This window comes from Gilvimarinus gilvus, from assembly GCF_030518155.1.
In the GTDB taxonomy this organism is placed as follows: Bacteria; Pseudomonadota; Gammaproteobacteria; order Pseudomonadales; family Cellvibrionaceae; genus Gilvimarinus; species Gilvimarinus gilvus.
Window position 1 is genome coordinate 57,672 of record NZ_JAULRU010000577.1, and the last position, 57,671, is coordinate 115,342.

At 51.9% G+C, this 57,671-nt stretch carries 51 protein-coding genes (2 of these 51 cut by a window edge); 23 read left to right on the plus strand and 28 right to left on the minus strand.

The window, feature by feature from the left end:
* From QWI17_RS13020 to QWI17_RS13030, 3 genes are all read right to left on the minus strand, one after another.
* Positions 1-260 carry the beginning of a sugar phosphate isomerase/epimerase family protein gene (locus QWI17_RS13020; RefSeq protein ID WP_302722948.1) on the minus strand. 691 nt of this gene lie to the left of the window's left edge, so 260 of the gene's 951 nt are visible here — the first part of the coding sequence; it begins with the start codon at positions 258-260; the stop codon falls past the left edge of the window.
* Between the two features lie 196 nt (positions 261-456).
* The gene (locus tag QWI17_RS13025; protein ID WP_302722949.1) at positions 457-1,101 is read right to left on the minus strand and encodes a sterol desaturase family protein; all 645 of its coding nucleotides are present in this window, start codon (positions 1,099-1,101) and stop codon (positions 457-459) included.
* Positions 1,102-1,388: 287 nt separating this feature from the next.
* Positions 1,389-3,062, minus strand: coding sequence for a tetratricopeptide repeat protein (locus tag QWI17_RS13030; RefSeq protein ID WP_302722950.1), 1,674 nt, complete (start codon positions 3,060-3,062; stop codon positions 1,389-1,391).
* 282 nt (positions 3,063-3,344) lie between these two features.
* On the opposite strand from QWI17_RS13030, the gene QWI17_RS13035 reads away from it, so the two are divergent.
* Positions 3,345-5,207: a winged helix-turn-helix domain-containing protein gene (locus tag QWI17_RS13035; protein WP_302722951.1), complete on the plus strand. Its 1,863-nt coding sequence runs from the start codon at positions 3,345-3,347 to the stop codon at positions 5,205-5,207.
* Between the two features lie 87 nt (positions 5,208-5,294).
* Here QWI17_RS13035 and QWI17_RS13040 read toward each other — a convergent pair whose 3' ends face one another.
* The 8 genes from QWI17_RS13040 to pomA all read right to left on the minus strand — a co-directional run bounded on the left by QWI17_RS13040 (position 5,295) and on the right by pomA (position 13,767).
* Entirely contained in the window at positions 5,295-6,848 is a 1,554-nt protein-coding gene (locus QWI17_RS13040) for a hypothetical protein (protein ID WP_302722952.1), read from the minus strand.
* 187 nt (positions 6,849-7,035) lie between these two features.
* Positions 7,036-7,896: a hypothetical protein gene (locus tag QWI17_RS13045; RefSeq protein WP_302722953.1), complete on the minus strand. Its 861-nt coding sequence runs from the start codon at positions 7,894-7,896 to the stop codon at positions 7,036-7,038.
* The gene (locus QWI17_RS13050; RefSeq protein WP_302722954.1) at positions 7,893-8,246 is read right to left on the minus strand and encodes a hypothetical protein; all 354 of its coding nucleotides are present in this window, start codon (positions 8,244-8,246) and stop codon (positions 7,893-7,895) included. Before QWI17_RS13050 ends, QWI17_RS13045 begins: the two co-directional genes overlap by 4 nt.
* Before the next feature lie 329 nt (positions 8,247-8,575).
* Positions 8,576-9,136, minus strand: a complete 561-nt coding sequence (locus QWI17_RS13055; RefSeq protein ID WP_302722955.1) for an HNH endonuclease — start codon at positions 9,134-9,136, stop codon at positions 8,576-8,578.
* A gap of 295 nt (positions 9,137-9,431) precedes the next feature.
* On the minus strand, positions 9,432-10,052 hold the full coding sequence (locus QWI17_RS13060; RefSeq protein ID WP_302722956.1) for an IMPACT family protein: 621 nt from the start codon (positions 10,050-10,052) through the stop codon (positions 9,432-9,434).
* Between the two features lie 106 nt (positions 10,053-10,158).
* Positions 10,159-11,499: an MFS transporter gene (locus tag QWI17_RS13065; protein WP_302722957.1), complete on the minus strand. Its 1,341-nt coding sequence runs from the start codon at positions 11,497-11,499 to the stop codon at positions 10,159-10,161.
* Positions 11,500-12,007: 508 nt separating this feature from the next.
* Positions 12,008-12,988, minus strand: a complete 981-nt coding sequence (locus QWI17_RS13070; RefSeq protein ID WP_302722958.1) for a flagellar motor protein MotB — start codon at positions 12,986-12,988, stop codon at positions 12,008-12,010.
* 14 nt (positions 12,989-13,002) lie between these two features.
* A complete protein-coding gene (pomA, locus tag QWI17_RS13075) occupies positions 13,003-13,767 on the minus strand; it encodes a flagellar motor protein PomA (protein ID WP_302722959.1) in 765 nt (254 codons plus the stop codon).
* A gap of 205 nt (positions 13,768-13,972) precedes the next feature.
* Between pomA and QWI17_RS13080 the strand changes: the two genes are divergently transcribed.
* From QWI17_RS13080 to QWI17_RS23790, 6 genes are all read left to right on the plus strand, one after another.
* A complete protein-coding gene (locus QWI17_RS13080) occupies positions 13,973-14,215 on the plus strand; it encodes an exodeoxyribonuclease VII small subunit (RefSeq protein ID WP_302722960.1) in 243 nt (80 codons plus the stop codon).
* Entirely contained in the window at positions 14,215-15,099 is an 885-nt protein-coding gene (locus QWI17_RS13085; protein WP_302722961.1) for a polyprenyl synthetase family protein, read from the plus strand. The genes QWI17_RS13080 and QWI17_RS13085 overlap by 1 nt, the downstream gene beginning before the upstream one ends.
* 42 nt (positions 15,100-15,141) lie before the next feature.
* Positions 15,142-17,031, plus strand: coding sequence for a 1-deoxy-D-xylulose-5-phosphate synthase (dxs, locus tag QWI17_RS13090; protein ID WP_302722962.1), 1,890 nt, complete (start codon positions 15,142-15,144; stop codon positions 17,029-17,031).
* Between the two features lie 143 nt (positions 17,032-17,174).
* Positions 17,175-17,468, plus strand: a complete 294-nt coding sequence (locus tag QWI17_RS13095) for a FeoA family protein (RefSeq protein ID WP_302723085.1) — start codon at positions 17,175-17,177, stop codon at positions 17,466-17,468.
* Positions 17,465-19,312: a ferrous iron transporter B gene (feoB, locus tag QWI17_RS13100; RefSeq protein ID WP_302722963.1), complete on the plus strand. Its 1,848-nt coding sequence runs from the start codon at positions 17,465-17,467 to the stop codon at positions 19,310-19,312. The genes QWI17_RS13095 and feoB overlap by 4 nt, the downstream gene beginning before the upstream one ends.
* Positions 19,313-19,346: 34 nt before the next feature.
* The gene (locus tag QWI17_RS23790) at positions 19,347-19,550 is read left to right on the plus strand and encodes a FeoB-associated Cys-rich membrane protein (protein ID WP_502553146.1); all 204 of its coding nucleotides are present in this window, start codon (positions 19,347-19,349) and stop codon (positions 19,548-19,550) included.
* On the opposite strand, the gene QWI17_RS13105 is transcribed toward QWI17_RS23790, so the two are convergent.
* On the minus strand, positions 19,510-21,030 hold the full coding sequence (locus tag QWI17_RS13105; protein WP_302722964.1) for a tryptophan halogenase family protein: 1,521 nt from the start codon (positions 21,028-21,030) through the stop codon (positions 19,510-19,512). The two genes, QWI17_RS23790 and QWI17_RS13105, sit on opposite strands and share 41 nt — an antisense overlap.
* A gap of 254 nt (positions 21,031-21,284) precedes the next feature.
* Here QWI17_RS13105 and QWI17_RS13110 point away from each other — a divergent pair, with 254 nt between their 5' ends.
* Positions 21,285-22,796, plus strand: coding sequence for a beta-N-acetylhexosaminidase (locus tag QWI17_RS13110; protein WP_302722965.1), 1,512 nt, complete (start codon positions 21,285-21,287; stop codon positions 22,794-22,796).
* A 62-nt stretch (positions 22,797-22,858) separates the two neighbouring features.
* Here the strand turns inward: QWI17_RS13110 and QWI17_RS13115 are convergent, their stop codons facing one another.
* The gene (locus tag QWI17_RS13115; protein WP_302722966.1) at positions 22,859-23,524 is read right to left on the minus strand and encodes a hypothetical protein; all 666 of its coding nucleotides are present in this window, start codon (positions 23,522-23,524) and stop codon (positions 22,859-22,861) included.
* Positions 23,521-24,840, minus strand: coding sequence for an ammonium transporter (locus QWI17_RS13120; RefSeq protein WP_302722967.1), 1,320 nt, complete (start codon positions 24,838-24,840; stop codon positions 23,521-23,523). The genes QWI17_RS13115 and QWI17_RS13120 overlap by 4 nt, the downstream gene beginning before the upstream one ends.
* A 419-nt stretch (positions 24,841-25,259) precedes the next feature.
* Here QWI17_RS13120 and QWI17_RS13125 point away from each other — a divergent pair, with 419 nt between their 5' ends.
* Positions 25,260-26,432, plus strand: coding sequence for an AI-2E family transporter (locus QWI17_RS13125; protein WP_302722968.1), 1,173 nt, complete (start codon positions 25,260-25,262; stop codon positions 26,430-26,432).
* A 21-nt stretch (positions 26,433-26,453) separates the two neighbouring features.
* On the opposite strand, the gene QWI17_RS13130 is transcribed toward QWI17_RS13125, so the two are convergent.
* The 4 genes from QWI17_RS13130 to QWI17_RS13145 form a co-directional block, all read right to left on the minus strand.
* On the minus strand, positions 26,454-26,939 hold the full coding sequence (locus tag QWI17_RS13130; protein WP_302722969.1) for a TspO/MBR family protein: 486 nt from the start codon (positions 26,937-26,939) through the stop codon (positions 26,454-26,456).
* A gap of 73 nt (positions 26,940-27,012) precedes the next feature.
* Positions 27,013-27,990 carry a DUF6635 family protein gene (locus tag QWI17_RS13135; RefSeq protein WP_302722970.1) on the minus strand — a complete coding sequence of 326 codons (978 nt, stop codon included), beginning with the start codon at positions 27,988-27,990 and terminating at the stop codon, positions 27,013-27,015.
* A 13-nt stretch (positions 27,991-28,003) separates the two neighbouring features.
* A complete protein-coding gene (locus QWI17_RS13140; RefSeq protein ID WP_302722971.1) occupies positions 28,004-28,855 on the minus strand; it encodes an endonuclease/exonuclease/phosphatase family protein in 852 nt (283 codons plus the stop codon).
* A 46-nt stretch (positions 28,856-28,901) separates the two neighbouring features.
* Positions 28,902-30,041: a hypothetical protein gene (locus tag QWI17_RS13145; protein ID WP_302722972.1), complete on the minus strand. Its 1,140-nt coding sequence runs from the start codon at positions 30,039-30,041 to the stop codon at positions 28,902-28,904.
* Between the two features lie 563 nt (positions 30,042-30,604).
* Here QWI17_RS13145 and QWI17_RS13150 point away from each other — a divergent pair.
* The 6 genes from QWI17_RS13150 to QWI17_RS13175 all read left to right on the plus strand — a co-directional run bounded on the left by QWI17_RS13150 (position 30,605) and on the right by QWI17_RS13175 (position 36,290).
* Positions 30,605-31,900, plus strand: a complete 1,296-nt coding sequence (locus tag QWI17_RS13150; protein WP_302723086.1) for a CmpA/NrtA family ABC transporter substrate-binding protein — start codon at positions 30,605-30,607, stop codon at positions 31,898-31,900.
* 77 nt (positions 31,901-31,977) lie between these two features.
* On the plus strand, positions 31,978-32,964 hold the full coding sequence (locus QWI17_RS13155) for an ABC transporter permease (protein WP_302722973.1): 987 nt from the start codon (positions 31,978-31,980) through the stop codon (positions 32,962-32,964).
* A 29-nt stretch (positions 32,965-32,993) separates the two neighbouring features.
* Positions 32,994-33,845, plus strand: coding sequence for an ABC transporter ATP-binding protein (locus QWI17_RS13160; protein WP_302722974.1), 852 nt, complete (start codon positions 32,994-32,996; stop codon positions 33,843-33,845).
* Positions 33,846-33,938: 93 nt separating this feature from the next.
* Positions 33,939-34,661: a molybdate ABC transporter substrate-binding protein gene (modA, locus tag QWI17_RS13165; RefSeq protein WP_302722975.1), complete on the plus strand. Its 723-nt coding sequence runs from the start codon at positions 33,939-33,941 to the stop codon at positions 34,659-34,661.
* Positions 34,658-35,320: a molybdate ABC transporter permease subunit gene (modB, locus tag QWI17_RS13170; protein ID WP_302722976.1), complete on the plus strand. Its 663-nt coding sequence runs from the start codon at positions 34,658-34,660 to the stop codon at positions 35,318-35,320. The genes modA and modB overlap by 4 nt, the downstream gene beginning before the upstream one ends.
* A complete protein-coding gene (locus tag QWI17_RS13175; protein ID WP_302722977.1) occupies positions 35,307-36,290 on the plus strand; it encodes an ATP-binding cassette domain-containing protein in 984 nt (327 codons plus the stop codon). Before modB ends, QWI17_RS13175 begins: the two co-directional genes overlap by 14 nt.
* 9 nt (positions 36,291-36,299) lie before the next feature.
* Here QWI17_RS13175 and QWI17_RS13180 read toward each other — a convergent pair whose 3' ends face one another.
* Positions 36,300-36,662, minus strand: coding sequence for a cytochrome b562 (locus QWI17_RS13180; RefSeq protein WP_302722978.1), 363 nt, complete (start codon positions 36,660-36,662; stop codon positions 36,300-36,302).
* Positions 36,663-36,811: 149 nt separating this feature from the next.
* Between QWI17_RS13180 and QWI17_RS13185 the strand changes: the two genes are divergently transcribed.
* Positions 36,812-37,153 (plus strand): PadR family transcriptional regulator, encoded by a 342-nt coding sequence (locus QWI17_RS13185; RefSeq protein ID WP_302722979.1) that lies wholly within the window; start codon positions 36,812-36,814, stop codon positions 37,151-37,153.
* A complete protein-coding gene (locus tag QWI17_RS13190; RefSeq protein WP_302722980.1) occupies positions 37,150-38,097 on the plus strand; it encodes a hypothetical protein in 948 nt (315 codons plus the stop codon). Before QWI17_RS13185 ends, QWI17_RS13190 begins: the two co-directional genes overlap by 4 nt.
* Positions 38,098-38,151: 54 nt before the next feature.
* Here QWI17_RS13190 and QWI17_RS13195 read toward each other — a convergent pair whose 3' ends face one another.
* Together QWI17_RS13195 and dauA are read right to left on the minus strand one after the other, a co-directional pair.
* On the minus strand, positions 38,152-38,724 hold the full coding sequence (locus QWI17_RS13195) for a nucleotidyltransferase family protein (RefSeq protein WP_302722981.1): 573 nt from the start codon (positions 38,722-38,724) through the stop codon (positions 38,152-38,154).
* An 18-nt stretch (positions 38,725-38,742) separates the two neighbouring features.
* Positions 38,743-40,482: a C4-dicarboxylic acid transporter DauA gene (dauA, locus tag QWI17_RS13200; protein ID WP_302722982.1), complete on the minus strand. Its 1,740-nt coding sequence runs from the start codon at positions 40,480-40,482 to the stop codon at positions 38,743-38,745.
* 252 nt (positions 40,483-40,734) lie between these two features.
* Here dauA and QWI17_RS13205 point away from each other — a divergent pair, with 252 nt between their 5' ends.
* A complete protein-coding gene (locus QWI17_RS13205) occupies positions 40,735-41,628 on the plus strand; it encodes a transporter substrate-binding domain-containing protein (protein ID WP_302722983.1) in 894 nt (297 codons plus the stop codon).
* 22 nt (positions 41,629-41,650) lie between these two features.
* On the opposite strand, the gene QWI17_RS13210 is transcribed toward QWI17_RS13205, so the two are convergent.
* Together QWI17_RS13210 and QWI17_RS13215 are read right to left on the minus strand one after the other, a co-directional pair.
* The gene (locus QWI17_RS13210) at positions 41,651-42,301 is read right to left on the minus strand and encodes a class GN sortase (RefSeq protein WP_302722984.1); all 651 of its coding nucleotides are present in this window, start codon (positions 42,299-42,301) and stop codon (positions 41,651-41,653) included.
* Complete coding sequence (locus tag QWI17_RS13215) at positions 42,294-44,360, minus strand: marine proteobacterial sortase target protein (protein ID WP_302722985.1); 2,067 nt, start codon at positions 44,358-44,360, stop codon at positions 42,294-42,296. Before QWI17_RS13215 ends, QWI17_RS13210 begins: the two co-directional genes overlap by 8 nt.
* 147 nt (positions 44,361-44,507) lie before the next feature.
* On the opposite strand from QWI17_RS13215, the gene QWI17_RS13220 reads away from it, so the two are divergent.
* Positions 44,508-45,065 (plus strand): GNAT family N-acetyltransferase, encoded by a 558-nt coding sequence (locus tag QWI17_RS13220; RefSeq protein ID WP_302722986.1) that lies wholly within the window; start codon positions 44,508-44,510, stop codon positions 45,063-45,065.
* Positions 45,066-45,072: 7 nt separating this feature from the next.
* Here QWI17_RS13220 and QWI17_RS13225 read toward each other — a convergent pair whose 3' ends face one another.
* Positions 45,073-45,618 (minus strand): TetR/AcrR family transcriptional regulator, encoded by a 546-nt coding sequence (locus tag QWI17_RS13225; protein ID WP_302722987.1) that lies wholly within the window; start codon positions 45,616-45,618, stop codon positions 45,073-45,075.
* A 76-nt stretch (positions 45,619-45,694) separates the two neighbouring features.
* Here QWI17_RS13225 and QWI17_RS13230 point away from each other — a divergent pair, with 76 nt between their 5' ends.
* Entirely contained in the window at positions 45,695-46,351 is a 657-nt protein-coding gene (locus QWI17_RS13230) for a glutathione S-transferase family protein (RefSeq protein WP_302722988.1), read from the plus strand.
* A gap of 34 nt (positions 46,352-46,385) precedes the next feature.
* Here the strand turns inward: QWI17_RS13230 and QWI17_RS13235 are convergent, their stop codons facing one another.
* Entirely contained in the window at positions 46,386-50,153 is a 3,768-nt protein-coding gene (locus tag QWI17_RS13235; RefSeq protein WP_302722989.1) for a glycoside hydrolase family 9 protein, read from the minus strand.
* A gap of 340 nt (positions 50,154-50,493) precedes the next feature.
* On the opposite strand from QWI17_RS13235, the gene QWI17_RS13240 reads away from it, so the two are divergent.
* Complete coding sequence (locus tag QWI17_RS13240; protein ID WP_302722990.1) at positions 50,494-51,657, plus strand: helix-turn-helix domain-containing protein; 1,164 nt, start codon at positions 50,494-50,496, stop codon at positions 51,655-51,657.
* Positions 51,658-51,738: 81 nt separating this feature from the next.
* On the opposite strand, the gene ppc is transcribed toward QWI17_RS13240, so the two are convergent.
* The 3 genes from ppc to efp form a co-directional block, all read right to left on the minus strand.
* Positions 51,739-54,354 carry a phosphoenolpyruvate carboxylase gene (ppc, locus tag QWI17_RS13245; protein ID WP_302722991.1) on the minus strand — a complete coding sequence of 872 codons (2,616 nt, stop codon included), beginning with the start codon at positions 54,352-54,354 and terminating at the stop codon, positions 51,739-51,741.
* Positions 54,355-54,693: 339 nt separating this feature from the next.
* Positions 54,694-55,644 carry an EF-P lysine aminoacylase EpmA gene (epmA, locus tag QWI17_RS13250; protein ID WP_302722992.1) on the minus strand — a complete coding sequence of 317 codons (951 nt, stop codon included), beginning with the start codon at positions 55,642-55,644 and terminating at the stop codon, positions 54,694-54,696.
* Positions 55,645-55,654: 10 nt separating this feature from the next.
* Positions 55,655-56,227, minus strand: a complete 573-nt coding sequence (gene efp / locus QWI17_RS13255) for an elongation factor P (RefSeq protein WP_302722993.1) — start codon at positions 56,225-56,227, stop codon at positions 55,655-55,657.
* A 40-nt stretch (positions 56,228-56,267) separates the two neighbouring features.
* On the opposite strand from efp, the gene epmB reads away from it, so the two are divergent.
* Positions 56,268-57,275, plus strand: coding sequence for an EF-P beta-lysylation protein EpmB (gene epmB / locus QWI17_RS13260; RefSeq protein WP_302722994.1), 1,008 nt, complete (start codon positions 56,268-56,270; stop codon positions 57,273-57,275).
* Between the two features lie 73 nt (positions 57,276-57,348).
* Positions 57,349-57,671, plus strand: partial view of a cyclic-di-GMP receptor FimW-related protein gene (locus QWI17_RS13265; protein WP_302722995.1) — the 5' portion only. 1,480 nt of this gene lie beyond the right edge of the window; the window shows 323 of its 1,803 coding nt (coding positions 1-323); it begins with the start codon at positions 57,349-57,351; its stop codon lies off the right edge, out of view.

Genomic DNA, 57,671 nt, shown 5'->3' on the forward strand with positions numbered 1-57,671 from the left:
TTGGCTTTATCCATGAAAAATTGATTGACGTACTCAACAGCACCTATATCAAAGCTGGTTCGCGCCACTGCGGGAAAATCCAACGGGCTTAACGATTTATCGAAAAAGGATTTATTGAGAGACCACTGCGCCAAAGAGATATCAAAGAAATAAGGCTTGTCGGGCGCCGCAAGCACAGGCACTGCGTTGCTCGCGAGCACGGAGCCCGCCAACAGAGATCCCAATCCAGCCAAGCACTGACGACGCGAATACTCGGACATACAATTACCTCACTATTATAGTTTTGCCTATCTTAGTGAAAAGCCGCAACAGATGGAACGCCTTGGTACATATCTTTACCCCAACCACCTTGTGTCACAGCAGCGCTAACGGAGGTCAAGCGCTGGTTTTGCGCTGCCAGCGAGGGCATGTAGGGGGATTCTTGCCCCTACATTTTCCGCCTCATGCGCTCGCACCCTACAATGATCGCAGGCTCTTATTGGAGAAAAATGGCAAAGCCAGTTGCTTCCATAGGGGCAGTGACCTACCCGTACCATTCCCTACATTGTCAACATCCGCTTGACCACAATACGTGCCGAATACCCGGTCCCAGATTATTAAGACGCAACCAAAGTTCTTGTTACTCTCTGCGTAATTGAGAGAGTGATGCACTTGATGCAGTTGCGCGGTGGTAAACACCCACCCAAAAACACCCGAGGTTAAGGGCATATTGCAGTGATTTAAATGGACAATAGCTATTTTAAAAGCAATGGTTACAGCAATGACATCACCACTCGCCCCAAAAAACGCCAAAGCAATTGCCCCCCCTAAGTTTAGCCCCAAGAACTCTAATGGATGGGTACGATCCGTTCTCGCAACACTCATTTTCGTTATATGGTGATGGGTGGCGTGTATTCGCCACAAAAATATAAATCGATGCTGGAGCCGATGCGACCAGTAACCGATAAATTCCATGGCCAAGGTGGCAAGAAAGGCCATGAACAACAGACCGCCAATAGAGTTAGCCTGAAAAGACCAGGTAAAGCCGACACTGTCCCGCAGTGCCTGAAATACACTGGAAATATGAGGGTCGTAGAACGCCAAATACAATGGTATCCACACGAGCAATGTCCCAAACACCCAGAAGGAATCCACCCCCATATCTTTCCAATTAACCCACCAATCCCTGCGCCGTGGAGCGATCCTCTCCAATGCTAGTAATATCGGGTAAGACAGCCATGTAATAAAACTTACCACGAGCCACGGATCCACCCAGTGATAAACGCAAGCGGTAGCCGTCAATATGGCACAACCGATGGAAATTAGGGGGGCCGGCAAGGACCACAGGAAATACCGAAGCTTTTGGCGGCTTATGGGATTTACTTGTTCGTGCACTGTACAAGTAGACATCACAGAATCCTCGACTGACGAATTGTAATGTCGGCCCATTGCCAACTCGCATCGAACTTTGCCTTGACCTGTGCGGCTTCTTTCTCTGCTCCCTGTTTTTGCAACGCTTGATACAGGCCCAATAAAGACCAGCCATTATTCGGGAATGTTTGCAGGTCTTGTCTATAAACCGCTGCAGCTCGCTGATAATCGCCGGCATCTATTAGAACGGCCCCCAGCGATTGGCGTACCGGGTAGTGCCAATCGGAGGGTTCGTCATAGTTCAGAGCGTCCTCCATCGCAATAGCGGCCTCGAACATTTCAATTGATCGTGCGTAATGCCCTGCCTTACCCTCAATTTCGCCCTCGAGGACGAGCGCCGCAATACTGACAATACTTTGGGCATCGTTAATATCCCATACCGTAACGTCTTTGAGGTCGTCATCGGCGGCGAGTGTTTGCAGTACCGATAGTTCCAGACGGGCGCGATCGAGCTGATTGCTCGCGACAAACGCGACTCCGCGAGCGTAATGCCAGATACCCAGCGGGTACTTCAAATCGAGATTAGGCTTTTGCGCGGCGAATATCTTTTGCCACTGGCCAAAACGTACATAGGCATAAAGGGGCGTGACCCAGTAATGCTGCAGCGTACCCAGCCCTGGCTCCAGCATTAGCTCCGTATCAATATGGCTCGCCATGTGTTCGGCCGCCGAAATCGCTTTGGCGCTGCTACCCTGCATTGTCGCCATGGCCCACAGGAAATGCCGGTTATGGGGCACGTACGCAACCGGGTAAACCCCTTGAGCCTTGCACTGAGCGATGTAGTTATCATCTACTTGCATTGCCTTTTCATTGGCAATAACGCCATCTTGGTAACGGCCAACGCGTAAATATATGTGCGATGGCATGTGCACCAAATGTCCTGCCCCCGGCACCAGATCTCGCAATGTGTCTGCGTAAGCTTCCGCAGCCTCAGGACTCTTGGAAGCCTCAACCGCGTGAATATAATAGTGAATAAGCCCCGCATGTCTGGGATGTTCACTCAACCCCTGTGTGAGAATCTCTAAGATTTGGGGCGTCCACTCCTTTGGCCTGCCGTCACTGTGCCAGTAATCCCACGCATGTATCACCATCAATGATTCAGCCAGCAGTGTCATCACGTTAGGATCGCTAGGGTATTTTGTCGCAACCTTCAACATAGCATCTGCATATGCGGCGTCTAGCGTTTGGCGATCGGCCATTGTTTCGTCACTCGAGTATCGCGACGCGAGTGCCATTATCAGATCTCGCTCTTTTGCGGATGCGTACTCTAGCCGCTCCATTGCAGACTCAATGGCAGCAAGTGCGGGCGCGACCGAATCAGCCTCCATTGCTCCATTGATATTGGGGCCAAGTACGAGCGCTTGCCCCCAATAGGCCATTGGCAAGTTTGGCTCAAGCTCTGCAACTTGCCGAAAGGATCGACCGGCCTCTAAATGGTTGAAGCCATAAGTTAATGCCACGGCCTGATTGAAGTAAGCCTGCGCCATGGGCTGCTCTGTATCTATCGCGAACTCATGCTGCCCCATACCTTCGAGCAACGGAGCTATTTGCCCTGCAAATAATGAAGGTGCTTTGTCTAGTGCACTAACACTTGCAGGCCAATGCAAGCTGGCAATTGTGAAAATAACAGTGGCGAACCTTAGAAATTTCATCCCTTTTCCCCTAAATTTGAGGCCGCCTTATCAGCCGCGACCGTATAGAACAGACCATTAGGCTCGAACAGCTAACGCTGCAGCGCCGAGCTCAAGGCTCCTTGCAAGCGTCGAATACCCTCCCAAACCATAGGGGAACCCCACACACATAACATAATGAAACACTAACGATTCGCTAATAATCAGCTCTACGCGTGTAACGATGGTATAAAGGTGGAAACAATGGCGTTAAACTCGAGCGAGATGGAACAGAGGCTGCGGCTATAATGTATGGAGCGGATCATGATCGTGCGATACAACAATATTGAGATCGACCTGGAACAATTCCGCATTACCAACGCCGGCCAGGAAGTCACCGTTGAGCCCAAGGTTTTCGATACTATTGCGTATCTAGTCAAGAACCAAAGCCGCATGGTGACGCGAGATGAGCTTTTTGAAACTGTGTGGGAGGGGCGCCAAGTCTCGGATGCCACCCTGAGCAACCACATTAAAAACGCACGCAAAGCGCTAGACGACGACGGAGAGCGACAACAGGTCATTAAAACCGTCAGAGGGCGTGGGTATCAGTTCATCGCGCAATTATCGGGAGTTCAAGAAGAGGATAAACAGGAAGTAGCACCTTCCTCGGAACCCCTGACTACAGCACACACCAGGCCGCTTAGAATACTCGCCTTTATCGCGACAGCGCTGCTCGTTGGTAGCATTACCTTTTGGCAGTGGCCGAGCCCGCAAAAATCTGAAAAACCCTACATCATCGTTTTGCCGTTTTCGGTTTCGAGCAACAACAGTGAGACTTGGGCACCATTTGCCGACCAGATCACTCGTGAACTCATACAGCACTTGCGTAAGATTGCGGGGACTCGCGTAGTGCCCCCACCCTCAGCGTTTACATTTAAAGACAACAAGACGCGCGGCTTTATTCGAAACCAGTTGCCTGAAGTCAATTATGTTCTGGATGGTGTTGTCAGCGAAGCGAGTACCGGGGGAATACGCATTAGCGTAGAGCTTGAGAATCTATTAACGGGCAGCCTAGTATGGGATAAAGATTTTGATATCAACGTTAGCGATGCCAATGTCTTTACCGTTCAATCGAGCATTGCCGAGTCGGTGTCAGACGCACTAAAAGTCAGCATACTGTCTAAAGTGCAACGTCAACTGGCACAAGCGCCTACGACAAGCATTGAGGCGTATGAGTTATACATCAATGGCCAATACCAATTTTCGCTCCTGAGTCACGAATCGGTACAGCAAGCGATTGAACTGTTTGACCAAGCCATAGCACTAGACCCCCTATTTGAAGAAGCTTTGGTGGCCCGCTCCAACGCCTACCGAATACTAATGAATGTCTTCGAAATACCTAAAGATGTATTGCCAAAAGTAATTTCGGCAAGCATCGATGTCCTGGATGTAAACCCCCAGTCGGCCTACGCACGCTCATCTCTCGGTGTAGCCTACGTACATGCCTGGCTATGGAACGATGCATGGAAAATGCTAAGCGAAGCAAGAAAAAGAGACCCTGATTTAGCCCTGACAGAGCTGGGGTTCAGTTTGTACTATTCCGCGATTGGTGATTTCAGCGCTCTGCACAAATCGGTACAACGAGCCAGCGAGCTAGACCCGCTCAATCCTGAAATCGCCGAATGGGGAATGTGGGCGTTAATGATGGCTAACGAGCTGGAAGCAGCCAGCGACTGGGGAAAGAAGATGTACGCACTGCACCCCAAAAACCCCTATATGGTTTTGAGCTTAGCCGTCAATGAAACCATGAAGGGCAATTACGAGGCTGGCATCAAATGGGCCGAGCAAGGTGTTAACATGAGCAACCGCATACCTTTCTCGCTGATTATACTGGCTCAAGCATATGCAGCGGCGGGCACCACGGCACAAATACCGGCACTTATTGCAGAAGCTGAGGCGGCAAATGAATACATGTGCCCTTATGAAACCGCCGTTATCTACTCCCTGTTAGGGCAACCCGACATTGCCTTTGGGTTACTCAACGAAGCCGTAGCATATCGATCAAATTGTTTAATGTTCACACGCCATGATCCACGCTTACAGCCGTTAAGAAATGACCCTAGGTATGACCACTTATTAGAGCGCTTGAATCTTACCGATGAAGATATTCTCTCTTACTCTAAGTAGGTAGAGACAGTAACAACGGCAGAATTCAGGGCTATACTTCAGCACCAGGCGGCCGCAAGCCCCAAGCTTGCGGCATTGCCTGCTCAGCTAGGGCAATTGGAACTGCACCAGTGGCGGTGTTTCCTGAGCATCTTCATGATCACCTATTAGATACAGCATGTTATTCTCAATAAAAAGATCGCTGGGCTCTTCTACCGCCTCAGAGGCAACCGAGTACACCTCTTCGATTTCTCCAGACGTGGATAACTTCAGCACCTGACGATACTGCTCAGACAAGACATAGACACTACCTTGGTAATAACTAACCCCCACAACATCGTACATTGAAACAGGCAAGTCAACTTCTTGGTTGCTAAATACAGGTGTTCTCGATAGGGGAATGAATCCGTCATCAACGATAATAAGCTCGCTCGTTTGATCGCTTGCCTCGTGATTAACAAAATAGAATTGGTTCTGCTCGGTATCGCCCCCCATGCCGGCAAAACGAAGTATTTCATTGTCTTGCCCTACAATGTTCATTTGGTATTCAGCCACTTTGGGATGCTCTGGCAGCGACATTGACAACTGCGCTACGTAGCCCTCATCGTTTAAAACAAATATGGCCTCATCGGTTCCGCTGATAGCTTCTGTACAGCCCTGGTTGCAAAGTGTGTGTTCATACACCACTTCGATGCGAGCTAAGACATCGAATGAGGCATCCAGTTTAAACACCTCGGATTGATCTGTAAGTACATACCAGAAACCCTCCTGAGAACGCCAAAGTCCCGATGGCTGACGAATAACATCGGGTAAAGTCATTCGGTCAACTTCGTTAAGGGTCACCGTTGCAGGTAAAGGCGGCTCATCGCGCTGCTGCTTATCCGCCAGAACAATCAAATTATTGTCAGACGAGTCAATGCTGACCACGACTCGCCCATCGGGCAAAATATCGAGGTCGCTTACAGGCAGGCCCGCGAGCTCTGGAACTAACCAGCTGTAAAGCCTATTCATACTATCGAGGGTGTCAAACATATGCACCCTAACGGCTTGATTGTCAGCCTCCATAAGGTACAAGTGCCCCTCAAAGAAAGCCACTCCCGCCAGTTCTCCACTCACAGACAGCTCGTAATCTGTATATTCCGCTGGGTTACTAACAGAAAACTGAATGAGCCGGGCACGATTGCGTGCATAAACCCACCCTTGCTGGTTAATCGCAAGCTCGGTTAACTGGTCCCCCGCCGCAAACGACCAGGTTTGGCTGCCGTTGGTTTCATTGAGCGTTAAGTTTTGGTTGCCCTCGACAGACCAAGTACCCGCGTCCGTCATCACCATATCAACCGTACCAGGGAAGTACTCGGCAAAACGTGTATAGGGCAGCGACTCCTCGGCGGCATCCACTTCGCCCACCGCCCCGGACTCACTCAAAACGTACAGGCTTGGAAAGTCCACGCTGACACTTTTGGGGTAACGAATACTCAAGGTTTCGTCAGAGAATCCAATGTAATTGGCCAACGGAAAATCTTCCTGTAACACCCCTTCAGTCTCAATGGGCAAGTCGATAGTGGCTGGCGTGGCATTTCCCGTTGTACTCGAGTCACTGCCACAAGCGCACAGCGTGACGAATACGGCGATTAGATACGTTAGTAACAATACTGTTTTCATATGACACTCCCGGTCAATATTAAAGAGTGCCCATCGAAACATGAATCTCAGTAACCGGTAGCTTTGTTGGTATAAGGTGACGAAATTCTGTACGAAAGGTAAACTTCAGCCACTACTGTTTGTACAAGTGGTAGTAGGAAGCTGAGCTCGAATCAGCGGAAATTGCTGGCGTCCCCAACATTACCGGTCAAAAAGCGTTTTCACCCATTTCTAAAGAATACTCTTCGGTAAGGCTATAGCCGGGAATAATCGGTGCCTCTTCGTCGGCATACTCAAAAGGTGGCAGCCCGAGCTTAATACGCCGAGCCTCATAATAATCATACAATTCTTTAGCCTTTTCTCTGATCACCACCTTATCCTGGTCAGATAAAACAATTTTAGAGCCTCTACTCTCCTCCAGGCCCTGCAACAACGCCGGCGCACTTTGATATTTATAACTTGTATTCCCACGCATGGCCGAAAACTCCATAAATGAAAATTTTGCCAGCAAGCCTTCTTTCATTTTCTCCGAATCACGACTATAGGCCTCTTCACCGTAAAACTTCTCAGCATACTCCATCACTTGTGTATCGCCCAAAATTATAGCCAGATCAGTGTACCGCTTTAAATTTTGATCACGCTTTTCCCAAAATTCTGCTTCTTCTCTTACAGAGAGATTACTCAAATACTCATCAGATACTCGTGTGCGGACAATGCGATTAGCCAACTCTTTGACTGCGAGAATATCCCTCTCAGCTGCAAGCGCCTCTAAAGTGGCTTCGTCGTAGCTTCGGTAGACAAAGGCGTCCTTACTTCTTAAGCTGGGAATGGAACCCTGCGACAATTGAGTATCATGAGCGCTTGACTGTGCCGATCGCGAAACCGTGGCAGTATTTTTTTCACCCTCACTTTCACTGCCGATATCACTACTGTATTCGACCGCCGACTCTTGATCAAACACCGGACCTTCACCGTCCTCTCCCGTACCCAACGTAAAATAGACAAAAGCCGACAAACTAAAAAGTACAGACAAAGCAGCGATAACCGCGCCTTTCAATTTGGCATTCATCGCTTAATCCCCCAGCCCGCAGCCCCAGCACAAGAAGTATCTTTCAACTTAGAATTGTCAAAATCATAATCGCACTTATCAAAATGCTTATCTCTGGCATTTTTCATTTTGTCTGAACAATATTGGTTACCATGCACAGCGGGGTTAATCGTAAACGAATACAGGTCGAAATAACTGAACCCCATAGAGTGTGAGACGCTACCACTTTCAATCTCATTACAGACGTCAATCGTATCGCTATACTTATCACGCGCATTTACTGTACAGCTATGCTGTTTTTTTCGCAAAGCCCCCATCCTTTTGCCACAACGCTGGGCCCACTTCATCTGTTCTTGGGCCAATGCACTCATGCCACGATCACTCCCCATACTCAAGTACATGGATCTCATATCGGCGGTATCCATGAAGCTGGACAAGTAGCTATAAAGCCTGTCGGCACCGGATGCCCGTAAACAATCACCTCTTGCAACGCTCAAGTTGGAGGAGACGCAAACAATACACCGAAGAATAATGGAAGAGATACTACTAAAGTTTTGAAGTTTTCATCGACAATCCCATGGCTTATTATTTTTTTGAGCATAATCTCGAAAATATGGTGTATCAGAGAAGATTGGGACACTGCTAGAAACGTTTTTGCTGATATTCTGCATCACGCCGCGTAAATCATCCATAGATGCTTTTAGTGCCACGCTCTATTTTCGGAAAACTGCGGGCGCAGAAACTCCATTTGATCACCGCGAATACGATCGGAGTTAATCAGTGCCAGGTATTCGGCAATATTGGGGCAAAAGGGCAGTGCCAGTAACTCCATATCAATGTCCTGGAGCAGATTATTACTCTTGCGTTGGTTGCAGCGTTTACAGGCGGTGACCACATTGCGCCAGATATCTTTACCGCCGCGACTGATGGGGTGTACATGGTCCCGCGACAGTAGCCCGTAGGTAAATGCCTTACCACAATACAGGCAGAGATAATCATCCCGGGCAAACAAGGCGCGATTGGTAAGGGGGGGGATTTGGCGATAGCGGGCGATACGACTGCCGCCACAGGCAATAATAGCCGGCAGGGTTATTTGCGAGCGAACTCCACTGCAGCGGGCGTAACCACCCACCACTTTGCGAACCGGGCCACCTAAACTCCAGGCCACCAAGTCTCGGGCATAAAGGCAAACCGCGTCTTGCCAATGCAGCCACTCAATAGGCTGGCCGGCGATATTAAGCCGCAGTATTCTCTCGTCCACCGGTACCTCCTGTCGCAGTAATCACGGGCGTGATGTATAACTGGCAAAAGACCACTCGATCAATGAGTAGCGCTAACTACTTTGTCCATAAATTATGACGATAATATGTCAAATGTACCGTGTTTTTCTGCAATTGCCTAGCAGGCTGCTGAAAAACCCCATGCATGCTCAGCGTAGCCTGAAGCGTGCAGATGTTGCGTCTTGTCTCGACGCACAGGGTGGTTCCCTTTGCTAGAGGCAAGGCGCAGCAAATGTGCGCTTCAGGTCACGTAGCCAACTCGCCACACAGACGCCTCTATTTATCATCTAACGGACGCACTCGTGCCTGACCTGAAGTCAGCAATCGAATATGGTCTTGCAAAGACTCATACTTACTGTAAGCCACCGTCGTATAAAGGCTGACTCCGTCTGCATACTCTACATCGTCAACCACCGCGCCCTGTCCATCCAGCGCCAGACGAATTTTTTGCTCGAACGCAAAAGGAACCTCCACGACTAATGACAGTTGAGGTACAACTTCACGCCACTGAGCATTGTCTAGCGCCTGCGATACCGATGCGCCATAGGCACGTACCAATCCTCCAGCGCCTAACTTGGTGCCGCCGAATGTACGCACAACTACGGCCATACAATCGCCGGCCGAGCGGTGCGTAAGCACATTCAGTATGGGCTTTCCCGCCGTGCCTGATGGTTCACCATCGTCACTGAACGCCACTAATTTAGGTTGCGCTGCATTGCCCACAATGTATGCCCAGCAGTAATGGCTGGCCCCTGGCAACGCCTGCTTTATATTTTTCAGCACCCGCAAAGCGTCTTCGCGACTTTGCACAGGCGTTAGTACTGCTGTGAAAGTGCTGCGTTTCTCCTCGTAGAGAAATTGACACGGTTGCGCTAGCGCCTGATACGATTGCGACATATGGCCTCACATTGTCCTTTGGGTACAACTATTTTCGCACAGTCTGGTTCAGCGCCACCAAGTCGCAGCCGTTAATCTCGCGTGAAAGTAACTCAGGGCAGCGCCATTAACGTGCGCAAGCTTTTCCGCGCAATAAAGAAAAAATAACAGCGAGAGCGACAAAAGACATCGAGAGCTCTAGCGCATGGAGAAAGGTTGCGAGTATGGGTTCTGCCAATGCCCCGGTAAGAGGCCTGTCACCAATAAGTGAATAGACCAGTAAATTGACCAAACTCATTCCCACTAGATTGCCGCTTACCCGCGCTAAATTTAGTGTTGCGGAGGCGACGCCGGTCTCAGAGGGATGAGCCGCCTGCATAACCGCGAGGTTATTTGGGCTCGAAAACAAGCCAAACCCCACCCCCACCAAGCCTAACGCAACACTGATGTAAAACCCCGTGGTACTTAGCTGAAGCTGATGCAGCAAAAAAAATCCGGCCAAGGTTAAACCGCAGCCAACAGATGACAAGATTCGGGCCGGAAAAAAATCGGCCAATTTGCCGGCAAAGGGCGCGACAACGGCCATTGCCAGTGCTTGACTGAGCATGATTTGGCCAGCGTCAGCGGCGCTCAAGCCAAGCACATATTGCAAATAAAGACTCAGCAGAAACCCCAAGGGGTAACTGGAAGCGTACATAAACAGCGCAGCGGCAAGAGACATCGAGAATAGCCGTGACTCGCTGAACATTTGCACGCGAATCAATGGAGCCTTTGAATTGAGCTGCCCCCAGACAAAGCCTGCAAACAACAGACATGAAGCGCAAAGCGTGAAAAAACCAACCGGGCTTGGCAAGCTGGTAAAACCAAAAACTAATGTGATGGCCCAAGTCGCCAGCAACAGTGCGCCACGCCAATCAAAGCGCTCGCCTTTGGCATTGCGCCACTCTCCTTTGACATAGAAAAAAGACAGGACTAAAACGATGGAGACCAAAGGTAAAGGCAGCAGAAAAACAAATCGCCAGCCCAGATAATGTGTGACCCACCCCCCGAGCGCGGGAGCCAGAGTAAGCCCTAAATATACACAGGCAGCGTTTAGCCCCAGCGGCAGGCCACGCCGATGCACGGGAAAAACCGAAATCAAAATAGCCATGCTGGTGGCAAAGATCATGGCCGCCCCCATGCCCTGCATGAATCTCATCGCCAACAGCCACCACATACCGGACGCGAAATAAGCGCTAATACCCGCAAGCGCGTTAATCACAATTCCCAGCTGAAACACTCTCTTGCGACCCCAGTTATCCGCGAGCTTACCCGCTGGCAACATACAGATAATATTGGCGACCAATACGGCGGTGGGGACCCAACTGACGAGAATGCCGCTGGCTGACAGCTCCTGAGCCAACGCCGGAATCGCCACATTGACCGATGCCATACCTAAAGGGGCAATAAATGCGCCCAAACACACCATAATTAGGGCAGGCCATTGTGGCGCGACTTCACTGTTGTTTACTGCTGCGATCGAGAGCCCCCGGATGAAATGCACGACAATAAAAAGCCGACACCCCTGACATCAAAGGCGTCGGCTTTTTATTGTAAGAATTGAAGCGCTATTTAATCACATTCACACATATTTGCGGACAGTCGGACGTATTCTCGCCATAAAAATCGGACACATGACTCAACACCTGTGACATCAAAATGCCCATAATCTATGCCTAGAAAAGAAAAACCCCACAACAAGGGGGCTTGTTATGGGGTTTTGCAGGATGGAACCCAACCTTGGGCTCTCTAGCGGCGAGATCCGTCTATTCCTTGCCTCACGTCCTTATGTTTCGTGATCCTTGCGCCCATTATGAGCGAGGATGAGCGTCAAAAATAGTGGCATTTGTCACAAGTTTTTGTAAGAGATGTCGCACAAGTCGGTTTATCGTCACTCGCGTTGCGTTGCCATGCAGCCGACTTAGCCTCTCTGGGTACTAGAATACTTCTTCCGGCTCCAGATCAAACAGGTACTGAGGCTCCACGTCGAGTTTGCGGATAATGTCGTCGCCTTCGGATTTAAGCAGCTCCATGTCCTCAGGTGCCAGATCGCCCTGCAACCCCTGCCGAATGACAATTTCAACCCGACGGTTACGCGCGCGGTTAGACGCACTATCGTTAGGCGCCAAGGGTCTTACATCGGCAAAACCCGAAACTTCAAAGCGTTTAGGTACCAGATAACCGCCGCGCATAAGCTGTGAGGCAACAGAGGCTGCCCGCATGGCCGACAGGTCCCAGTTGGAGCGAAACTGCGCCGAACGGATCGGAATATTATCGGTATGACCCTGCACCTCAATTCGCCCTGGCTTTAACATCAAGACCGCTCTAATCTCATCGATCACATCATAGTAATCAGCGGCGAGCCTGGCCGAGCCAGACTCAAACGAACCTTTCTCGCGAATCCGAATGATAATTTGCCGACCTTCCGTTTCTATTTCCAATTCGCCGTTGCTAATACGCTCTTCCAGCTTGCCGGCCAATTCCGCCGCGTCCTGCTGAGTTTGTTCAATCAGGCCTTCAATAATCTTCTGTAGCCGGTCTTTGGCGCCGTCATCCATGTCCGGTTCACCGCGCTCGATGTCGTATTCTTGCGCATCGCGCACCTCCAGACTCATTTGGGTAATGTCCTGAGTGCGTTGAAAAATTTCGGTAATCGGCGTTGGATCGGGCTTACCCGGACTAAACTCCTGAGCGATGATGCTGGTGCCCTTGGGAACCTCCGTGACGTTGAGCTTGGCCTGCACACCGAATGCCTGCGCCAAAGACCCTGCCAAACGCCGAAATTTCATAGCGTCCATTTCTGAAAAAGAAAGCAGCAATACAAAGAAACACATGAGCAGCGACATTAAATCGCCAAAGGTGGCAAGCCAGGCAGGTAGACCGGGTTCACATTCGCATTCGTTTTCTTCTTCGTCCATCTTCGCCTACTCCCCTACCCGGCCGTATCGGCCACTTCGCGCTTACGCTCGGGTAAGTAGGTGCGCAAAATAGTGTCAATCACCCGGGGGTTCTGGCCATTTTGGATGGCGAGTAAACCGTCAATGATCATACTTTTAATCAGATACTCTTCCCCTGCGCGCAATTTGAGCTTATCGGCAATGGGCAGCGCAATAGCATTGGCAATCATTGCGCCGTAGAGTGTGGTCAACAGCGCAACCGCCATCGCCGGGCCAATTGCTTTGGGGTCGTCCATATTCGCCAGCATAGCCACTAGCCCAATCAAGGTGCCGATCATACCCATCGCTGGGGCAACGTCGCCGATCGCGGCAAATATAGAAGAGCCACTGGTGTGGCGTTTTTCGGCCAAAGAGCGGTCTTTGGACAGCATGGTACGCACCACATCCGGGTCGTGACCATCCACCAATAATTGAATGCCTTTTTGCATAAACCCATTGGTGACTTCTTTGCCTTCGAGTGACAGCAGCCCCCCTTTGCGGGCAGCATCGGCCAGATCGACGATCTCTTCAATCATATCCAGCGGATCATCCGATTTATTGACAAAGCTTTTGCCCGCAACCTTAAACGCGCTCAAGAATTGGCTCAACCCATACTTCGCCATGACAGCGAACACAGTGCCACCGACCACAATGACTAGCGATGGGGCGTTGACGAACATACCAAGCTCGCCCGACATAAACATTGAGGCGACAATCAGGCCCAAAGCCCCCAATAGCCCAATCAGTGTTGCTAAATCCACTCCTCACTCCTTAGCGGCACCCGGATGAACATTCATTTACCACTTATTCTAGTCGCAAACTGCACCCAAAAGTAAAAATTAAAAACCGACTCTGAAACCTTGATAGGAAACGCTATAATACGCCGACATTCACGGGATATGCCCAGCTTATCGGCCACAGGCCCATAACATTAAGGCCATTATCCCCCACACTACAGGTTTAGTAATGCCCGGCGCCAAGAAAAAGCCCGACCTTGAGTCATCGCTAAAGCAGCTCGAAAGCATAGTCAGTGAGATGGAGTCTGGAGAGCTATCTCTAGAGCAGTCGCTGCAGGCATTCGAAAAAGGCATTAAGCTGACCCGCGAGTGCCAACTGCGACTCACCGATGCCGAAGCACAAGTAAAGCAGCTGCTGGAACACAATGGCGAACTGACGCTGACTGATTTCGACCCCCCGGAAGATAATTAATGTCCGCCTATATGGATTTTTCGCAGTCGGTACGCTCACGCATCGACAGCGCGCTACAGCAGGCGATCCCCGACACTGCGGACAACCCACTGGGCGCCGCCATGCGCTACGCACTCGCCGGCGGCGGTAAACGTATCCGCCCCCTGCTGGTATTTGCCGGCTTCCAGGCGGTAAGCTGCAAATCCGACCACCCGGCGCTGGACAATGTTGCCTGCGCGATCGAGGCGATTCACGCCTACAGTCTAATACACGACGACTTGCCGGCAATGGACGACGACGATCTGCGCCGCGGCCAACCTACTTGCCACATTGCTTTTGACGAGGCGACCGCCATTCTCGCCGGTGACGCCTTGCAAACGTTAGCGTTCGAGCTGTTAGCCAAAGCACCCGAGCTGAGCGACAGTACCCGGCTGGCCCTGATTCAAACTCTGGCCAGAGGTGCAGGCGCGCAAGGCATGGTGTTGGGTCAGGCCATCGACCTGGCGGCGGTTGACCAGGAACTGACGCTCAGCCAGCTTGAACATATGCATCGCTGTAAAACCGGCGCCCTTATCGACGCCAGTATTACCATGGGGGCCTGGGTTGGCGCCGCCAATAGCGAGTCTTTAAGCGTGCTTACAGAGTTCAGCCGCGCACTGGGTTTAGCCTTTCAGGTGCAGGACGACATTCTCGATGTCACCTCGGACACTCAAACTCTGGGCAAGCAACAGGGCGCCGACCAGGCTCGCAACAAGCCTACCTACGTCTCACTGCTAGGGCTTGACGGAGCTCGCCAAAAAGCTCAGGACCTGTACCGCCAGGCACTGGATTGCTTACCCCATTTACCCGGAAACACCCAAACATTGCGCGTAATCGCACAATATATAGTTGAGCGTAAACACTAGTGGCGCCTACAATGGCAGGTTTGCGATAAGCGATACTCCCAAATGCTGAACGAAATACCTCAAACGCGACCGGCAACCCCGCTGCTGGATCGCATCGACTCCCCCGCCGACTTGCGCGAGCTCAGTGACAAAGAGCTGCCCAAGCTTGCCGAAGAGTTGCGAGCATTTTTGCTGTACAGCGTAGGGCAAACGGGCGGCCATTTTGGTGCGGGGCTCGGCGTTGTAGAACTGACGATTGCTCTGCATTATGTCTATCAAACGCCCGTTGACCGCCTGGTGTGGGATGTCGGGCATCAGACGTATCCCCATAAGATTCTAACCGGCCGGCGCGAGCAACTGCTCACGATGCGTCAGGCTGACGGTTTATCAGGCTTCCCTAAGCGCGAAGAGAGTGAATACGATACCTTTGGGGTCGGCCACTCCAGCACTTCCATTAGCGCCGCTCTGGGTATGGCGTTGGCCGGTAACGACAACAAATGCGCCGCGATTATAGGCGATGGTGCCATGACCGCGGGCATGGCATTTGAGGCGCTAAACCACGCCGCCCATACCGAAGCCGACCTGCTGGTTATTCTCAACGATAACAATATGTCGATATCGCCCAATGTGGGCGGCCTCGCCACTTATCTGTCGAAAATTTGGGGCAGCAAGTTTTACAACTCGCTACGCGAGGGCAGCAAACAGGTGCTGACTAAAATCCCCTCTGCCTGGGAGTTCGCCCGCCGCACTGAAGAGCACTTTAAGGGGTTTGTCTCGCCCGGCACTTTGTTCGAAGAGCTAGGCTTTAATTACATCGGTCCTATCGACGGCCACGATATGACCTCGCTGGTGCGCTACCTGCGCAACCTGCGCGATGTAAAGGGCCCCAAGTTACTGCATATCATCACCCAAAAAGGCAAAGGGTTTGAGCCTGCAGAGCAAGATCCGGTGGGCTACCACGCGCTCAATAAGCTCGAACCGGCCCCCAAGAAACCCGTACCCAACCGGCCCAAATTTCAGGCTGTGTTTGGTCAGTGGCTTTGTGATATGGCCGCGATTGAGCCACGGCTGGTTGGCATAACCCCCGCCATGTGTGAGGGGTCTGGCATGGTCGAATTTGCCGAACAGTACGCCGAGCGCTTCTATGACGTCGCCATTGCCGAGCAGCATGCTGTCACCTTGGCCGCCGGGCTTGCCTGTGAGGGCAAAAAACCCGTGGTTGCCATCTACTCGACTTTCTTACAACGCGCTTACGATCAGTTGATACACGACGTGGCCTTGCAGAATCTGGACGTCACCTTCGCCATAGATCGCGCAGGGTTGGTTGGCGAAGACGGGGCCACTCACGCCGGCAGCTTCGACATCTCCTTTTTACGCTGCATTCCCAATATGGTGTTAGCGACGCCTTCTGATGAAAATGAGTGCCGCCAGCTTCTGTACACCTGTTTTAGCCACCAAGGCCCCAGCGCTGTGCGCTACCCTCGTGGGCGCGGCCCGGGCGCGACCATCGAACCGGCAATGAACGCTCTGCCTCTGGGCAAAGGGATCATAAAGCGCCACGGCACCAGCGCCGCCCTGCTGTGTTTTGGCACACTGACCGCCAATGCCCAACAAGCTGCCAGCGAACTGGGGTTAACGCTGTGTGACATGCGTTTTGTCAAACCACTGGATACTGAGCTTATTGGGCAGATGGCGCGCAGCCATGCGCTGCTCGTCACGCTGGAAGAAAACGCCATTGCCGGTGGAGCCGGTTCGGCGGTAACCGAGTTTCTCAACACTCAACAACTCAACACTCCCGTGCTTCAGTTAGGCCTGAGCGACGACTTTGTCAGCCATGCCAGTCAGTCCGGGCAACTGGCCAATCAAGGCCTAGACGCAGCGGGTATAGGTTGCAGTATTCGCCAGCGACTCTCCCAACTCGGTGTTCATAGCCTGGAAACCCGAGCGCGTTAAGCCACAGCTTCACGCGTTAACAACGGGGAATTCATTGCTCGATCAGAGTAAAAAAGGTATCCTAATTAATAATTACTCTCATTTTCCCCTTGGTTGATTTTCACACTATGACTGCCAGTTCTACCGTTACTAGCCCCGCCGATATGGCTAGCACAACTCTTCCTCTGCACCAATGTAGCAAGGGGCAAACTGTGCGCTTACTTCAGGTTGCCAGCCAACAGGCTTTTGCTGATCAGGATGAGCTCGTCTCATTGCGCTTAAAAGAGCTGGGCTTTTTGCCCGGTGCGGTATTGACCGTGCTCGGTTTCGGCTTTCTCGGGCGCGACCCGATCGCCGTTAAAATCGGCAGAACCAAGTTTGCATTGCGCCGCGCCGAAGCCAGTAAGTTGATTGTTGAACCGGTCGCGGCAGAGGCTCCAACTGAGGGCAAACAATGAGCGCTCAGCCTATTCGCTACGCCTTAGTGGGCAACCCCAACTGCGGCAAAACCTCAATTTTTAATCGTCTTACCGGCGCCCGCGCCAAAGTGGCCAACTACCCCGGCGTTACCGTAGAGAGGCGCACCGGCCCGGTAGGAGAACTCGAGCACAGTGCGCACCTGGTCGACTTACCCGGCACGTACAGCTTGCACGTATCCTCTCTGGATGAAAAAGTGGCGCGCGACATCATTCTGGGCTGCATGCCTGGAGAGGCGCCGCCGGATGTGCTGATTGCGGTGGTGGACGCCACCAACCTGCGCCTGGGTTTGCGTTTGGTCATGGAACTCGCAGAGCTCGGCCGCCCCATGATACTCGCGCTCAATCAAGCCGACTCTGCCGCCAAGCAAGGCATGAAAATCGATACCGAAGGCTTGGCGCAGGCGATTGGAATGCCGATTGTCGAAACGGTCGCTATTCGTCGCAACGGTATGCAAGCCCTGCGTACGGCTATGGAGCAGTTTGCCAACAATTTCAGCGGTGAACGCAGCGCCAGCATCGATATGCCCGAGCGCAGCGAGTCCATTGAGTCGCTCTACCAGCGCATCGAGGCGCTGATTCAACAATTTGTTGAGGCACCCACGGCGCGCAACACGTGGCAAGACACCCTGGATCGTGTCGTTATGCACCCGGTCATCGGCTTTGCCGTTCTGATGGCTATTTTGTTGATGATTTTTCAGGCGGTATTTGCCTGGGCCGCCCCGGTGATGGATTTAATCGACGGATCTTTTGGCGCGCTCGGAGAAACAGTTGCAACGGCTTTGCCACAGGGCATCCTGCAGGACTTTCTGGTCAATGGACTGATTGCCGGGGTGGGTGGTGTACTGGTATTTTTGCCGCAAATTATTATTTTATTTTTCTTTATTTTAGTGCTGGAAGACTCCGGCTACTTGACCCGCGCGGCGTTTTTACTGGATCGGCCCATGCGCGGTGTTGGCCTGTCCGGGCGCTCGTTTATTCCACTACTGTCGAGCTTTGCCTGCGCCGTACCCGGCATTATGGCGACACGCACTGTGCCCGACCCGCGCGAGCGTTTAGTGGCCATTATGGTGGCCCCTCTAATGACCTGTTCCGCGCGTCTGCCGGTGTACACACTCATTATCGCTGCATTTATTCCCGAACAAAACGTATTCGGATTTTTCAATCTGCAGGGGCTTACGCTGTTCGTACTTTACATTGCCGGCATTGTCAGCGCTGCCGCGGCCGCATGGCTTATGCGCCTGAAGCAAACCCGCGATGAATTTCCACTGCTGTTGGAGCTGCCCAGCTACCGTATACCGTCGCTCTACCATTTGTTGATTGGACTGCGCGAGCGCACCTGGGTTTTCCTGCGCCGGGTCGGTACTATTATTTTGGCTCTGTCGATTGTGCTGTGGGCTCTGTCGAGCTTTCCGGCAGCGCCGCTGGACGCTACCCGCCCCGCCATTGAGTACAGCTTTGCCGGACAACTGGGGCGATTGATGGAACCCTTATTCTCGCCCATGGGCTTTAACTGGCAGATGTGTATAGCGCTTATTCCAGCGCTGGCCGCACGGGAAGTGGCGGTAAGTGCTCTGGCTACGGTATACGCGGTGGGCGGCGAAGCCGCTCTGGGTAGCGCACTGGGAGCCAGTTGGGGCTTGCCCGTTGCGCTGGCTTACCTTGCCTGGTTTGTCTATGCGCCGCAGTGCTTAGCAACCATTGCCGTGGTTCGCCGCGAAACCAACTCGCGCTCAGCAACGACCTTCTTCACCCTTTATTTGTTCGGACTGGCGTATCTGGCTGCCGTTATCACCTACCAGCTTGCCTCATGGCTGTTGGGGTAAACGGTAATAGACAGACGTCAGGGGAGACGTAATTATGTGGCAGGAAATCATTGTCGGAATTTGCGTGCTAGTGGCGGCCATCGCCGTCATTCGTCGCATGTTGAGAGGGAGCCCTGCGTGCGGCAGCGGTTGTTCCGGCTGTGCCAGTCAGGGAGCTTGCAGTGTTCAGGCCAGCCCCCAGATCGAGCAACACGCCCTTACATTGTCACCGCAGGCGCCTTACAAAAACGCTCAATAAACTCATCGTGAGTAGGCTGCGTTGCCGCTATTTTCTCAATAGCGGCTTTACCGGCAGCCATTGATGCCCTGAGCGCAGCGTAATCGAGCGCATCTACAGTCGGGTTGTAGCGCTCGGGGACAACCCCCATTCCGGTCAGAACCATCTGCCAATTCACCGCTTCAAATAGCACTTCAACACCCGGCACAACGGTGCCTGATGCCTTAAAGACTGCGAGCTTGCGCTGCAAATCTTCCGACTGAGGCATATTTTGGCAGAATTGCCAAAAAGGGGTGTCATTGCGTTTTGTGGTGCAGTAATGCATCACCAGAAAATCTCGAATTTCGGCATACTCCCCATGCATACGACGATTAAACTCATCCACTAAGGTGCTGTGAATGCCTCGATCCGGAAAGTGGCGAATAAACATAGCCACCGAACGCGACACCAGATGAATGGCCGTAGACTCCAGCGGTTCCAGAAAACCCTGCGCCAAACCAAGCGCGAGACAATTCTTATGCCAAATTTTACGGCGAACACCAGTGAGAAATGGTATCACTTTGGGTTCGCCCAACGGTTTGGTATCAAGCGCGTTCAATAAGGTGTTGGCCGCTTCGTCATCACTGATGTAATCACTGCAATAGACGTAACCATTGCCTGTGCGGTGCTGCAGGGGAATTCGCCAGGTCCAGCCCGCCTCGCGCGCGGTTGCAAGCGTATAAGGCGCCGTATGTTCGGCTTTGGCACTGGGCACGGTGACGGCGCGATTACACGGCAAGAAATGCGACCAATCTTCGTAACCTGCCTTTAACGTTTGCTCAATCAACAGCCCCTTAAAACCGGTGCAGTCGATAAAGAAATCGCCACTGACCGATTCGCCACCTTTTAGCTTTAACGTGGTGATATTGCCCTCGGCATCTTGCTCAACGGACTCAACATGGGCTTCGGTGCGTTTCACACCGGCCGACTGCGCATAGCGACTGAGGTACTGGCCAACCAGAGTTGAATCGAGATGCAGTGCGTAGCCAACCGCGGCCAATGGTGTTTGCGCGGCTTTGTGCGGCAGGAAAAATCGGTTCTGGCCTGCCAGAATTCCCTCTGGCGAGTGCTCCATCAAAGAGACGGAATCGCCTTCGCTGCGGGCCTTTAACCAGAGTTGATAAAAATCGTGTCCATCTATTTGACGGCCAATTTTACCGAACGAATGGAAATAGCTTTGCCCTTTCTCTGCCCAGTCGGCAAATTCAATGCCCCACTTAAATGTACTTTGGGTTTGACGGATAAAATCTACCTCGTCGATGCCCAGATTGCGTATTGCGGTGAGGAAGTGCGGCAAGGTCGCCTCGCCTACGCCGATAATCCCGACCTCTGGCGATTCGACGACTTCAATGCTCACATCGGTGTCTTTAAACACATTGCCGAGAGTGGCCGCGGCGATCCACCCCGCAGTACCACCACCGACGACAACAAATTGGGTGATACGGTTGTCAGATGACTTCATAGAAATGTTTCTGCTTTTGTGTGGGGCACTTACCTAAAGAACTGTAATTTTCTGTCCACTGCGCGTTTAAGCGCTTGCTCTCACTCTTATAGTTAATCTACATTGCACATTAAGTCATGAAATACGGCCTATGCACTGAGCATCAAGGATAAACGCCGCAGAGCGTAAAATCCACTTTGAATACTCGCAATAAGCTTGGCGCCGTAAACAATAAATAAGTGCCCCATCGCAAAGTCGATACACGGAGCAACACAATGAGACTTATTACCGCAACCCTGGCGGCCTGCCTGTTGGCCGGCTGTGGCAGTCATTCAACGCAACCACCCCAAGAAGCAGAGGGTACACAGAGCCAAATTGAGAATTCCATGCAGCAACTAGGCGTGGTGCCATACCCCACTGACGTCAGCACCACGGGCGGCCAATGGACTTTGCCTGCGAGCGTTCAGCTTCTCAACAGCGGTGGCGATACCGCATTGCTAGCACTGCAGGAACTTCTGTCACAGCTGCATATCACCCAGGACCCTACCGCCGCAGCCAGTATTGAGCTATCACTGATAAACGACGATGCTTTGGGGGCGGAAGGCTATCGCCTGAGCATTGCTGATGGCATCAGTATAAGCGCCAATACTGACACGGGGCTTTTCTACGCCGTACAGACCTTACGACAAATGCTGCCGGCCAGTAGCGAAGCAACTTACCAGCTCCCGACAGTTGAAATTACCGACACGCCCACTTATCCCTGGCGCGGTAACATGCTCGATGTGGCCCGCAGCTTCTTACCCGTAGAATATGTTAAGGCGCACATCGACCGGATGTCACTGTTCAAGCTAAACCGTCTTCACCTACACTTGAGCGATGATCAGGGTTGGCGTGTTGAAATTAAAAAGTACCCAAAGCTTACTGAAATTGGTGGCGCCAGCGCTGTCGAAGGCGGACGCTCAGGTTTCTACAGCCAGGCAGAGATTCGCGATCTGGTTCAGTATGCCGCACAGCGCCATGTCACACTGGTACCCGAAATTGATTTGCCCGGCCACACTCAGGCAGCACTGGCGGCCTACAACGAGCTGGCATGTGATGACGTAACCCGACTGGGAACCTATAGTGGCAAAGAGGTTGGGTTCAGCAAACTGTGCCTAACCAAACCCGATGTTATCTACCCTTGGGTTGAAGATGTTCTAAGCGAAATCGTTGATCTATTTCCATCCGACTACATTCATATCGGCGGCGATGAAATCAAAGACCCGCTCTACCCAGAGTTCATTGCACGCGCCGCCGGAATCGTTGCCGACTTGGGCCGCACAGCAATAGCGTGGGAAGAAGGTTCGGTCGCAGACAATGAGCCCGATGTGCTACTGCAATTGTGGAATGATAAATACGATATTCAGCCAGCGCTGGAGCGCGGCCACAAATTAATTCTGTCGCCTTGCTCATACACTTACTACGACCACGGCAACTACCAAGGGCAACCCAACACTTATGATTGGTGTCGCAAAGAGGGGGTCCCACTGCAGCGTGCCTACAGTATGGACACCAGCAAATTCGGCGCCGCCGTAGGCATTGAATCGGCTATGTGGTCGGAGTTGGTACACACGGATGCGACCGCCGACAACCGCCTTTGGCCACGCCTGGCGGTAACTGCGGAACTGGGCTGGAGCCAGGCATCCGACAAGAATTATGAGCAGTTCACTCAGCGTCTATCGAATTTGCAAGCCCATCTCGATGCGCTAAACATTCATTACTACCCAGAGCCCGACCTCGGCTGGTAACAACGAAGACCGCACAGGTGCTACTTCACCTGTGCGGTTGAAACTCACTCGACCCACCTGAATTATAAAAAACGACGCACATCGCGCACACTTTGGGGATGGTACGCTTCGAGCCAAGCAACACACTTCTCCAACGTATCATCGGCGCGCATAGGGCCGTATAGCTCACACATCACAACGTACAACTGATTAACCACTCGCCTAATTTCAGGCGATGTACACATCACCGAAAACACCTTACCCCCGCCATCGCTGTCGAACCACAATCGCAAGCGCGCTTTCAGTGTAGGGTTTAAATTCATATCACCTAAGCGCACCAAAAAATTGAGTCGCAATTGCAGAAATGCATCGCTAGGCAGTACTTTTTCGAGCGCCACCAAAAAATTCTCAAAAACCTTATCCAGTCGCTCTGGATACTCAGCCTCAGACTTCGCCGTGGCCGGCTCATACGAAATTCCGCTACTGGGCGATGGGTCGGGTAATAACGCCGCAGCACCCGGATCCTGACTTAAATTCAGCAGGGTTCGAATCACCTCTTTGCGAGGGCCCACGCTCGATGACAGTTCAGACAACTTACCGACAAACTCATTGAGCGCATACACAGGTTTGTCTGAATACTGTTTTTCCCATAGCCGAAATGCCTTGCTCAGGTCATCGCCCTGCATAAATTTTGACAACGCAGTAAAAACAATTCGGCGCTTTTGAATTTGAACTGGATGGGTACTCATCGCTCAAGCACCTCCAGTGTTTTTTCATTGTAGGCCGTGCTCTTACTGAACTCGGGATAACCAATTTCCGCATGCTCGGTAATATCTAAGCCGCGTTGCTCATGCTGAGGCTCAGCGCGCAACGGTAGAACCAGGTTGATCAGTCCATAAATCGCCAGCGCGCCAACAAATGCCCAGAGGAAACAAGTCAGCACACCAATGCTTTGTACCACTACCATCTCAATAGAGAACATGTCTTCGGCGTAGAACAAACCCGCCGCGATAGTCCCCCACGCGCCGGCGAATCCGTGCACGGGTATGGCGCCAACCACGTCATCGACACGAATTTTCAACAAAATATCGGAGCCATACACGACAATCATGCCAGCGACAGCACCTGTAATAATGGCGTACAACGGATCCATAGTGGCGCAACCCGCGGTAATTCCGACTAGCCCGCCAATGGAACCGTTGATCACTTGTCCGACCAAAATGGGAGTGCGCCTTAGGCAGCAGGCCAATAACGCCCCGGCGGCACCGGCGCAGGCTGCTAAATGCGTATTCAGGTTGATCAAACCGATCGAAACATCAGCTGCGAGAGTGCTGCCACCATTAAAACCAAACCACCCCAACCACAGAATAAAGCCACCCATAGCAACATAGCTTAGGTTATGACCCGGTAATCGTCGTGGACGCCCATCGCTATCAAACCTACCGATTCTGGGGCCCACTACCAGGGCTCCGGCGAGCGCCACCCAAGCCCCCAGCGAATGAACAACAGTAGACCCGGCAAAATCAATAAAGCCTAGTTGGGCGAGCCAGCCGCTACCCTCATACGCGCTGCCCCATACCCAGCTGCCAAATACCGGGTATAGAAACCCCATAACGACACAGGCCGCCAGCAAGTAAGCGTTAAAGCGAGTGCGTTCAGCCATGGTGCCACTGGCGATGGTGGCAGCCGTTGCGGCAAACATCGCCTGAAAAAGTAGCACCGACCAATTCCAGTCTTCATCCGGATTGAGAAAGAAGTGATCAGTGCCCAGAAAGCCAGAGGGATTGGCGCCAAACATCAAACCAAAGCCCACCAGGCAAAACACCAACGAGCCCAAGCAGACGTCGGCGTAGTTTTTCATAATAACGTTTACGGTGTTTTTCGCTCGCGACATGCCGCTTTCCAGTAAAGCAAAACCCGCTTGCATAAAGAATACAAGCGCTGCGGCAACGATAATCCAGACAGTATCGACCGACTCCTGCGAAGCGATCGATTCAGCGGCTTGAGTTTGACTGGCACAAAATAGCAGCACCGCGCTTAGCAGTGTCCAAATTACTTTTTTCATTGGGCGTTCTCTTTCGTATTTTTTTATCCCAGCCCCTTCCCAAGAGCTGATTTTGCCCACCGCTTGGCTTACGGTGGTGCACACATGGCATAGCCAGAGCTATAAGGCATTTTGTGTGCCACTGTCGTTTTTTGCTTTGCAGTGAAAGGGTTAGCCGCGCGCACTCTCTCAATGTTCGCGCTAACAGCGCCAACTTGCACCAATGTGGCTCGCCAATGTGTAAGCCGCGCTTACTAACGAACCAGTTTGGGCTATGTACTTTCGCCCGCTATCGCATAGACATTCACGCCTTCGAGGCGCAATGCATCTGGCGCATTACGCCTCGCGCATTGAACGTGCGGCCTCCCCTACTGCCACGGATGACAGCTGGGCGCCCTCTGCCTTATGATGGTGGCCAAAACCACGTCTAAGGCAGGGATATGTCTGAGCTCAAGCAAAATCTGGAACTAAAATCTTTTTTGGCTTTACTGTTGGTCGTCTCGGCCGCGTTTTTATGGATTTTACAGCCCTTCTTCGGTCCAATATTCTGGGCCTGTGCACTGGCGATTATCTTTCAGCCCGTGCAGGCAAGTCTTCTTAAGAGGCTCAATCACCGGCCCAATTCCCAGGCAATACTCACCTTATTGATGTGTCTGGTCATTGTGATTATTCCAGTTATTTTTCTGGTCAGCTCGGTGGTGGCCCAAGCGGCTGAGCTCTATCAGAAAATTGAATCGGGCGAGTTTGATTTAGCCGGCCATATTGAACAGTTTCAAAACTCATTCCCTGTTATAAAAGAAACCCTAGAGCGCTTTGGCGTCAACTTCGCCGACATTAAAAAGCAATCCGTAGACTTTGCGATGAACAGTGGCAAGTTTATTGCCCAGTACACGTTTGATATCGGCTCCAACGCGTTTAAGTTTGTACTCGACTTCTGCCTGATGCTTTACCTGACCTTCTTTTTTCTGCGCGACGGTGACAATATCAAAGAGCTGATGGTCCGGGCACTGCCGATGGGCGACATACGTGAGCGACTGCTATTTGCCAAGTTTGCCGAAGTCACCCGCGCCACGGTCAAGGGCAATTTAGTGGTTGCGATGACTCAGGGCGCACTGGGCGGCGTGATTTTTTGGATTCTGGGCATTCCCGCCGCGCTTTTATGGGCAGTGGTGATGGCCTTCGCCTCGCTCCTACCTGCGGTTGGGGCCGCCATTATTTGGGCTCCGGTAGCGATTTATCTGCTCGCAACAGGCGATTACATTCAGGGCATTGTGCTCGTCGCCTTCGGCGGCGGGGTTATTGGTTTGGTGGATAATGTGCTGCGCCCCATATTGGTGGGCCGCGATACCAAGCTACCGGATTATTTAGTACTACTCTCCACCTTGGGCGGGATGGCGCTGTTTGGCATCAACGGCTTTGTGATTGGGCCATTAATCGCGGCCCTGTTTATTGCCTTTTGGGGAATCTTTATGCGCGAAATTAACGTGGATGAGGACTGGGGCGCGTTAGATGACAGCGACACAGAGACGACGCAAAGCGAAGCATCGACCGCAGAAGCGGAAGATTCAGGCTCAATGGGCAGCACGACGAGCGGCGATTCCACGCCGCAGTAGAGTGGCGTTGCACACAAACACTTACAGTAAGCCGGGGTTAAGCTGCCACAGTGTGTAATTTAAAACCCCGGCAAAGCTGACCCAGCCTAAATAGGGCACCAGCATCCAGGCTGCGGGCTTATCGTAGCGCCAAAATTGCAACAGCATGGCCACAATTATAAGCCACAGAACAACGATGTTTAGCAGTGCAACAAAGCCCAACTCCCAGGCAAAAAACAACCAGCTCCACAGCGCATTCACCCCAAGGTGAACCACAAACAGCCCTATCGTGGGGTGACGAGTCCTCGCAAGCCTTGACCATACCCGCCAAATCGCAATCGCCATAAGCGCGTACAAAACACTCCACACGGGCCCAAATACAAACGCTGGCGGCGCCCAATAGGGTTGCTGCAACTGACTGTATAAACGGGCCGCGTCAACCGAGCCTAACGCCCCCAAAAAAGCCATTGAAAAACACACTGCCAGCCACACCGGCAGGCCTACCCAATAATTCGACTTAGCCCCCATCTCTGCTCCCTATTGCCCCATGAGCTTACATAATCCCCTACGGTAAATAGCTCAAAGCGGATTAGCGCACACGCTAAATAACCCCCGTACGCGCGGCGTCGATAATATCCATAATGCGAGCGAGGTAGGCGTCTTTGGGGCGAAAGCTACCGCTCGACTGAGCCAACACGTCCCGTTCAAGGCTATCGAGCATTCGGTTTAAGCGACGCGCATGAATACCCAAGCAAGATTGTATAGGGTCGGAAAGCAAACCGGAAAAACACGCCACTACGGCGAATACCAACATGACAGCGCCGGTAGACAAGACAATCAAACCTGCGCCGGGCTCAACGGGAAACAGCGCGTAATACCACTGCCCGACTCCGGCACCGAGAAAAAAGTCCCAGGCGGCAATGCGATTGGCGACAAAACCCGCCAGTGCAAATCCGATGGCAATGCCACCGGGGGTAAACTTTTGCAAGGTAAACGCGCCGGCGATAGTGGCTATAATGGTATTGCCAATATCGGCATTGGCGGTGCGGGTTAGAGCGTACTGAGCCAGTGCATCATTCAGACTTTGTTCCAACAAAGCTTCTTGCTCATCTGGCAGTGAATCCAAATGTTCGGCCTCAACAATCGCCTCGACAATACATTCGCGCAGCCGGCTGTTACCAGACTCATTATCGCCACTGCGGCGCTGCAATAACTCGCGCTCAGCGCACGCCATAAGGTGTTGCTGAATGCGGGTACGCATACCCACAGGACAGCGACGCAGAAGTGTTGCCGGCTTTTTGACACTGAGCTTATCTAAGCCCCAGGCGAGCAAATGCGCGGCTAAATAGAAAGGCACCCACAACAGATTCAGTGGCGAGCGCAGCATATCCCACCCCAAACCATGACGATTGGTATGCCAGGCACCCGGATAGCAAAAGTGCCGACGCACAAAACCAGGGACGCGTGCCCGGCACTCGGTAAAATACTTCGCCACACCGGCATGGATGGCCGCTAGCAGCGCCTCCTGACTCGCTCGTGCGCTGGGATCGGTAAAAGTTTTGATTGGTGGGGTCGCCATGGGCGCTACTTTATCACTTATTGGCTACCGCAGGATTGAACCTAAAAGTAATTAAGAGCGGATTATGATCCGAGCTGTTATGCAGCGGCACCTCACTGGCGGTAATCTTCACACCACGCGTCCATATATGATCCAGCGCATTGCCAAAGGTGGTGGTGCGGTTGTCTTGGCTAAAATTCGCCGGCGTCAGCTCCAGTGCAGAGAAATACTCCGAAACGAGGGCTGTGCGCTCTTCACTCCAGGTATTAAAATCGCCGGCGAGCACAACCGGCCCCGAATGGTCTTCTACCAATTTGCGGACATCGCTCAACTGCGCGGTGAAGGCCTCAATGCCAAATTCGAAATTGACCGCGTGTAAGTTTACCGCCAGTAATAACCCCGCGGAGGATTGGTATTCCAACACGGCGGTAGCTTTAGGGGTTCGCAACCAGGGCTCTAAATGGGTAAACCGGCAATGCACACGCGCCGGCCAAGGGCTGAGAGTGAGTACGCCAGTGGCACGGTTACCGTCCACATAGCCGGGAGCAAAGCGCCAATAAGGCTTTAAACGGGTAAGACGTTCATCGACAAAGGCCTCTTGCAGCAACAATATATCGGCGGTACCGGCCAACTGCTGTAAATCCGACAGCAAATTGTCCCGATTGGCTTTATAAATATTCCAACTGACAAGGTGTAGCTGCTCCGGCAACTGGTAAATATGCGCAGCCTCCGCCACCCGGCTCTCGGCCAGCGCTTGCCGGCACGCGGCCACGCTATTGACCTGTACCGTTAACGCAGCCGATTCCTGTTCAGATGCAACAACTCCTATTGCGCTCCCCCATAACATGCATAGAGCAGCAGCCCACTTCAACAATGTGCGAATCATTCTTTCCTACGTATTAATGGGTGAGACGTGTTTAGCAAAGCATGGGCTACAATTGACTTATCGCATAGCGATGTTTGCTTTCATCTCCCAGGCTTTGATAAATGTCCGCTGCCAGCCGGTAAAAACGCTTTTCATAGGGCTGGCGCCGAATCGCCGTTTCTATTTTAACAGCCGCCAACTCATAGGACGCATCATCAAACAATTCTGAGGCAAGCAAATACTGATAGTAAGGGTTTCTATCGCGATGCCGGCTTGCCAGCTCCGACAACTGGCGGTGCAAAGAGTGTTGCCCGGTGTAACGATAGAGCTCACTTAAGTTCAATATAGCGGTTAGGTCTTCAGGGTTAAGCTCAAGAGCCCTGAGGTAGAGCGCTTCGGCCAATTCAAAATGCCCCTCACGCGAGTACAAAGCGGCCATATTATTCCACAAATAGCTCTGTTCAGGCGCTTGCGATAGCGCGCGCTGCAGATAGACAAAACGTGTCGCCAACGTATCTCGGTTCGCCGGTAACACCATAGCCCTGTTATTGTAGAACTGGGCAATCGCCACATTATCGTCGATAGCTCTTTGCGGGTAGTAGCTGCGATAGTTTTCCATGTCCAGATCGATAATCATATCGTCACGGCTGAACTTCAGATCCACACGTGTGTTTACATGGCGCATAAACTGAACCCTGTTATCGGATAGGTTCCAGGTCGGCGGAATGGTGACATCGTTTACCTGCGCATCTAGCCCAACGTGCCGGGCCAAGCTCACAAATAGCAGTGAAAAGCCCAAACAGTTGGCTTCGCGCAAGCGAAAAGAATCTCTGGGACTATGGGTAGCTGCACTTTGATAGCGTATATTCATGCCACCAGCAGATTCCGGCAGCAGTAACGCCTTATGTAAAGCCTCCACTTTTTGATCCTGGTGTCTTCTTCCGGCCACACTTCGCTCGGCGAAGCGCTGCATCGCAGGCGTCAGATCTAACAATTGACCGGCAGGCTCAACAGAAACCGCCTGCAGATCGACCACTAAAGCGTCACCCGAAAGGGCCATATCAATATGTTGTTGCGGCGCCGTGGCCACGGTGGCGGAAACTAGCTCCCCCGTACTGCTGCAACCGGCAAAGACCGAGGCCACCAGCAGACCCGTCAAAAGCCTGCCAGTCGAAACAATTAAGCGCAGTGGCTGTTTTGCCTTCATTGCCCGACCTCCATCACTCTTGCTAAGTATAGCCTTTGACAACGAATAGCACTGGAAATTTCAGACTTGGCGCACCGTAATGCACCCCCGCGCACGCCAATTGCACCAATGCACCACCAAAATCTCTGCAAAAAATTGCACAACGAGCGCCCTTTTTCATGCATCACAATTTTTGAAGTGATTCAGAAATGTGCATAAGGGTTGATTAGGCCCAGAATTCAATGGCATTACCACTAAATTCTGCACGGTTTCGGGCAAACACAATATTGGCACGGCCTTTGAAACTACCCAAGGGAACTTTGATAAAAAGTTTTTCAAAACAAACGACGGAAAACATTTATCTCGGAACCGGCACGAGCAAACAAACTTACAAAATGACGGAGCCAAATCGCTACCGCCCAAGTGCCGCTAACGAATCAAATTAAACACCCTTGGGAATTAGGAGATTGACTATGGGAAATCGACCGACAATGAAAAACAAAGCAAAAGGACTGGGCCGCTGGCTTAAGCCTTTCAAGAACGTCATTCTTGGTACTGCGGCTTTATGTGTTTCTGCGCACGCAATGGCCGTTGGCGCGCCCGAAAAAGAAGACCTAAAGTTCGGCTTCATTAAACTTACCGACATGGCGCCATTGGCGATCGCGCTAGAAAACGGATACTTCGAAGACGAAGGGCTTTTTGTTGAACTGGAAGCGCAAGCAAACTGGAAGGTTTTATTGGATCGAGTCATTACCGGCGAACTTGACGGCGCCCATATGCTGGCAGGACAGCCGCTGGCAGCGACGATTGGTTTCGGCACTAAGGCTCATATTATCACCCCGTTTTCGATGGATCTAAACGGCAACGGCATTACGGTTTCCAACGACATCTGGGAGCAAATGAAGCCACACATTCCCAAGCAAGCCGACGGCAAACCTGTCCATCCAATCAAGGCAGACGCTTTAAAACCTGTGGTTGAAAAATACAAACAAGAAGGCAAGCCTTTCAATTTAGGCATGGTATTTCCTGTTTCAACCCACAACTATGAGCTTCGCTACTGGCTCGCAGCCGGCGGCATTCACCCGGGCTTCTACGCTCCACACAAAGGTGACACGTCAGGTCAATTGCAAGCGGACGCACTGCTCAGTGTAACGCCACCACCGCAAATGCCTTCAACTATGGAAGCCGGCACTATTTACGGTTACTGCGTGGGCGAACCCTGGAACCAGCAAGCTGTATTTAAAGGTATTGGTGTGCCGGTTATTACTGACTACGAAATCTGGAAGAACAACCCAGAAAAAGTATTTGGCATTACGGCAGAGTTTGCGGAAAAATACCCCAACACTACCGTTCGCTTAACCAAAGCTCTTATTCGCGCCGCCAAATGGTTGGATGAAAACGACAACGCTAACCGTCCGGAAGCGGTAGAGATTTTGGCTAAGCCTTACTACGTTGGCGCCGACGCAGAAGTTATTGCCAACTCTATGACGGGCACATTTGAATACGAGAAAGGCGACAAGCGTTCAGTGCCGGACTTTAACGTGTTCTTCCGTTACAACGCGACTTACCCTTACTACTCGGATGCGATTTGGTATCTCACGCAAATGCGCCGTTGGGGTCAAATCTCAGATCACAAAGACGACACCTGGTATTTTGAAACCGCCAAAAAAGTTTACCGCCCAGACATCTATGCCGTGGCCGCGAAAGCTTTGATTGAAGACGGCGAAATGAAATCCTCAGAGTTCCCGGCGTTCGCCAGCGAAACTGGATTTAAAGGGCCGCAGCCAGATTTCATTGACGGCATCACCTATGACGGTAGCAAGCCTAACGCGTATCTTGAGAAGCTGACCATCGGCTTAAAAGCGACTGACGCATTGTAATTTGTATTCAACATTCGATGGCGACATCGACTAGGGCGCCGTACAGCGGCGCCATTTTTTCTTCCGAGGACCAGATTATGAATCCAGCCATATTGATTCGGCAAAAATGGCAACGCACCAGCTTTGGGGTTGCCCAGTGGCAGGCCTTAGCCAAGGCCATTCTAATCCCCATGGTAGGTCTGGTGCTGTTTTTAGGCGTGTGGCATATTGGCGCCAAACAAGTGGACACCTCACTCGGACAGTTTCCGGGGCCTGCTGAGGTGCACGAACAATGGAGCAATTTGCGCTCTGAACACCTAAGTGAAAATGATCGCGAAGCGGCTTTTTACCAACGCCAGGAAGATCGCAATGCCAAGAAACTGGAAAAAAATCCGGATGCGGAAGTACGCTGGCGTGACTTTAACCGCCGCCCTACTTTTTTCGATCAAATCATTACCAGTTTAGTTACCGTAATGACGGGTTTTTTGCTGGCAACGTTTATTGCTATTCCATTGGGAATCTGTATTGGTTTGAGTAACACGGTTTACCGTGCCCTCAATCCGATTATTCAAATTTTTAAACCAGTTTCGCCTTTGGCGTGGCTGCCTCTTGTCACCATGGTAGTGAGTGCAGTTTACGTCACTGACGACCCGATAGTCGCAAAGTCCTTCATTACTTCGGTCGTTACGGTTACCTTGTGCTGTCTTTGGCCCACCATGATTAACACCGCGGTTGGTGTCGCCAGCATCAATCAAGACCTACAGAACGTAAGTCGGGTACTGCGGCTAGGCTGGTTTACCCATGTGAAGACCATTGTTCTTCCGTCCTCTATCCCGATGATGTTCACCGGTCTGCGTTTATCGCTGGGCATAGCCTGGATGGTTTTGATTGCAGCTGAGATGCTGGCTCAAAACCCAGGGCTTGGTAAGTTTGTATGGGATGAATTTCAAAACGGTTCATCCAACTCTCTGGGTAGAATTTGTGTTGCCGTGTTGATGATTGGCTTTATCGGCTTCTTACTGGATCGTGCCCTGCTGCTTATTCAAAGCTGGGTTAATTGGGATAAATCAGCGGTAGTGCGTTAACGCGCCTGTTGTCCACCACGGAGATTATTATGAGCAAAGTACATTTGGAACTTACTCAAGTTGGCATCAGCTTCCCTACACCGAAGGGGTCATTTTGTGCCCTCAAAAATGTTGACTTGAAAATTAAGGAAGGCGAATTCGTATCACTTATTGGCCACTCGGGCTGTGGTAAGTCTACGGTTCTGAATATTGTAGCCGGACTTTACCAAGCAACTACCGGCGGCGTTGTACTAAATGGCCGGGAAGTCAATGAGCCGGGGCCAGAGCGCGCCGTCGTTTTCCAGAATCATTCACTGCTACCTTGGTTGTCGGCCTATCAGAATGTTGAACTGGCCGTGAAACGCGTGTTTGGCCGGCAAAAAAGCCGCGCCGAGATGCGCGATTGGATTGAACACAATCTCGAGCTGGTGCAAATGAGTCACGCCATGCACAAGAAACCCGACGAAATTTCAGGCGGCATGAAGCAACGCGTCGGTATTGCCCGCGCGCTGGCCATGGAGCCGCAAGTGCTACTCATGGACGAACCTTTTGGCGCGCTGGATGCGCTGACCCGCGCCCACTTGCAAGACTCACTGATGGAAATACAAGCCGATCTCGGCAACACGGTAATTATGATTACCCATGATGTGGATGAGGCCGTGCTTTTATCCGACCGCATTGTAATGATGACCAACGGCCCCGAAGCCACCATTGGCGAAATTCTCGATATTGATCTAGAAAGACCACGCGACCGGTTGGCGTTGGCCGATAACGCCAGCTACAACCACTACCGCAGCTCGGTATTGCGCTTTTTGTACGAGAAGCAGAAAAAGGTCGAGCCTTTGGCCGCTCGCCGAGAGAAATCAGAAAAAGCCAAGACTTCCAAGCACAACGCGGCCTAACCCGCATCGTTTATGGCACAATAGCCCCACTTGCCAGTCATTAATCTGGCAATCATTCAGGCGTTCACCCCGCGTTCTGATTAAGGAGCTATTGTGCGTTTTTTGTTTTTCTGTTTCTTACTTGTTACAAGCGTCTCCGTTCACGCAGACAATGTCGTTAAGATCGCGGTGGCAAGCAATTTCAAACCTACCCTCGAAGCGCTGCTCCCACTTTGGCAGCGCACCCAGAAAACAAAATTACTCATCTCCGGTGGACCTTCCGGCGTACTGACTCAGCAAATACTCTCTGGCGCACCGTTTGATGTATTTCTTTCGGCGGATGCCGATCTTCCACTGCACCTATACCACCAACAACTTAGCGAAAAACCCTTTGTATACGCTCAGGGTCAACTCAAACTCGGCTGCATTAATGCGCACGACTCCCTATCCAATGCGCTGCACAGCAGCGCAAGACTGGCACTGGCCAATATTAAAACAGCGCCTTACGGGCGCGCCGCCTGGCAATGGTTGCAACGACAAGAGCCAGCCGTAACGGCGCAAATTGTGCAGACGGGATCCGTCGCCGGCGCGTTACAAACAGTGGTCTCGGGCAACGCGCCTTGTGGCTTAATAGCCGCGAGTTTTGAACGGTTAGCTTCCGGCCTGCACTGGTATGCTATCGAAACGGCACCTAATTTGCCGCAAGCTGGCGTATTGATAAACCCGACCAACCCCGCCAAACAATTCGTTGAGTTTTTGCTGAGTGATCAAGCTCAGGGTATGATTCGCAATCACAGCTATATTGCACCAGAATCTCAAGAATCGACGACACCATGATTGACGCCATATGGGTTACCTGCAGGCTCGCGTTTGTCACAACATTGATCTTGCTGTTGGTGTGTACACCGCTGGCATGGTGGTTAGCGCGCGGCCGCACCAGCTGGTTTCGCAATGTTCTTGAGGCCGCTATTGCTCTACCGTTGATTTTACCACCGACCGTATTGGGCTTTTATCTGTTACTGCTATTGAGTCCTACCGGCATGTTGGGCCAGTTTTTTGATCAGGGGCTGGCTTTCAGCTTCACAGGGCTGGTATTGGGCTCTTGTGTATATTCCCTGCCATTTGTCGCGCAACCGCTTACCGCCAGCTTCCGCCAGCTCGATCCGCAGCTTATTCTGCTTGGGCGCTCACAGGGACTGAACAGTATTGGTCTGTTTCGCCATATAATCTTGCCCTGTTGTGGCTACGCGCTGGTAACGGCTACCGCTTTGGGCTTTGCCCATACGGTAGGTGAGTTCGGTGTGATTTTAATGATCGGCGGCAATATACCGGGCGAGACACAGGTTTTATCAGTGCTTCTTTACGATGAAGTCGAATCCCTAAACTACACCAGTGCGCACACAATAGCCGGTGCATTGGTAGCAGTGTCATGGTTAATACTATTTGCTTTATACCGCTGGCAGCGCACACGAGGTCCTATTCATGTGGGCACTTAAGGCCGGCAAACACTGTTTTCATTGGCCTAACGGCAGCTGGGTTGGCATTGATGGACCCTCAGGTTGCGGTAAAACCTCACTCCTACAACATTTGATGACAACCCGCCAAGGCGAACTCACGTGCGACGGGCATAACCTCCTGCAATCTGCGCCGCCCTTACGCGGTATTGGCTGGGCCGCACAAGGGGCCATGCTGTGGCCTAACCAACCGGTAGAACGACAAGTGCAAGCGATTGCCGAAAGACATCGCCGCCGCGCCTGGATGGATCTTGCTGACGAACTCGGTGTTGTCCCTCTCCTCAAGCGCAATACCACCGTGCTTTCTGGCGGCGAACGGCAACGGGTCGCTCTGCTAAGCGCACTGCTTTCGGCTAAACATATATTGTTATTGGACGAGCCAGTATCCGCTTTGGATAAGCGCGCCGCCAACGAGGTACTAGCAGCGGTAAAGCGTGCCGCCCAACAGCGCAGCCTAACGGCTTGGCTGGTCAGCCACCAATGGTGCGATATGGCGGCCACTTGCGATTATTACTACGGCTGGACCGAGCAGACACTGATAGATATCGAACGCGCTCAACAGCAACGAGTCAACTTGCACCCGGAGCAAGCGGCAGCCCTATGGCCAGTCGATAAACTGGATCACGGGGGCCAGCTTTATATTGCCGGTCACAGCATCGAGACGGGGCCACTTAATACTGAAACCCAGCGGGTCAGTATTGATGCACACGACGTGTCACTGGCCCAACACCGCCCCGGGCCATCAAGTATCGCCAACACGCTGGAGGTCACGGTGAGGGGAATCCGCACAGTTGAAAACAACAGCGCATTGGTCACCTTGAGTTGGGGGGACTTGGTGCTTTACTCGCTGATTACTAAAAAATCGGCGAGTGAATTGGCGCTGAGTGTCGGGCAAAAGGTGTTCGCTCAATTCAAAGCGCACGCCGTCAAAACGCCGCTCGCTTCGAAGTAAGGGCCGTACTTAATCGACCTTAAGCTTATCGTGATATTCCTTACGCACCTCGCCTAACTTCTTCAAACTGGCCTTAGCAGCCGCTAAGTCTTTAGCCGCAAGTGCTGCGTCTAACGCCTGAGTAAGTTCGGCCAGCTCCTGCATCCCGTGCTCAAAATCAGCCTGCTCTTCAGGCCCCATAGTTTGCGCCTGCGCTATATCAAGAGCCTCTTTGAAAGATTGCCACTGCGCTTGCACCTCAACTAGGTCATCGCTCTCGCGCATCGCTTTAAAAGAATCCCCCATAGACTCCATAGATTCATGCAACGGGTCATGCTTAGAACAGGCCACCGCCAGCAACGGCAACAACAATACAATCATCAACTTCTTCATGGTTCACTCCATTTACGGTTTGCAGCTTAATAATACCTTAGTTGCATGACAGAAATGCGCCACCTCACCCGCAAACTTGCACTACTTGACAAACCATACTGTGCGGTACATAGTATATACTGTGCAACACACAGTATGAGGTTAAAGCAGTGACAGAAGAACACGAACGTCTGAACAAGCTCACCATGGAGCTACGGCGGGGCGTATTGATAATGGCGGTACTGGAATCGATGGTGACATCACACTATGGCTACTCACTGCGCCGCCACCTGGAGCAAAACGGTCTGGATGTTGACGAAGGCACTCTCTACCCCCTGCTACGGCGATTGGAGAGCCAGCAATTGCTCACCAGCGATTGGCAAGTGCAAGAGGGACGCAAGCGTCGGGTGTATCAATTATCGGACAATGGCCAAACGGCGCGAATCACCATGGAGCGCGAATGGCGGCATTTAAATCAAGCGCTAACAAATTTAGCGGAGGACACACAATGAGTAATCAATGGCTAGAAAGGTACGCATACGCGGTAAAATCACACTTACCACCCAAAGTACGCAACGATGTCGCAGACGAGCTGCTCAGTGACCTACAAGATGAGTGTGACTACCGCGCCGAAACACTGGAGCGCGACCTAACCGACGACGAGGTTCAGCAGCTGCTGCAAGAGCGCGGGCACCCGTTACTGGTAGCGGCCGACTTTTTGCCGCGTCCCTCGCTAATCAGCGAAAGCCTCTTCCCGATATACGCACAGCTGTTGCGCTGGATGGTTATGGCTATTGCCATCGCGCAGGTGTGTGTTGGCGTTATTCAAGCAGCGCAAGTATCCTCGCTGAATTTGTGGCAGCTTTTGCCGCAAATAACGTGGGGCACCTTGAACGGCAGCTTGTATGGTTTTGCTTGGTTAACTCTAATTTTTTATCTATTCGGCGAATCCATTAATCGAGCCGATATTTTTAAAAACTGGAAGCCAGACTCTCTGCCTAAGGTGACTGCGCAGGGCGCCTACATCAGTCGTACAGGAACCGCGATAGAGCTCGTGGTACTGACTTATTTTATTGCCTGGATTAACCGCGTTATTCCGCAGAGTTTGGGAGACAACCCTATCGAACTGGTATTTGCCGATGGTTGGCACAATCTACTGCCCTGGATTACCGCGTTGATGTTCACCAGCGCACTGCTCGCCGCAGTCAAGTTGGTATCACCTTACTGGACTCGGCCCAAAGCCTTAATCGAGTTGGCATTACATATTCCCACTTTAATAATTCTTGGCATCATTAGCCAATGGGATGCGCCTGTAAGCATTATTATTGGCCACGAAGAAACGGCGAAACAGTTCGTCTTTCCAGCGACGTGGTTCACCATAGGCTTGTTGGGCTACGCCGTTGTGGCAACTATTGACCTGATTAAAAAAAGGGGCATGTTAAGGGCAATGAGCTAAGCGACAGCGCCTGTATATTTGTTTAGCCCGGTTCACAACCGGGCCCTTTTTCATCTATATCGACTCGACCACGCTCAAATTAGGCCAGTGCTGCAACCAACGTTTGTCCCGTAGCCTTTGCTGAAAAACCGATTTATCTCGCACAGCATTCCAATGAATACAGCCTGCAAATAATCCCCTTAACGGCTGATCGAAGGGCGAAAAGAAATCCAGCCCCCAGGTTTGGTTGCGAATAACTGCAACGGCGGTTTCTTTTTCCGGCCAATAAGCCATCGCATCCACTGCGCTGGTGTAGGCGGGATCACCATTACGGACATGCATGCGCGCTTGATTACGCACCTGCCAGTTCACTTCGGGCATTAAGACTTTGCAATTTTCTTCTATGGCGTGGTCGTACTGGGAACAATTGTTGGCGGCATCAAAGTAAATTACATCAATGTCCGACAGCTCAGTGGGCGATGTCTTTTTGTGCAAATAGTCCCACACCAAATTGCGCACAAAGCCCGCTGCAATACACCCCTGAGGCAACTTCAACCGAAACAAAACCTCCAGTGCCCGACAACGTAAAGGGTCCGCATCAATTAGCTTTACCAAAATTTCTTCAGCGTCTTGCTCTAGCAGATCCATTGTAAAACCCCTTGCCTGCTAACACGTAGGTGGCACCTCGGATGACTTATCCAAAACCGCATCAAGTGCGTCCGCGAGCGTCGCATAAACCACGAAATTGCCATTTTCAGGCTTAATTTCGGCCTTCACCATTGCGCGCAACGGTTGAAACTGAATGTCCGAGAGTATCAATTCTACGCCGAGCTTTTTGCATCGCTTGATAAAGCTCGTTAAGCCGTCTAAACCACCGGCATCTAGCAAGGGGACCCCATCCATGTGCAACACCAGGCCATTTTGATTTTCCGCCATGTCTTCGAGCTCGTTAAAAATTTTATCGGCGGCGGCAAAGAACATCGGGCCAGATATTTTTACGACTCGCCAGCCGTCGGGCAAAGGTCTCGGGACATGTTTAAGCAACTTTGTAATGTCACGAACTTTGGTCATCTCGGCAATATCGCGCATAAACAAAAATGCGGCAATCACTACGGCGCTGCCAATGGCAACTACCATATCCACCATGAGAGTCAACGAAAAGCAAACAAAAAACACCAAAACATCAGCCATAGGGGCTGTACGTATTGTCGACAAAATCTGTCGCCCGTGACACATGCGCCAGGCGACAATAATCACTAAAGTCGCCATGCATGCCATGGGTAAGTGCTGCAAATAGGGCTCTGCCCAAATTAACGTGGCGGCTATAACGCCAGCGTGAACAATAGCGGCAATGGGTGTGCGCGCTCCAGCGCGGTAATTAGTAGTCGATCGCGCCAGCTCCGGCGCCGCACTAAAGCCGCCAAAAAACGGCGCTATTAAATTACCCAGGCCATGGCCAAATAATTCGGCATTGGCGTGATACCGGGCGCCCGTCAAACGCTCTAACATCACCGCACACAGCAAAGCTTCGATCGCGCCAAGAAGAGCAATGGTTAGCGCCTCGGGCAACAATGTACTCACAAGCTCCAGCGTCCAGGGCGCACCACTACTGTTATGCCAGGGAAGCTCAAACGCAGGCAAAAAATTGGGAATGCCTGCCCCGGCACCGCCGTCAGGCGCGGTGTATTCAAAACTACTGCCAATGGTGGCAACCACCACACCGCTCTCTCGCAATGCGAAAACAGCTGCAGTTGCGACAATAATGGTCACCAGATGTGCCGGCACCGGTACTTTCAGCTTGGGCCATGCCAGCATCACGGAAAAAGAGAGGACAGTTATCAATAGGCTAGGCCAATCTAGCGAACCTACAGCGGCCAAAATCGTCCAAATCTTAGCGAAGAAAAAATCAGGCAAAGGCTCTGTCAGCTGTAAACCGAGTAAATCAGGTAACTGCAACGTCGCAATAATGACAGCAATTCCGACGGTAAAACCAAAGGTGACGGTATTCGGGATGTAAGTAACAATCCGGCCGAATTTCGCCACAGCCATTATTAACGCTATACATGCAGACATGAGCGTCGTCAGCAACAGCCCCGAAAGACCATACTGCTGCACAATGGGTTGCAATATCACCACAAAGGCCGCGGTTGGGCCCGAGATGCTGTAACGCGACCCGCCAAACAGTGCCATAATGAGGCCCGCCACCAGCGACGTGTACAGCCCGTGCTCGGGAGGGATACCGATCGCAATTGCGAGAGCCATGGACAATGGAATGGCCGAAATGCCAACGGTCAAGCCCGCCAGCAAATCGCCGCGCAGCTTATCGACGCCGTAACCTTCACCGCCCAGGCTGTCGCGCAATGCGCTGGCCAATTGAAGGCCTTCGAGTTTTCGGCGTGCTGGCATTCTGGTTTTCCTTTTCCGCGACTCGCTGATTCAAATACGCACTAATTATACACTTTTCATACCAAGCGCTTCGCCGACTGCACTCATAACGCAAAATACAAAAACCCGCGAAACAGCAATGAAACCGTTATCAATAACTACTTGCCAGCGCTTTCCAGAAGGGCTATAACAGGGTCACAATAATGAAATATATGCCTAGAGCCAACTCTGTCACTTGTCGTTGGCCCCACAGCAATATAATTAGTGCGATCTATGTTTTTGAGACACATTTTACTTTATCTCGCCACAGCTTCGCTTTGTCTTAGCTGGCCAGCGCTCGCCAACACCACTCAAACAACCGATAAGGACGTTATGCAGGTGACTCTATGGGGCGGCAAAAGTGGCCGTACAGCTTATGAGCATGCGCTGCTTCAGCAGATATTGATAAAAACTGCCGATCGCTACCCTCCTTACGACTTGTGGGTAAATAACGAGCACCTAGGGGCGGAACGCGGGCGACAAGTGGTCGCCAATGGCCAACACGCAAACATTTACGTCTCGGGCTTGCGCGAGGATGCGTATACCGACAGTGGCGAAATTGTAGTGGTGCCCACCCCCACCATGAAAGGTCTTATGGGCTACCGATCTGCCATTATTCGGGCAGATGATCAAGAGCGCTTTGCCCTGGCCGTTCAGCAGTCCGAATTGCGCGAGCTTGTGGTGGGCCAAGGCAACCGCTGGGCGGACGCCAAAGTTTTGCGCCATAACAAATTTTCCGTCGATGACAGCGGACGCTATGAAAACCTCCTTAGCATGTTAAGTTACGGACGATTTGACACAGTATTTTTTGGCGTGGTTGAAGCGCCGGCAGAGCTCGCCGCAAGTAACATGCGAGATGCATTGAGCATCGCCCCACAGAACGTGATCTATTATCCGCATGCCATGGTGTTTCAAGTCAGTGGGCAACACCCATTGCTGGCCAAACGCGTCGCGGATGGTTTGGCAATCGTCAGGCGCGATGGCACACTAGACCGATTGCTCGACGAATATTTTTCTGATGCAATTGCGCACATTAAAGATCCGAATACACAGATCATCGTCTTAGAGCACCCGCAACCTTCTATTATACCCGAGCTGACCCAGCCACTCTTAGCCCAAGGACGTTAAGCGACACACTTTGTAATAGTCGTTACAAGCGTACCCCTGCTAATTCTTGCCGCTCGGCGTACGCATCAATGCTATCGGCACGTACTACATAACGCAGCGGACCACCCGCCCGCAGCGCATCGAACGGAAAGCAAGTAACCAGCCACAGGGCGTCAGCGTCTGGATCAATCCATAGCTGGTTGTTACGCGCATCGGCAATACTGCGTTTGCTAATCATATAGCTGCGCCAATGGCCATTTTCGTCCTGCCAGCGCAAACGATCACCGTCGCGCAGGTCACGCAAGAAAGCAAAATGCGTGTCGCGGTGGCCTCCGATAACCCTGGCATCAGCAAAGGAGCCATCCATTAACCCCGGCCCAAACGCCAACGCCTCGCCATGGGTACCCGACAGGACAAACAAATCTCGCTCGACCCGCCCCTCTTTATCGAGCCACTGCAGTCGGCCGACCGGTTCGGTATCGGCCCAAGGCCAGGGGCGCGCTGTTACACCAGGTGCGTCTAACTTTTGCTGCCAGGCTCGTTCGATCAATACTTGCGCCAGCTGAGCTTTAACCTCAATCCCCAACGCGCTGCCCCACTGATAGAGCAGTACCAACAGCAAGACTGCTGACAGCATTAGGCGACCTGAGTGGCGCAATGGCAAGGGCTGGCGATCTGAATTCTTCTTAGGCACAGGTCACCTCCTTGCGGTTAAGCAACCACAACCCCAGTGCAGCCAAGCAACCGAGCAAAAAGTGCCAGTAGAGATTGGTCGCCGTCTGCGGGTAACCCACCGCCTGCATTGTGGAACCCGCCGGCATTGCATTCACCAAGGCATGCTCTGCGCTAGGGATAGAATCTGGCTTCGTGGGTGTTTTATCCACGGCCACCAAACTGGTAAACCGAGACATCAATTGGTACTCCAGCGCCACGGGCAATATTTTCGCGCGGGCCTGATCTCGCGCATCCAATCTAATCGCCTCATCTTCTAAAAATGCCACTTGTTCCCGACCAAAACGTCGCGCCAGTATTGGTACATCAACGTCTCCCGGGCTTTGCGCGGGTTCCGGTAACACCAGTTCTCGCACCCAGGCAGCACCAGAGCTTTCGCCACGAATCACTATGCGTTGATCCGACCGGCTTGGCCAGGGCGCTAACTTCACGGTCATAAGCAAAGGTTCACCCCAGTACAAATCCGGCACTTTGCGCGGAAAAACTTCCACCGGTTGCGGCCAGTCAATTTCGATATTGGCCACCACTGGTTTACGAAGTTTACTCAGCAAGCTTCGCATACGCTCTTGCACTTGCCCAGCGTTGGCAATTTCGGTGAAGGTACCGCGACCAAACTCCGCGGCGCGACGCATAAAATATCGATTGGGCGCGCTTCCTATGGCAACGGTAAAGAGCCGGGCACCTGCCAGACGCCGATGTATTAATTTGAGCAGCGCTGCCTCATTGCCCACACTGCCATCCGTGACAAATACAATTTGCTGCAAATGCTGCTCGCCGGCCTCATGCGCAAACGCTCGAGAGAGCGCGTCATGCATCTCGGTACCACCTTGCGCACGCATAGCACTAACCGCGCTCGCCGCTTTCGCTATATTTTCAGGCAGAGCCGATACAGCAGTGGGAAATACCGAGCGTGTATGACTGTCAAAAAAGATCACATTAAACCGATCCTGTGGGCCCAGTTGCTCGAGGGCGAGCTGTGCACTGGCGCGCGCCTGCTCAATGGATTGACCAGCCATGGAGCCCGACGTATCGAGCACTAGCAATAGCTCGCGTGGTAAGGCTTGTGTCGGCGTTATTTCTCGCGGTGGCATCAGCATAATTTGCGCATACCGATCGCCGCGCCACTGATCCATAAACTGCGCCGCTATCGGAGCGCTACTCGCCACGGGCAGCCACGTCAGCTCAAAATCCCTATCCATACTTACCTGCCCTTGGGCAAAGCGAATACTGCGCTCCCCCGCTGCCCCCTGCTCTGGCACACTGATGTCGAGCTTATGAGTACTACTGGTAACACTGGCCAACTCCATACCCGCGTTTAACTGTAAATCCAGCGTAACGGGGTTCAACAATTGCCCAGCGGTGGCATGTTTTTGGGGTGGCGTAATGGTGGCGGCGTCCCACACCTGATCCGTTGCCAACGCCCAGCCAGCACTACCGCTCGACAGGCGCGCCTCTGGCACTAACTCTTTGCGAGTTACACCCGGAATATAGCGTGGTGTCAACGTCATCGGCAGGCGCAAACGAAACTCTCCCGAGTCGTACAGCACTTGTTGGTTATAGCGAATGGCTATTTTAATTGACTCACCCGGACCAATATTGGCAATTTGCTGTCGGAATAAGTTGGGACGCTGCTGCTCCAGTAATGTTGCCTTTTTCCCCGCAGCCTTTGCCTGCTGATATATTTTTCGGGCCTCCTCTTTTTCCTTAATTTCGCCCTCAATAACACGCTGCCCTATCTGCATCGTTAGACGATACACCACACTGTCTTCAGCCAACGGATAGACATAAGTCGCATTTAACCAGCGCTGCGAAGTGTTGTGAAACTCCTGCTCCACCACAACCTCCGCGTGCATGCCCTGCACACGCATTGTTACATCGCTCGCTACATGCGCCGCTGCGTCGCCATTACTGAAAACCAGTTTTCCGGCACCTGGCGACTCTTCACCTAGTGCCGAATGTGCCAATAGCATGAACAGCAGCCTATACGCCAGAGCTCTGTACCCACCCCGATTAATCACCATTACCATTCTCCTTGTTGCCGATTGATGTTTTGGCTGTCAGTAACAGTTAAACAGGGCAAAAAGGCACAGGCGGGCTGAGCTTCGGGCAAACCAATGATCAATTGTGATTAAATATGGCAACCCAGTAGAGAGAACCTATACCGAGATATGATTTCTGACAACGCTATAGCGCTAAGTGATGAATTGGTCATGCGGCTATTGCAAGCCGATGACGCTCCAATGTTGTTCACTCAAATTGACCGCAATCGCTTGCACCTGCGTCAGTGGCTGCCTTGGCTGGATGATGCGACGCAACTGACCGATTCGGAGCACTTTATTGGACTCACCCGCAATGAAAGCCAATCAGGCGCGGCATACACCTTCGCCATTACACTGCAACAAGAGCTAATTGGGATCTGTTCACTGGATGCGATTGAGCAAAACAAACAAAGCGCCAATATTGGCTACTGGCTGGCTGAAGCACACTGCGGGCAAGGCATTATGACGCGCTGCGTAGAGCGATTAATAACAATTGCCTTTAGGGATATCGGCTTGCGCCAACTGCATTTAAACACGGCCGAGGGCAACGGAAAAAGTCGCGCCATAGCCGAGCGTTTACATTTTCGTCAGCGTTATAAAATTCTCAACGCAGAAGATCTGTACGGTGAATGGATAGATCATATTCGCTATACACTGAACACTGAAGACTGGACCACTGACAGATAATCGCCGCTCAGAACACACCGTCACGGCAAGCCTGTAACACACGCTCCTGAAGTTCGGGCTCATTAATGGCCCGCGCCAGAGCCAAACCTCCAATCATTAATACTGCATTACGTATTTCTTTGTCGGGGTCGCCTTTGGCCGACGTTGCCCTTACCGCTGCGATAAATCCTTTCAACACTTGCGTATAGGCATCGCGCACTTGCTCATCGCGCTGATGAATATCTGAGGTTAGAAAAGCCAACGGACAACGGGTGGTTTTACCCTCGGCATGGCTCAGCATTAAATACCGGGTGGCAATATCCGCAACACTGGGCCCTTCCTGTAGCCCATGCATAACGCGATCCCGCGCGCACCGGGCAGCATGCGAAATAGCCTCAGCGTAGAGCTCAGACTTGGAGTTAAAGTGCGCGTAAAAGGCTCCTCGCGTCAATCCCGCCGCCAACATCACGTCATCAATGGATACATGATCAAAACCAAGCTCGGTGAATAAACTGGCCGCCGCCTCGACGATATTCTGCCGGGATTGCTGTTTGTGCTCTTTTTGCCACGCCATAATAAAACCTTAAATATGTTGTTGAACATATTTTAAATGATTTTAGTATGTATGCAAAACCCATAAGGAGAGAACAGTGAGCGATTCAATTCATATCATTGGCGTAGGCTTTAGCACCTTTGCACGATCTGTAGCATTGGCTTGTGAGGAAAAACAGTTGGCGTATACATTGGACATGAGCAAGGACGGCCTCCCCATTGCCATGAAAAGCGACCCACATATGGACCTTCACCCCTTCGGCAAGATTCCCGTACTGATACACGGCGATCGCCACCTATCGGAAACGGCCTGTATTATTCGCTACCTGGATAACGAATTTGGCCCGTCCACTCTGCAGGGAACAAACAACTTTGAAAAGGCGCAAATCGAACAATGGTGTTCCTTGATCACGCAATACATCGACTTTTACGTCGTAAAGCAATATATGCTGGAATTGGTATTACCCAAGGGGGACGACGGTAGTGTGCGCTATGACGTGATTGAATCTAATCGCCCGGCCGCCGAGCACGCACTGAGCGTGGTAGAAACGCAACTTGGACACAATGAGTATTTAGTGGGAAATCGATTTTCCATGGCCGACATTATGTTAGCGCCTATGCTGGCCTACAACTTTGAATCGCCACCGTGCCTGAACATTGTTGCCCAGTCCGATACGCTGAGCGCTTATGCCCTGCGATTACAAGAGCGTAAAAGTGGCCAGACGGTGTTAAAACCACTGGCCGCATCCCTCTAACAATGGCAGGCCACTATGGCCTGCCATCATTGGATCAATAACAGTTATTGCCACCGGGTTCTGCGATTACCACAGGGTCGGAAATCGCCCAGCTGTCACTGCCAGACCAAACATGCCCATGGTAGACATCGCTCAGGGTGGCTCCGGGAGCTATTGCTACACCATTAGACTCAAGGCGGTAACGCCACGTTTCCTCTTGCACCACGTTGTACTGAGTGCTGGAAAATACATTCTGAATAGCAGCTGGCGCTTCCAGATAATCTTCACTCGGCCACTCCAGAACTAAACTCCAGTCAGTCACGGCCTGGTCACTGGTGTTAGTAACCGAGAACGAACCCAACCAGTCGCCGTCACTGTAACGAGTTTGCACTCCAACATCGCAACGCAATACCGGATCTCCGGAAATGGTAATACTCACAGGGTCACTGGTTTCGCTTGCCAAACCTGTATCGGATGCAACCGTCCAGGTATGCGTACCGGGCGACATATCTAATGAGGTAAGTTCGCGCAACCGGTGCACACGGGCTTCCATTCGCGTCCAGTTGCCCTGTGGAATAATCCACACACCGTCGTCCCGAGCCGTCAGGTCTAAACGATTGCCTTGCTCATCCAGTATGTGAAGGTCCTGTCCACTGTTATTAAACCAGCTGAGCGTTACGAAATCGTCGCCCGTAAACGCGCCGTTTTCACCACCTTCCAAACTAATGATATCGACAGTTTTCTCAGCAGGAGTGCCACAATCACCACCAATACTTGTGATGTTAGCAGGAGTGTAACCATTAAAGCCCGGCTCCCAGTGTTTTACGGTAGGGTCGTAGCCAGTCACGGTTAATGTCATATTGCCGCCGGCGGGGATAGACCCGTTCCAGCCACTGTCTACCACCGACCAAACCCCACCTGACGTTACACTGCCGCTGGACAATGTATAGCCGGGCACTTGGTACCACTCACTCCCCAAGGCGCTATCCGCACCAACAGTTATTGCCAGCTCCCATCCGTTAACATCCTGAGCAGTATTATTTTCCAGCAGCACCTCAGCATTCCAGTGACTGTTATAGGCATCGACATCCTGCACGACCTGCCAAGTGCAACTTAATGGTGAAGCGCTCGAGGTCGTTATGGAAATCGTCCCCTCGGTAGATACATCGGTTCCGCGCTGGAATTCATAGGTTAATGTATCCACGCCGCTCACAACATCGACACTATAGGTCAACACGCCATTGGCATCTATGGTTGCCGTACCAAACTCGGGAGGCTCGACAATGACAAACGTATCGCCGGCCTGAGCGTTGTTAATCGTTGCCAAGTCTAGCGTACCGCTGCTGGCCTCACCGATATCCAGTGCCGCGTCTTCGGCCACTAAACCACCGCAGGCTTGCGGTAAAGCTCCGCTAGCAGCTTCGTCCAAATAGGCGCTCACCCAGGCCAAAGGCGTATTCCAGTTAATGGTGATTTCGTTGGTTGAGTAAGCCTCCAGTTCATCGACATAACACTTTAATGGGGAGCACCCATCCAATAGCGCTAAGGCAATAGGATCTTCCATGCCAGCGTTAGGCCCGCCCACCAGCACACCCGGTGGTGGTGTAGGAAAGCTGCTATTCTGGCTGTTAGACCAGTAGCGGTGATGCGGGTTTTGCACGGACTTCTCGCCATAACCTGTAACATAAGCTGTGCCCATAGGGTTGTGTCCCATCAGGTAGCCCATCGCACGATTCATGGTTTCCAGATAAGCATCCGTAGTGCAACCGGTAAAGTCGCGGGCAAGTCCCATAACCAACGCATTATTGAGAACATTAGAGTTGGATCCCCAATAAACCGTATCCACATTGAAAGGTACACCGTAGCCTTCGCCCTCACTGGCGGCCACATAGGTGTCTGCGCGATTAGTAATTGCAGTGCGAGCTTGGCTGATCCAGGTGCTGTCCACCCCTGCAGTTTCACCCGCTGTTGCCAAAGACATAACCCCTAAACCCGACACATGGGCCCAGGTCATACTGGTTTGAGGGTCCGCACTTGGCAACTGCAGATGCAAACTGGTGGCCGCTGTCATATCAGCCGCATAACCACTGGCATCGGTACCCGAATCAATATTGGCAGCAATATAGAGTTCCGTAGCCGCCCAGTAAAACTCATCTTGAACATAGCTTGCACTGGCCGCGGTACGATCTCCAGGCAAGTCTTCATATTGACCACCACCATCACCAGACGGGCTGGTATAAGGTGCGCGCAAATACGCAGTGTTTTGCGCTGCGTCATACGCCGTCTTGGCCTTACTTAAACACTCATTGGCAAAAGCGGTATCGATATCTTTGTAGACGCGATAACACTGTGCCCCGATAGCCGCAAAATTTAATGTTGCCGCAGTCGATGGTGCCCAAATATGCCTAGGATTAGCTGAGGCTGTGGCAGTGGCGGGGTTAAAGGCGCTAGCAGTCCAACTGTCATCATGCAACTTGTGATACACCATACCAGCATTTTCATAACCTGCCGGGATTTGCATTTTAAGCATCCACTCAATTTCATAGCGAGCCTCGTCGAGGATATCCGCGGTACCGTTACCCGCCTCAGGTATAGCCATAGTGCCGTCAGCGAAGTCACCCGCATTCGCACCTAAGTGCAGTGCGCGCTCGTACTGGTTCAACATAGTCCAAACAGAAATACCGCCGTTAACGACGTATTTTCCGTGGTCACCGGCATCGTACCAACCGCCACCAGCATCTACGCCCGTGCGACACTCAAAGCTATTGTCGACACAGCCTTTAGTGTCAAGGTTGTTGTCGTACTCGTGCCCAGCCGCACGCGCCAGATCAGCGCCCACCAAACTGGCGTCCACCGCACTGCCCGCCCTATTGTGATAAAAATAAGCTAGGGCATCATATTTCATTGCGCTATACACATCGCTCTGTATGGCGAAACTGGGGCTGAAGTGTTGTTCCGCCCCCTCTAAAATTTCCAATACAAACGCCGGGCCCGTCGCCCCAACGCCGGAAAAATCTATCGTATGCAAGTAGTCGCCCGAAGCACTATCTTCACCAACGGCTGACGTAGAACCGGTGGCCACTTCAGTAGCGGTACCCGCTGTCACTTCTTCACGCGAGCCTTCCAATAACCGCCATACTCTAGGTGTAGACTTATTGACTGCAGCTAAAGGAACTGCATAAGACGCGACCTTTTCAAGCTCTGGCAGATAGCCCGCTTGATTGACGTGTACAAGCAAGGCGGGTGCCTTCGGCTCTTCGGGCTCGCACGTAGAACAATTTAGAACAAAGTCATCAAAGCAGATTTCTGTTCCCGGTGACAAACGGGTTCCTCCCATCTGCAACACAAACTCTACACCCGAGTAATCGCTGCTCGGATCAAATGTGCCCGATACAACACTAGTGCCACCAACACTGTGGGCTGCTCCCGCATTGTCGAGGTTGTAATTCTCCTCACTACCTTGATCAAATTGAACGAATACGCTGCCCGAAGCAGAAGAGTGAACGGCAAACTCGTACGTATATTCGGCATCTGCCGCTATATCCAACCCAGCTTGACGCAAGGTAACATGCCACCCGCCACCTCCCGGGTCGGTCACATTTAGGCAGTACTCGCCATTCTCTACTTGAGCGGTAAATGCAGAGGTCACACCTCCCCAGCCAATGCTATTTTCCCAGGGGAATTCACCGGTCTCAAAGTCTGAATTTTCTAGAATATTAACTTGCGCCAACGCGCTTGCCGCACCCAAAAGACTTAATGCGCCAGTTACGGCCGTAGCCAGTAAATGACGGCGTCTAAGGGGGCGCTTTTTTAGTGTATCCACAGGACTCTCCGATTTATTGTTAGTTATTAAATGTCCGCCGTAGCGGGTAATCAGGCAACTCTCGAGTACATACACCCAAGAGCCGCGACACTTAATCACGCCGCCCCCACAAAAGCGTCCAAAGCATTGCAATAGTGAAAATTTGAACGTACAGATAAAATATGAACGCCCACAAGCCACAGCCAGCAAGGGCTGGCACATAAAGCAACGCAATGGAATTTTGTTCCTACAAGCAGTGGAATAGCTTGGTATACTGCTCCCGGCGGGCCAATTTTCAGGTCCACCATTAAGCTCGGTTAAGACAAGCAAAAAATAATGAATAAAAAAGCTTAGAGAATTTATGGATTCAGTTATATTCAACACTCACGATGTAGTGCTGCTCATGACGGCATACCAGTGTGTACTTTACGCATTGTTATTGCTTGTTTTGAGCCGTGGCCACTTACCAAGAAATCTGTTTCTGGCACTTTTTTTATTATCGCACGCCGCCATTCCGCTGGACATTTTGATTAATTTTGGCGAGGAGTTTCGTTACGTCGCGCTCGACATCTCTCCCAATCTTTTTTATATTTTTGGCTTCGCCTATTGGCTGGAGGGCCCTTTACTTCTTTGGTACACCCGTTCAGCACTGTATAAGAATTATCGCCCCAAGCCCTTTGAATACTTATATTTAGCGCCCTTTTTACTGTACTTGGGCTATGAGATTTTGTTTTATTACAGTTTATCCGGCGATGCTAAAACTGCTTTACAGCAAGGCTACGATCTCGCCCTGGCACCTAAATACATGAACTATGTGACCTTTGTGCGCGAACTGATCCGCATCAGTTTTGGCGTAATGTGCGTCATCGAAATCCGGCGTTATCGTTCACACATTCGACAAAACTTCTCTGACATTCAAAGCATTGACTTTCGCTGGCTTAACCTTTTGGTCGATGGATTTCTGATACTGCGCGTTATTGCTGTCATTGTTAGCATCATGATTCTGTGTAGCTTTCACTTCGGAATGACCTTCGATTTTCGCACCATGGGTTTAACCGCCAACTACCTTACATTTTTACTGGTCAGTGTATTAATCTTTTTTAGCCTGAGACATTCATCACTGGTTGGCACTGTACAGGAATTTAACACTAAGAAGGATGACGCGAATCGGGAGATATTTCAGTCAACCGATATCGATAAACTGCTCGATGTAATGGAGCAGGATTCTCCATTTTTGCAACATGCACTTACCGTAGACGAACTTGCGAATATGGTTGGCATCCCACCTAAAACACTTTCAGCCATTTTCAAACAACACTTCGGTAAAAATTTTTACGAGTTTATAAACAGCTATCGAATAGACAAAGCTCAGGCACTGCTATCCGACCCCATCCATAAAGACAATAGCATTCTGGATATTCTTTACGAAGCAGGCTTTAACAGTAAGGCAACCTTTAATACCCTATTCAAAAAACGCGTGGGCATGACACCCTCAGAGTTTCGCAAACACCAACTGCAAGGCTAAAACACACTTTCAGTAACAAGAAAAAGGGAAGGCAGCTCAAGCCACCTCCCGTTCACTGTCGCCCGTGAACCGTTCCCCGACTTACCCTGTGTTACGCATACCAGCGGAAATACCGGCCATGGTTACTTTCAAAGCGCGTTCGAGCTCTTCGCTAAACGGCTTGCCGCTGCGATGACGTTTGAGCAGCTCCGCCTGTAAATAATTAAGAGGATCAATGTAGGGCTTACGCACACTTAACGTTTGACGCAACATAGGATCGCTTTCGAACAATGCATCTTGCTTTTTGATGCGGTTGATCAGCACTTCCAGTGCGCCTAAATCAGCGCGCAATTCCTGTCCCAGCGGGTGCAACTCTTTGGGTACCAATTGCTTTTCATAGTAAGCGGCAATCGGTGTGTCCGCCTTACCGATCACCATTTCCAGCAAATCCAGGAACGATGAAAAGAAGGGCCAGTTATCCACCATATCGTTAAGGGTCGCGGGCGCTTCTTGGAGGGCAAATTCCAAAGCCTGACGGGTGCCAAGCCATGCAGGTAAATTTAGGCGCACTTGCATCCAGGCGAAAACCCAAGGAATCGCTCGCAAACTTTCCACACCACCGGTGGCCTTGCGTTTGGCAGGTCGCGATCCCAACGCCAACAAGCCCAACTCTTGCTCGGGCGTGAGAGAGCGGAAGTAAGGCACAAATTGCGGATGCCCACGCACCACCCGACGATAGCCCTCAAGGCTCGCCTGCGCCATGCGTTCGATTAATTCACGCCACTGCTCCTGCGGCGCCTCGTGCGGTTCCAATGTCGCGCGCAAGGTTGCCACCACATACGTTGAGAAACTCGCAAACGCCACTTTCGGCAGGCCAAACTTATAGCGAATCATCTCGCCTTGCTCGGTCACACGAATCTTGCCCTTGACCGAACCCGGTGGCTGCGAAGCCATGGCCTTTTCTACCGGACCGCCGCCACGGCCGACGGTACCGCCGCGGCCGTGGAACAGAACCAAATCCACACCGTGCTTCTCTGCCAGCTGCACCAGCCTCTCTTGCGATTTATATTGCGCCCAGGTCGCAGCGAATTTACCGGCATCTTTGGCCGAGTCCGAATAGCCAATCATTACCGTCTGTTTACCGTCGGTGTATTCGCGGTACCAAGGTAACTGCCAAAGCAAATCCATTACCTGGGCGGAGCGGTCCAGATCATCCAGTGTTTCAAACAAGGGGACAATCGGCATATTCCAGCCCATACCGCACTCTTTCAAAAGCAGGGCGACAACCAATACATCGGAAGGCTGTTGCGCCATCGAAATAATGTAAGTGGATAGCGCCTCGCGTGGCTCTGAGGCGACCACTTTACAAGTGGCCAGCACCTCTGCGCCCTCGTCACTGACGGGCCATTGGGTAGGAAAGAGTGGGCGCTTGTCCTGCAGGTGTTTAAGCAAAAACTCCTGACGTTCGGCCTCACTCCACTCCAGGTAGCTGCCCATTTCTAAATAGCGAGTCAGCTCATCCATCACATTTAAATGACGCTCACCATCCTGACGAATATCCAAAGGAACCAAATTAATGCCAAAGCTGTAAACCCGACGGATAGTGTCCATCAGGGGACCATTGGCAATGTGCGGCAGCCCCACTTCGCGCAGCGAGCGGTAGCAAAGCATCAATGGCTGCAGCAGGTCTTCGCGTGACTCAATGATACCGTCCGGCTTAGCGGGCTGCTGCCCCTTTAAGGTTGCCTCTGCCCAGTCTAGGGTTGCCTGAACTTTAGTGCGCAACCCGGCCAGATAATCGCGGTAAGGTGTGTCGCTTTGACCAACCACGGCTTTCAACTCGTCGCTTGCTGCCAGCATACTCAGGTCACCGTAAAGACCCTGAACATCGCGCAGGTAAAGCTCGGCCGCCATCCAACGTCCCAGCAACAACACTTCGCGGGTTACCTTGTGGGTCACATTGGGATTGCCGTCCCGGTCTCCCCCCATCCAGGAGTAAAAGCAAAACGGCTGTAGGTCGAGCGGTAAGGACTCATCCAGATGTCGGCTACACAGTCGGTCCATGTGACGAATAAAATCCGGCACTGCTTGCCAGAGGCTGTTCTCAATAACCGCGAACCCCCACTTGGCTTCATCCACCGCGGTAGGACGCTCGGCGCGAATTTCATCAGTGCTCCAAATTTCTTCCACCAGGCGATGCAGGCGGCCACCTATTTTGTCTTTTTCAAACGACAGTAAATTACCGCGCTGCTGATCAGACAAGGTGGTCACGATTTGATCGTATTTGCGAATCAAAGTACGTCGCGTCACTTCCGTTGGGTGCGCCGTTAGCACGAGCTCGATACGCAGGTTGCGAATCACCTCTACCAGCTTTTCCCGACCATAGGTCTCAGAAAAGTTGAGGAGCATTGCCTTGAGACCATCCTCTGGTTCAGCCTCGGCGCTGGCGCCGTACTCTTGATCGGCAATATTGGCGAGGTTCAAAAACTGATTAAATGCCCTAACAATGGGCAGAATGTCATTGTCGTCCAGCTCTTCGAGCAGTTCCACCAACGCACTTGGGTCGTCATCTTCACTTTGATTGATGGTTTTCCCAAGCTGACGGATTTGCTCGATCTTACCGAAGCGAGCCTCACCTTCGTGATCGCGAATGGTTTCACCCAATAGCTCGCCCAATAAACGGACGTTTTCACGCATGGTTTCAGGTAGCTGTTGCATCGAGTCTCTCCGTTGCTAAAAAAGTGTATTTTAAAAGATTTTTCCAGTGCTCGCATCGCGGTGGGCGGTTCAGCCAACCCTTATCCACACCATCTGTGGATAACTTTGTGCAAGAGTTTTTAGTAACCTTCCCCAGCCCCCGTGGACACTCGCCCCGACCCAACTGTGTGATTACCACTCAGCACAGAACTTGCACAAATTCAGGGGGTTAGAGCGCACCGTTATGAACGTTTTACAACCAAGAATGCTCACTCAGCGAACATAATTGTAGTCCGGCGCAGCGCCCGCCGGCACAATTAGTACGCCTTATTACTGCAAAAAGCTCAATCTATTCACACCCTAGGCTCGCGCAGTGGAAAACGTTAACACTTGCTGGATATGTTCCAATCCTAAACTTTGCATTAACAGCCGATCGACCCCTAACGCGACACCGGCGCAATTTGGCAGGCCATCTTTCATCGCCGCAAGCAATCGTTCATCCGCCGCAATGTAGGGCAAGCCAAGCTCCTCGCGTCGACGCTGATCGGCCGTAAAGCGCAGGGCCAACTCAGTGGCATCTGTCAGCTCCCAATAACCATTAGCTAATTCCATACCATTTAGGAATGCCTCAAACCGACGCGCGACTGGCTGGCCGGTTGCATCGGGCGCTATTCGCGCGAGAGCCGCTTGCGACACGGGATAATCGTAAATAAATGTAAGGCCTTGGGGGAGGCGAGATTCGAGCCGGTGCGTGATGAGCAAATCCAACCAGTCATCCTTCGACAAACCATCTGGATTTATCTCAATCCACTGCGCGCCAAGGGTTTGCAGCTCCTCGCGAGTTGCGCAGTGAGGGTCCACCCCCAGTTCATTGAAAAACCAATCCCGGTAACTCAGATAGTTTACCGCCAGATCCGGCACCACAGCCTTCACCAACTCGGCCACCTCAGCCATCAGAGCCCGGTCGTCGAGCTCCACTCGATACCATTCGAGCATGGTGAATTCACAATTATGACGCCGACTCGACTCACCGTCGCGAAAAGCCTTACCCAACGAATAAATACACCTGGGCATCTGCGCCAGCAAACGTTTCATGGCGTACTCTGGCGAGCTTTGCAAGTACGCCTGCCGCCCATTTCGCTCGGCCACTACGGGCTGAATAAAAGGGTCGGTCACAAAGTGCTGACACAGCAACGGCAGCTCGACCTCGAGTACATGGCGAGAAGCAAAAAAATGACGAATCAACTGATAAAGCGCGGCCCGCGCCTCAAGGGCTGCGGGCGTGCTGGTAGGCAGGTGGTGATCACTCATATTGAGCGAATCAATCTTTAGAGGCGCGTCCCAAATATTCGCCGGTACGCGTATCTACCCGAACCACATCACCCTGGTTCATAAATAGAGGCACTTTGACCACCGCACCGGTGCTCAAGGTCGCAGGCTTAGTACCGCCCTGTGCAGTGTCGCCCTTAAGCCCAGGGTCAGTTTCGGTTACTTCCAGCTCAACGTGATTGGGCGGCGTAATAACCAATGGCGCATCGTTGAACAGTGTAACCACGCACTTATCCTGCTCACGCAGCCACTTCGCAGCATCGGCGACGGCTTTTGCATCAGCGGCAAACTGCTCGAAGCTGTCCGGGTCCATGAAGTGCCAAAACTCACCGTCGGTATACAGGTACTCCATGTCGCGATCCATGACATCCGCACCTTCCAGCGAGTCGGTCTGACGGAAAGTACGCTCCCACACCCGGCCGGTGGCCAAATTGCGCAATTTGACGCGATTAAAAGCCTGACCTTTGCCCGGTTTTACCAGTTCATTTTCAACAATCGTACAAGGATCTCCGTCCAACATTACTTTCAGACCTGTGCGGAAATCATTGATAGAATAGGTTGCCATACACCCTCTCGAATTCATTTATCAAATTTTAAAGGCGCCAATGATACATCGAACCGCCCTCACTTGGCACACCGAAAGCTGGCAAGAGGCGCTGAAAAACCTGATTCGCAGTCCAAAAGAGCTGTTTGAGCTGTTACAGCTAGACAACACAGACCTTGAAATGGCGCTAGAGGCTTGTGGCCAGTTTGAATTACGGGTACCGCGCAGCTTCGCGGCACGAATGCAAATTGGTGACCCAAACGACCCGCTGCTCAAGCAAGTCTTGCCCACGGGGCGCGAATTGTTGGCTGAACCGGGCTACAGTCAGGACCCATTGGGAGAACAGGCCGCCAATCCGCACCCGGGTTTAATTCACAAATACAAAGGCCGGGTATTGCTCGTGGTGACCGGCAGTTGCGCCATTAATTGTCGCTACTGCTTTCGCCGTCATTTCCCCTACCAAGACAATCGCCCGAGCCGGGAAACCTGGCGGCAGGCTCTTGACTACATCGCTCAAGACGACAGCATTAACGAGGTGATATTCAGCGGCGGCGACCCACTCAATGCGCCAGACAGCACGCTGCAATGGTTGAGCGCGCAGATTGCGCAGATTCCACACATTACCCGTTTGCGGGTACACAGCCGATTGCCCATTGTGATTCCAGCGCGCATTACCGATAGCTGTCTCGAATGGATGGCCAGCGATCGCTTTGACAATGTACTAGTCATTCACGCGAACCACGCCAATGAAATAGATGCCGGAGTGGCCTCAGCTCTGGCTCGCTTAAAGAGCCATGGGGTTACCTTGCTCAACCAAACCGTACTGCTCAATGGTGTCAATAATCATGCCCAGACACTCATCAATCTCAGTGAACGACTGTTCCAGTGCGGCGTTGTACCCTACTACTTACACATGCTGGACAAAGTCGCGGGAGCCGCCCACTTTGACGTGGATCAAGCGGACGCTCGACGCCTTGTACAAGTCATGCGAGAGAACTTACCAGGCTATTTGGTACCCAAGCTGGTGCGTGAAATTGCGGGTGAGGCGAGTAAAACTCCCATTCTATAGTCGACGGTTAGGCGACAGAGGCTGTGGTTATCCGCTATATTGCTAATACTGACCGCAAAGATTCCGTTGAAATATGACAGAGCCTTCTCAACAATCGCTGCTAGAGCGCTTAAAGCTGCCCGAACCGGACCTCAAGCAATTGAGCTTCTGTAAAAGCACCTCGGTCAAAAATATCGAGCAGTGGGTAGATAGTTTGCCGTTAACGCGCACCAGCTTTGTCAGTGCAATTCTCTATTCAGCACTGCCAGAGTTAGCGCGTTTAAAAACCGACGGTGACACACACTTCAAAATGCTTGAGGTCGTTCGCCCGGTGATATATGGCTGCGTTAGTGGCCTGTCAAAAGCTTTTCTAAATCAACCCATCATTTTACCAGAGCCCGCGCGCAAGGCCGCTAC

What these genes read in the sequence shown, in the direction of transcription:
- QWI17_RS13215 (WP_302722985.1), bottom strand. Translation starts at nt 44,360, where the DNA reads ATGGTGATTAATCGGGGTGGGTACAGAGCTCTGGCGTATAGGCTGCTG.
- QWI17_RS13080 (WP_302722960.1), top strand. Translation starts at nt 13,973, where the DNA reads ATGCCCGGCGCCAAGAAAAAGCCCGACCTTGAGTCATCGCTAAAGCAG.
- QWI17_RS13155 (WP_302722973.1), top strand. Translation starts at nt 31,978, where the DNA reads ATGAATCCAGCCATATTGATTCGGCAAAAATGGCAACGCACCAGCTTT.
- QWI17_RS13095 (WP_302723085.1), top strand. Translation starts at nt 17,175, where the DNA reads ATGGCTAGCACAACTCTTCCTCTGCACCAATGTAGCAAGGGGCAAACT.
- QWI17_RS13135 (WP_302722970.1), bottom strand. Translation starts at nt 27,990, where the DNA reads ATGGCGACCCCACCAATCAAAACTTTTACCGATCCCAGCGCACGAGCG.
- QWI17_RS13030 (WP_302722950.1), bottom strand. Translation starts at nt 3,062, where the DNA reads ATGAAATTTCTAAGGTTCGCCACTGTTATTTTCACAATTGCCAGCTTG.
- QWI17_RS13085 (WP_302722961.1), top strand. Translation starts at nt 14,215, where the DNA reads ATGTCCGCCTATATGGATTTTTCGCAGTCGGTACGCTCACGCATCGAC.
- QWI17_RS13130 (WP_302722969.1), bottom strand. Translation starts at nt 26,939, where the DNA reads ATGGGGGCTAAGTCGAATTATTGGGTAGGCCTGCCGGTGTGGCTGGCA.
- QWI17_RS13035 (WP_302722951.1), top strand. Translation starts at nt 3,345, where the DNA reads ATGATCGTGCGATACAACAATATTGAGATCGACCTGGAACAATTCCGC.
- QWI17_RS13105 (WP_302722964.1), bottom strand. Translation starts at nt 21,030, where the DNA reads ATGAAGTCATCTGACAACCGTATCACCCAATTTGTTGTCGTCGGTGGT.
- QWI17_RS13225 (WP_302722987.1), bottom strand. Translation starts at nt 45,618, where the DNA reads ATGGCGTGGCAAAAAGAGCACAAACAGCAATCCCGGCAGAATATCGTC.
- dauA (WP_302722982.1), bottom strand. Translation starts at nt 40,482, where the DNA reads ATGCCAGCACGCCGAAAACTCGAAGGCCTTCAATTGGCCAGCGCATTG.
- QWI17_RS23790 (WP_502553146.1), top strand. Translation starts at nt 19,347, where the DNA reads ATGTGGCAGGAAATCATTGTCGGAATTTGCGTGCTAGTGGCGGCCATC.
- QWI17_RS13070 (WP_302722958.1), bottom strand. Translation starts at nt 12,988, where the DNA reads ATGGACGAAGAAGAAAACGAATGCGAATGTGAACCCGGTCTACCTGCC.
- QWI17_RS13065 (WP_302722957.1), bottom strand. Translation starts at nt 11,499, where the DNA reads ATGGTGTGTTTGGGCGCATTTATTGCCCCTTTAGGTATGGCATCGGTC.
- QWI17_RS13180 (WP_302722978.1), bottom strand. Translation starts at nt 36,662, where the DNA reads ATGAAGAAGTTGATGATTGTATTGTTGTTGCCGTTGCTGGCGGTGGCC.
- QWI17_RS13120 (WP_302722967.1), bottom strand. Translation starts at nt 24,840, where the DNA reads ATGAAAAAAGTAATTTGGACACTGCTAAGCGCGGTGCTGCTATTTTGT.
- QWI17_RS13125 (WP_302722968.1), top strand. Translation starts at nt 25,260, where the DNA reads ATGTCTGAGCTCAAGCAAAATCTGGAACTAAAATCTTTTTTGGCTTTA.
- QWI17_RS13050 (WP_302722954.1), bottom strand. Translation starts at nt 8,246, where the DNA reads ATGAGTGCATTGGCCCAAGAACAGATGAAGTGGGCCCAGCGTTGTGGC.
- modB (WP_302722976.1), top strand. Translation starts at nt 34,658, where the DNA reads ATGATTGACGCCATATGGGTTACCTGCAGGCTCGCGTTTGTCACAACA.
- QWI17_RS13110 (WP_302722965.1), top strand. Translation starts at nt 21,285, where the DNA reads ATGAGACTTATTACCGCAACCCTGGCGGCCTGCCTGTTGGCCGGCTGT.
- QWI17_RS13160 (WP_302722974.1), top strand. Translation starts at nt 32,994, where the DNA reads ATGAGCAAAGTACATTTGGAACTTACTCAAGTTGGCATCAGCTTCCCT.
- feoB (WP_302722963.1), top strand. Translation starts at nt 17,465, where the DNA reads ATGAGCGCTCAGCCTATTCGCTACGCCTTAGTGGGCAACCCCAACTGC.
- epmB (WP_302722994.1), top strand. Translation starts at nt 56,268, where the DNA reads ATGATACATCGAACCGCCCTCACTTGGCACACCGAAAGCTGGCAAGAG.
- epmA (WP_302722992.1), bottom strand. Translation starts at nt 55,644, where the DNA reads ATGAGTGATCACCACCTGCCTACCAGCACGCCCGCAGCCCTTGAGGCG.
- QWI17_RS13195 (WP_302722981.1), bottom strand. Translation starts at nt 38,724, where the DNA reads ATGGATCTGCTAGAGCAAGACGCTGAAGAAATTTTGGTAAAGCTAATT.
- efp (WP_302722993.1), bottom strand. Translation starts at nt 56,227, where the DNA reads ATGGCAACCTATTCTATCAATGATTTCCGCACAGGTCTGAAAGTAATG.
- QWI17_RS13150 (WP_302723086.1), top strand. Translation starts at nt 30,605, where the DNA reads ATGGCCGTTGGCGCGCCCGAAAAAGAAGACCTAAAGTTCGGCTTCATT.
- dxs (WP_302722962.1), top strand. Translation starts at nt 15,142, where the DNA reads ATGCTGAACGAAATACCTCAAACGCGACCGGCAACCCCGCTGCTGGAT.
- QWI17_RS13140 (WP_302722971.1), bottom strand. Translation starts at nt 28,855, where the DNA reads ATGATTCGCACATTGTTGAAGTGGGCTGCTGCTCTATGCATGTTATGG.
- QWI17_RS13240 (WP_302722990.1), top strand. Translation starts at nt 50,494, where the DNA reads ATGGATTCAGTTATATTCAACACTCACGATGTAGTGCTGCTCATGACG.
- QWI17_RS13045 (WP_302722953.1), bottom strand. Translation starts at nt 7,896, where the DNA reads ATGAATGCCAAATTGAAAGGCGCGGTTATCGCTGCTTTGTCTGTACTT.
- ppc (WP_302722991.1), bottom strand. Translation starts at nt 54,354, where the DNA reads ATGCAACAGCTACCTGAAACCATGCGTGAAAACGTCCGTTTATTGGGC.
- QWI17_RS13145 (WP_302722972.1), bottom strand. Translation starts at nt 30,041, where the DNA reads ATGAAGGCAAAACAGCCACTGCGCTTAATTGTTTCGACTGGCAGGCTT.
- QWI17_RS13040 (WP_302722952.1), bottom strand. Translation starts at nt 6,848, where the DNA reads ATGAAAACAGTATTGTTACTAACGTATCTAATCGCCGTATTCGTCACG.
- QWI17_RS13190 (WP_302722980.1), top strand. Translation starts at nt 37,150, where the DNA reads ATGAGTAATCAATGGCTAGAAAGGTACGCATACGCGGTAAAATCACAC.
- QWI17_RS13205 (WP_302722983.1), top strand. Translation starts at nt 40,735, where the DNA reads ATGTTTTTGAGACACATTTTACTTTATCTCGCCACAGCTTCGCTTTGT.
- QWI17_RS13060 (WP_302722956.1), bottom strand. Translation starts at nt 10,052, where the DNA reads ATGTCGCAATCGTATCAGGCGCTAGCGCAACCGTGTCAATTTCTCTAC.
- QWI17_RS13220 (WP_302722986.1), top strand. Translation starts at nt 44,508, where the DNA reads ATGATTTCTGACAACGCTATAGCGCTAAGTGATGAATTGGTCATGCGG.
- QWI17_RS13115 (WP_302722966.1), bottom strand. Translation starts at nt 23,524, where the DNA reads ATGAGTACCCATCCAGTTCAAATTCAAAAGCGCCGAATTGTTTTTACT.
- QWI17_RS13175 (WP_302722977.1), top strand. Translation starts at nt 35,307, where the DNA reads ATGTGGGCACTTAAGGCCGGCAAACACTGTTTTCATTGGCCTAACGGC.